Consider the following 55972-nt stretch of genomic DNA (forward strand, 5'->3'; position numbering starts at 1 on the left):
GGCGTGATGATCGTGGTCCGCGTCGGGATGACGATCGTGGTGGGTTCCGTCGGGATGAGCGGCGTGACGATCGTGGTGGGTTCCGGCGTGATGATCGTGGTCCGCGTCGGGATGATGACCGTGGTGGGTTCCGTCGGGATGAGCGGCGTGACGATCGTGGTGGGTTCCGGCGTGATGATCGTGGTCCGCGTCGGGATGACGATCGTGGTGGGTTCCGTCGGGATGAGCGGCGTGACGATCGTGGTGGGTTCCGGCGTGATGATCGTGGTCCGCGTCGGGATGACCGGGACCGCAGCGGCTATCGCGGGCGTGATGACCGCGGTGGCTACGGGCGCCGCGACGACCGGGATCGCGACCGCGAGCCGATCAAGCGGCTGCCGATTCCCGAGGACGTCAGCGGCGAGGAGATCGACAAGGACGTCCGGCAGGAGCTCCAGAGCCTGCCGAAGACGCTCGCCGAGGACGTCGCCAGGAACCTCGTCATGGTGGCGCGGCTGATCGATGAGGACCCGGAGCAGGCGTACGGCTACTCGCGCGTGGCGCTGCGGCTCGCGTCGCGTGTGGCGGCGGTTCGGGAAGCAGCGGGCTTCGCCGCGTACGCCACGCAGAAGTACTCGGAGGCGCTGGCCGAGTTCAGGGCCGCGCGTCGAATGACGGGGAGCGTCGAGCTGTGGCCGGTGATGGCGGACTGCGAACGCGGTCTGGGCCGTCCCGAGCGGGCGCTGGCGATGGCCGGTGAGCCGGAGGTACAGAAGCTGGACAAGGCAGGGCAGGTCGAGATGCGCCTCGTGGCCGCGGGGGCGCGCCGTGACATGGGTCAGGTGGATGCGGCCATCGTGACCCTGCAGAGTCCCGAGCTGGCATCCAACGCCGTCCAGCCGTGGAGCGCGCGGCTGCGCTACGCGTACGCAGATGCGCTGCTGGCGGCGGGACGTGAGGGCGAGGCACGTGAGTGGTTCGCCAAGGCCGTCGAGTCCGACAAGGACGGTCAGACCGATGCGTCGGACCGTTTGGCCGAGCTCGACGGGGTCGAGTTCGTCGACGCGCTGTTCGACGACGAAGAGGTCGAAGAGGCAGTCGCGGACGTGACGGAGGACGTGGCCGAGACCGGCGGCACGGCCGAAGGCGTCGACGTGAGCACTGCTGAGCCCGATTCTGCCGCGCGGATCGACGACACGGACTCCGAGACGCACATCGGCGACGGGGACAAGGCCTGATCCGGACGGAGACCGGCATCAACTGACGGCCCGGCACCCTCGGGGTGCCGGGCCGTCACCGTTCTCTCCGCCGATGCCGGTCGGAGCGACCCGGGCCGAGGGGCGTCTCGGGGCCGGAGCACGGCAGTCGGTCGAGGACAGGGCTCCCGGCCGGTGTCGGACCCGGCCGGGAGCTCGGCCCCTCAGTCGAAGCTGAGGCTTCGCAGAACCAGTCCCGTCGCCGGTTTCGGGCCGAACGACGTCGACTTCCTGGGCATCGTGACCCCCTGCTTCGCGAGGTCCCTGACCACGTCCTCCCGTACCGGGTGCATCAGCACGGCCGTACCTCCTCGCCGCTCCGCCTGTTCGACGGCCGCCGCGGTGTCGTGGATGTAGGTGATCTCCTCGGGCGAGTCCGGGATGCGCCAGACGTGTTCGAGCAGCGTGGCGTGTAGCACTGTGGCGTCGAGCGCACGCCAGGTGTCGGGGCGGTCGGTCCTGACGGTGCGCGCCAGTAGGTCGGCGTCCGGACGGTCGAGCAGGTAGAAGCGGCCGCTGCCCGAGAGCAGGAACGCGTTGCCCTCCTCCGTGGCCTCGGCGAGGGCATCCAGGACCTTCGGGAGCGGCCCTTCGACCTCGCGCACCCGGAACAGCCCCTCGACGGCCGCGACGGCGTCAGCGACGGGGAGCCGGTTGAGGAGGCGGTGGATCGCCCGGACCTGGAGCGGGTAGCGCGCGGTGTCGATCAGCAGCACCAGGCCGTAGTCCCACGCCCCGGGCCGGGGCTGTTCGTCGCGCAGGCGCAGGTACGTCGCCCACCGGTGGTGGCCGTCCGCGATCAGGGCCTGGTGACGTGCGAGGTCCGCGGCGATCTCCGCCAGGTGCTCCGCACCGGTGACGGACCACAGGCGGTGGCTGAAACCGTCCTCCGTGGTGGTCGACAGCAACGGTGATCCGAGGATGACGCGGTCGATGACGGCGGAGGCCCCGACAGCACCGCATTCGCTGCGGTATGTCAGCAGCAGCGGTTCCAGATTGGCACCGGTGGTGCGCATCAGGGCGGTCCGGTCGGCCACCACGTGGGGCATCACGTCCTCGTGGGGGAGGACGATGCCTTCGTCGGGGGCGGACAGGGCGAGCGCGCCGATGATCCCCCGCTGGAGGAGTTCGCCCTTGCGCTGCTCGTAGACGTACAGCGCGGGCTCCGGGTCGGGGGCCAGGACGCCCTCGGCGAGCCAGCGGTCCAGGGTTGCTGCGGCTTGCTCGTGGCGGGCGGTCGGACTGGCCGCCTGGGGAAGGATCAGGCGGACGATGTTGTGCGGGTCCGCGGACTGCAGGTGGTGGAGCCCGTCTGGCCGTACGACGACGTCGTACGGGGGTGAGGTCACGGCGGCGAGACTGCCCACCCGCTCGGGGACGTAGCGCAGTCCGCGGAACGGGACCATGTGCAGACCGCCGTTGGCCTCATGACCTCTCGTCTTCATTGCTGCATCGTATGTGCCCGGGACGATGCGCGATGATCGGGGGACGAAGAGCCACGGCAGAGGAGCGACCAGCATGGGTGAGCGGGGCAGGACCAGGCCGAGCGGCAGTGCGCTGGCGTTGAGCGAGGCGTACGACACGGCCCTGCTCGATCTCGACGGGGTGGTGTACGCCGGAGGGGAGGCGATCGCGCACGCCGTGGACGCCCTCCGCGGGGCACGTGCCGGCGGGATGCACCTGGCGTACGTCACCAACAACGCCCTGCGGACCCCGGACGCGGTGGCTGTTCACCTCACCGAGCTGGGGGTTCCCGCGCAGCCGGCGGACGTCATCACGTCGGCGCAGGCGGTGGCCCGGCTCATCGCCGAACAGGTCCCCGCCGGGTCGCGGGTTCTGGTGATCGGGGGTGAGGGGTTGCGCGTCGCACTGCGCGAACGGGGTCTCACGCCGGTGGATTCGGCGGACGACGACCCGGCCGCGGTGGTGCAGGGCTACGGTGGGCCCGAGCTGCCGTGGGGGCGCCTCGCGGAGGCGTCCTACGCGGTCGCGCGCGGGGTGCCGTGGTTCGCGTCGAACACGGACCTGACGATTCCGAGCGCACGGGGCATCGCTCCGGGCAACGGTGCTGCGGTCGAGGCGGTACGGATCGCCACGGGGGCCGAGCCGCAGATCGCGGGGAAGCCGCTGCCCCCGATGCACCGGGAGACGATCCTGCGGACTGGCGCCGAGCGGCCGCTCGTGGTCGGGGACCGGCTGGACACGGACATCGAGGGCGCGATCAACGGCGGTGTGGACTCGCTGTTGGTGCTGACCGGAGTGACCGATCCGGCGCAGCTGTTGGCGGCCGGGCCGAGGCACCGACCGACGTACGTGGACGCGGATCTGCGGGGGCTGCTGACGGGGCAGCCGGAAGTGACGGGTGACGGGGGCGCGTTCGCCTGCGGCGGTTGGACGGCGGTCGTGCGGGGGGACGTGCTCGTGCTGGACGGTGACGGAGAACCGCTGGACGGACTGCGGGCGTTGTGCGCCGCGGCGTGGACGCAGGCGGGCGACGCGTACGGGACGACGGACGCGGCGAAGGCGCTGGCCCGGCTCGGCTGGTGAGCTGGAGGGGCACCCCTCCCAACGTGAGCAGGGTAGGCTAACCTAACCGAGTGTTGGTCGAGAGTCTCCCCGAGCAGAGCGCTGACCCGGCGTCCGCGGCGCCCCGGCCGCGCAGGCGCCGCGGCGTGCGGGCCGCCGGCCTGCTGCTGTCCTTCGGTGCTCTGCTGCTGGTCTGCGTCGCGAGCATCGCCATTGGTGCCAAGTCGGTTCCGGTCGGTGACGTGTGGCACGGTCTGTTCCAGTACACCGGTACGCCGAACGACGTGATCGTCCACGACGTCCGGGTGCCGCGGACGCTACTGGGTCTGTTCGTCGGTACGGCGCTCGGCCTGGCCGGCGCGGTGATGCAGGCGCTCACCCGGAATCCGCTCGCGGAGCCGGGGCTGCTCGGGGTCAACGCGGGTGCTGCCGCGGCGGTCGTCTCGGCCATCAGTTTCCTCGGCGTCACGTCCCTGACGGGGTACGTGTGGTTCGCGTTCCTGGGCGCCGGGGTGGTCTCGGTGGCGGTGTACGTCCTCGGCGGCAGTCGTGGTGCCACGCCCGTGCGCCTCGCGCTCGCCGGTACCGCCGCCACGGCCGCCCTGTACGGCTACGTCAACGCCGTCCAGTTGCTGGACCGGGCAGCCCTCGACCGGCTGCGCTTCTGGACGGTCGGGTCGCTCGCTTCGGCCGACCCGGGGACCCTCCACAAGGTCGTCCCGTTCATCGCCGCCGGAGTGGTCCTCGCGTTGCTGATCGCGAGGCCCCTGAACGCGATGGAGATGGGCGACGACACCGCGCGTGCGCTCGGCGCGCACCTGACCCGGACGCGGGCCCTCGCCATGCTCGCGGTGACGCTGCTGTGCGGCGCGGCGACGGCGGCTTGCGGTCCCATCGTCTTCATCGGGTTGATGGTTCCGCATCTGGTGCGCGCCATCACCGGCCCCGACATGCGCTGGACCCTGCCGTACGCGGCCGTGCTCTCCCCCGTGCTGCTGCTCGTCTCCGACGTGGTCGGGAGGGTCGTCGCCCGCCCGTCTGAGCTGCAGGTCGGCGTCGTCACCGCGTTCATCGGCGGGCCGGTCTTCATCTACCTCGTACGCCGCAGGAGGATGACGCAGCTGTGAGAGCCGTGAAAGCGATGCGTACCCCCGGAGGCCTCTCGGTCCGCGTCGACCCGAGGGCGGCCGTCGTCACCGTGCTGCTGGCGGCCGTCGCGCTGGCCGTGGGCGTCGTGCTCGTGGGCAGCGGGGACTTCCCCATGACGACGGGGGACGTGGTGCACACGCTCCTCGGTGAGGGCACGCCCGCGCAGGAGTTCATCGTCCAGGACATCCGGCTGCCGCGGGTACTGGTGGCCCTGCTCGTGGGTGCGGCCCTGGCGGTGGGCGGCGCGGTCTTCCAGTCGATCACCCGGAACCCGCTGGGAAGTCCGGACATGCTGGGTTTCGGACAAGGTTCGGCCGTGGGTGCGCTGATCGTGATCGTCCTGTTCCAGGGCGGCGCGTTTGCCACCTCGGCCGGTGCGATCGTGGGCGGGCTCGTCACCGGGGCCGGGGTGTACCTGCTCGCCTGGAAGCGCGGCGTGCACGGGTATCGGCTGGTCCTGGTCGGCATCGGCGTCGCCGCGATGCTCACCGGTGCGATCAACTACCTCGTGACGAAGGCCGACCTCGTCGACGCCACGCGTGCCGTGATCTGGATGACCGGTTCGCTCGACGGCCGGGACTGGAGCCAGTTCTGGCCGCTCCTCGCCGTTTGCGCCGTCCTCGTGCCCGTGTGCCTGGCGTACGGCAGACCCCTGCGGATCCTGGAGATGGGCGACGACGCGGCGCATGCGCTGGGCGTACGTGCCGAGCGGGTGCGCGCCGTCCTCATGAGCTCCGCGGTGCTGCTCACGGCAGCGGCCACGGCGGCGGCCGGCCCGATCGTCTTCGTCGCGCTCAGCGCCCCGCAGCTCGCCCGAAGACTGACCCGTTCGCCCGGCCCGAACGTCGCAGCGAGCGCGATGACCGGCTCGGCCCTGCTGCTCACCGCGGACTGGATCGCCACCTCGGCCTTCGGTGACCGTCAGCTGCCGGTGGGCGTGGTCACCGGAGTGCTCGGCGGCTGCTACCTGCTCTGGCTGCTCGTCAGCGAGCGCAGGGCGGGCCGAATATGAGCCACCGCACGCAGACCGCCACCGCAGACCCGGACCCGACCGTGCAGAACCCCAGGAGTACGTCCATGCAGCGCCTCGCCGCGGAATCGGTCACCCTCGCCTACGACCAGCGGATCATCGCCGAGCAGCTTTCGGTCGACATTCCCGACAATTCGTTCACGGTGATCGTCGGGCCCAACGCCTGTGGCAAGTCCACCCTGCTGCGCGCACTCTCGCGGATGCTGAAGCCCAACCAGGGCCGGGTGCTGCTGGACGGCCAGTCGATCCACTCGATGCCCGCCAAGAAGGTCGCGAAGGTGCTGGGCCTGCTCCCGCAATCCTCCATCGCCCCGGACGGCATCACCGTGGCCGATCTGGTGGCGCGCGGCCGCTACCCGCACCAGGGCCTGCTGCGCCAGTGGTCCCGCGACGACGAGCGGATCGTCCGGGACTCGATGGCCGCGACCGGGGTCGACGAGCTCGCCGACCGCTACGTCGACGAGCTCTCCGGCGGCCAGCGCCAGCGGGTCTGGATCGCCATGGCCCTCGCCCAGCAGACTCCGCTGCTGCTGCTCGACGAGCCCACGACGTTCCTCGACATCCAGCACCAGCTGGAGATCCTCGACCTCTGCGCCGAGCTGCACGAGGCGCAGGGGCGCACCCTCGTCGCCGTACTGCACGACCTGAACCAGGCCGCTCGCTATGCGACCCACCTGATCGCCATGCGGGGCGGGAAGATCGCCGCGGAGGGTGCCCCCGAGGACGTCGTCACGGCAGACCTCGTCGAACAGGTATTCGGGGTGCGTGTGCAGGTCATCGATGACCCCGAGACCGCGACACCGCTGGTGGTGCCGCTGTCCCGGCGTCGTGGCGGCGCGCAGCGGCTGTCCGGGACCGCTGCCGCCGACCCGGTGCCTACAACAGCGCCCTGAGCCGCAGCAGGTCGCGGAAGCCGGCCTCGAGCCTGACCCGGCCCGAGGCCCACGCCTTCGCGAAGTTCAGCTCTCCGTCGACCATGGCCACCAGGTCGTCGCCGGTCATCCCCAGTCTGATGTCCGCCTTCTGCTCGGGCGGGCCGTCCAGGGTCTGCAGCACCTCGATGCGACCGGACGAGAGCCGCCCGGTGAAGGTGACGTCCAAGTCCTTGATGTGGCAGCTCAGGGAACGGTCGAGTGCGGCCGCGCTGTGCACCTCGCCGTCCGCCCGGGCAAGATTGTCCGAAAGTCTGTCGAGTGCGCTGCGGCACTCCTCCGTGGTCGCCATCGTGATCGACGGTACCCCAGGCCTTCGCGGTAGCGTCTGGGCATGAGCGACTCGATGGAAGCGTCCGTGGCGGCGCCGGAGGGAGCCGTGCAGTCGGCGCACGCGCCGTCCGGGGCGGCGCCCGAGGAGGCCCCGCAGCCGGCCCGGGCGTACGACCCGGCGGAGCCCGCCCCGCTGGGCGTCGAGCGCGTCCCCACCGGCCGTGCCGAGGTCGACGTGCACCTGGAGCGACTGGCCGACGCCGACCACCTCCCGGCGGACGGCCACCCGGAGGTGTACGAGGATGTACACAGGGGACTGCGGGACGCGCTGACCGCGCTGGACGCACGTCCCCCGCGTCCCGACGACCCGTACGACCACAGGAGCTGAACCGAACGTGGCAGGAGTGGCACGCCGCCGACTCGACGCCGAGCTGGTACGCCGCAAGCTCGCCCGCTCGCGGGAGCACGCGAGCCAGCTGATCTCCGCGGGGCGGGTGACCGTCGGCGGCAACACCGCCACCAAGGCAGCCACGCAGGTCGAGACCAGTGCCGCGGTCGTCGTGTCCCAGGACGACAGCGACCCCGAGTACGTCTCGCGCGGCGGTCACAAGCTGGCCGGTGCGTTCGCGGCCTTCGTCCCCCGGGGGCTGAAGGTCGAGGGGCGGCGCGCGCTGGACGCGGGCGCGTCCACCGGCGGTTTCACCGACGTGCTGCTCCGCACCGGCGCGGAGCACGTCGTCGCCGTCGACGTCGGCTACGGCCAACTGGCCTGGTCCCTGCGGAGCGATGAACGCGTGACCGTCAAGGACCGTACGAACGTACGTGAGTTGACCCTGGAGACGATCGACGGGGAGGGGGTGGACCTGATCGTCGGTGATCTGTCGTTCATCCCGCTCGGTCTCGTGCTGCCCGCACTGGTGCGCTGCACCGCGCCGGGCGCCGATCTCGTCCTCATGGTCAAGCCGCAGTTCGAGGTAGGCAAGGAACGGCTGGGGAGCGGGGGAGTGGTGCGCAGCCCGGAGTTGCGCGCCGAAGCGGTGAAGACCGTGGCCCGTCAAGCCTCGGAGCTGGGCCTCGGCGTGCTCGGCGTGACCGCGAGTCCGCTGCCCGGTCCTTCCGGGAACGTCGAGTACTTTCTGTGGCTCCGGGCCGGGGCGCCGGACCTCGACCCGGCGGATGTCGATCGTGCAGTGGCGGAGGGGCCGCGTTGACCGATACGAGCACGGATGCGAACACAGTGAGCCGCACCGTATTCCTGCTGGCGCACACCGGGCGGCCCGCGGCCGTCAGGAGTGCCGAACTCGTCGTCCAGGGCCTGCTCCGCGCCGGCCTCGGGGTGCGGGTACTGGCCTTCGAGGCAGCTGATCTCCCGCTGCCGAAGGCCGTGGAGACGGTCCCGGAGGCCACGCCCGAGGTGCTTGACGGCTGTGAGCTGCTGATCGTCCTCGGAGGTGACGGGACGCTGCTGCGGGGGGCGGAGTTCGCCCGCGCGTCCGGGGTCCCGATGCTCGGGGTCAACCTCGGCCGGGTCGGCTTCCTCGCCGAGGCCGAGCGCGACGACCTCGACAAGGTCGTGGACCGGGTCGTCACCCGGTCGTACGAGGTCGAGGAGCGCATGACCATCGACGTGGCGGTGCGCCGCAACGGTGACGTCGTCCATCGGGACTGGGCGCTCAACGAGGCCGCCGTCCAGAAGGTCTCGCCCGAGCGGATGCTCGAGGTGGTCCTGGAGATCGACGGGCGGCCGGTGACGGGGTTCGGGTGCGACGGCATCGTCTGTGCGACTCCCACCGGGTCGACGGCGTACGCCTTCTCCGCGGGCGGCCCCGTGGTGTGGCCGGAGGTCGAGGCCCTGTTGATGGTGCCGATCAGTGCGCACGCCCTGTTCGCGAAGCCGCTGGTCACCTCGCCGACCTCGGTGCTCGCGGTGGAGGTGCAGCCGAACACGCCGCACGGCGTGTTGTGGTGCGACGGACGCCGGGCGATCGAGCTGCCGCCCGCAGCCCGCGTGGAGGTGCGGCGCGGCGCCGTGCCCGTTCGGCTCGCCAGGCTCCACCACGCCTCGTTCACGGACCGTCTCGTGGCGAAGTTCGCGCTTCCGGTCTCGGGCTGGCGGGGCGCGCCGCACTGAGCCGTTCCGTGGGTGCCGCGGGCGCGGGACGAGCCCTCGGCACCGGGTCGGTGGCGGGCCCCGCGACGACGGACCGTACGGCTCCGTTTCCAGCCGTCCAGGCCGCGGCCGCCCCCGTGCGGGGCCCTGCGTGCCCCGACCCGGGCGGGGGAATCCTCCCTTGCGCAAAGCTGACGGCCCACCGCTGCGACCTGCGGCTCCGCGTCCGCGGGGCGGGGGCCGTCGCACGGCCGGTCCGCGACCTCGTAAGGTCTTCCCCGTGTTGGAGGAGATGCGGATACGGTCGCTCGGGGTCATTGACGACGCCGTCGTGGAGCTGTCGCCCGGTTTCACCGCGGTGACCGGTGAGACGGGCGCCGGCAAGACCATGGTCGTCACCAGCCTGGGGTTGCTGCTCGGCGGACGCGCCGACCCGGCCCTGGTCCGGGTCGGCGCCAAGTCGGCCGTCGTGGAGGGCAGGGTCAGCGTGCCGCCCGGCGCCCCCGCGGCCGTCCGGGCCGAGGAGGCCGGTGCCGAGCTCGACGACGGTGCGCTGCTGATCAGCCGGACCGTCTCCGCCGAAGGACGTTCGCGCGCCCATCTCGGCGGGCGTTCCGTCCCCGTCGGCATGCTGACGGAACTGGCCGACGAACTCGTCGCCGTACACGGCCAGACCGACCAGCAGGGGCTCCTCAAGGCGTCCCGCCAGCGGCAGGCCCTCGACCGCTACGCGGGTGATGCGGTCGCCGCCCCGCACGCCACCTACCTCGCCGCGTACCGCCGGCTCGAGGCCGTGTCCGCCGAGCACGCCGAACTGACCGTCCGGGCCCGTGAGCGCGCCCAGGAAGCCGACCTGCTCCGCTTCGGACTGAACGAGATCGCCGCAGTGGAGCCGCGCGCCGGCGAGGACGTGGAACTGGCCGCCGAGGCCGAGCGGCTCGGCCATGCCGAATCCCTGGCCTCGGCGGCGTCCACCGCGCACGCCGCGCTCGCCGGGAACCCGGAGGACCCCGAGGGCGTGGACGCGACCACGCTCGTCGCGGGCGCCGGACGGGCCCTGGAGGCCGTTCGCGCCCACGACCCGTCCCTCGCCTCGCTCGCCGACCGGATGGGGGAGGTCTCCATCCTGCTCGCCGACGTCGCGGGCGACCTCGCGGGGTACGCCGACGACCTCGACGCCGATCCGCTGCGGCTGGCCGCGGTCGAGGAGCGGCGCGCCGCCCTCAGTACGCTCACCCGGAAGTACGGCGAGGACATCAGCGCGGTGTTGGCCTGGGCCGAGGAGAGTGCCGCCCGGCTCACCGAGCTCGAGGGCGACGACGACCGGATCGGCGAGCTGACGACGGAACGCGATGCCCTGCGCGTCGAACTCTCCGCCCTGGCACAGGCCCTGACCGACGCCCGTACGGAGGCGGCGTCCCGTTTCGCGGAGGCCGTGACCGCGGAGCTCGCGTCGTTGGCCATGCCGCACGCGCGGGTGACCATCGACGTGCGGCAGTCGGAGGATCCGGAGGGGATCGACGTCGGCGGCCGACGCGTCGCGTACGGGGCGTCCGGCACGGACGAGGTCGAGTTGCTGCTCGCCCCGCATCCCGGCGCACAGCCGCGGCCGATCGCCAAGGGGGCGTCCGGCGGTGAGCTGTCCCGGGTGATGCTCGCGGTGGAGGTCGTCTTCGCGGGGACCAACCCGGTGCCCACCTACTTGTTCGACGAGGTCGACGCGGGCGTCGGCGGAAAGGCCGCGGTCGAGATCGGTCGGCGGCTGGCGAAGCTCGCGAAGAGTGCCCAAGTGGTGGTCGTCACGCACCTTCCGCAGGTGGCGGCTTTCGCGGACCGGCAGTTGTTGGTGGAGAAGACGAACGACGGGTCGGTGACGCGGTCCGGGGTCACCGTGCTGGAGGGCGAGGACCGGGTGCGGGAACTGTCCCGAATGCTCGCCGGGCAGGAGGACTCCCAGACCGCACGGGCTCACGCGGAGGAACTGCTCGCGACGGCTCGGGCCGAGGTCTAGCGGGCGGCCGGACCAGCGGCTCGGCCCCGCCGTCACGGACGGGGCACTGAGCCGGGCGCCGGCGAGGACGACCGTGCGCGGGTGGCGGCGCGCGGGCCGAGCACCGGCGGCCGGCACCCCGCCCGTGCCGCCCGTGCCGCCCGTGACGGTGCCGGGTGTGCCCGCGGCCGGTGCGGCGACGCCGCCGGCCGCTGCCGGATCGAACCCGTCCCAGCGGAGTGGATCCCGCCCGGCGTTAGGGTGCCGGTCATGTTGGCGACGAGGAAGCCGGGCCGGGCGGCGACGTGCGCCGTCGCCGTGGCAGTGACGCGCGTGGTGTACGGCGCACTGAAGGCGCGCACCAAGGGAAGTGCGCGGTGGGAACGCTCCAACTACGCCGGGCGCACGGTCGACTTGTGCGCCGGGCCCGCCGTCACGGCGGGGGCGGCCGCGGGGGCGTTGGTCGCCGGTGCGCCCGCTGCTGCGTTCGCCGTGCTGGTGGCCGGGGCGTGCGGGGCGTACGACGACGTCGCGGGCGACGACAGACGCGGCTTCGGGGCCCACCTGGGAGCCCTGCGCAGCGGGGAAGTCACCAGCGGCGCCGTGAAGTTGATCGGCATCGGGGCGGCGGGGCTCCTCGCGGGGGCCGTGATGGAGGAACGGCCCCTCGACAAGGTGCTCGCCGGTGTCGTGATCGCGGGCGCCGCACACGCGGTGAATCTCGTCGACGTCGGTCCCGGGCGGGCAAGCCTCGGCGTACTCGGACTGGGACTGCCGGGGCTGCTGCAGGGCCCGCTCGCCGCCGCGCCGGTCGGGGCCGCGGTCGTCGTCACTCCGGACGACCTCGGCGAGAGCACCATGCTCGGCGATGCCGGCGCGCACGCGCTCGGGGCAGCGCTCGGCGCGGCCGTCGTCGCCGGGAACGGCCGTGCGGGGCTGTTGGCGCACGCTGCCGCGCTGACGGTGGCCGCGGTGTGCGGCGACCGCGTCACCGAACTCGCGCGCTCACCCATGTGAGTGATCTGAGCGGTGGAGTTGCGGCATACGACACGGGAAGGACGTTCCGGCGGTGCCGGAACGTGCGTACGGACTGGCATCCTTGGCGCGTGACACAGCTGCGTACGGTCCAGGTCCTGGGCGGCGGCAGCGCGGGCAGCAGCGCTCACGTCAGGTCACTGGCCGCCGGGCTGGTGGCGCGGGGGGTGCAGGTGACCGTGTGCGCCCCCGCGCACCTCGAGTGCGACTACGGCTACCTCGGCGTCGGTGCGCGCTTCGTGCCCGTGCCGTGGCGCAGCGCCCCCGCCACCATCGGGGCGCTGCGGGCCGTGTGCGCCGGGGCGGACGTCGTCCACGCGCACGGGTTGCACCCCGCCGTTCGCACCGCCCTCGCCCTCGGCGGCCGGCACGTACCACTCGTCGTCACCTGGCACACCCGGTCGCACGCCGCGGGAGCGCGCGGGCAGTTGCTGCGCATGCTGGAGCGGCGGACGGCACGATCGGCCGCCGTGGTGCTCGGCACGTCTTCGGAACTCGTCGACCGGGCACGCCGCCGGGGAGCCCGCGACGCCCGTCTCGCGCCGGTGTCGCTGCCGCCGCGCCGCCGCAGCCCCCACGAGAACAAGACGAGGGTCGAACTGGGCGCGGTCGACCGGCCGTTGCTGGTGGCCGTAGGCCGGCTCGAACCGGACCGCGGGTACGGGACGCTGCTCGACGCGGCCCACGAGTGGCTCGCCGTCGATCCCGTACCCCTCGTCGTGATCGCGGGGGAGGGCCAGGAGCGGGCCCGGCTGCAGCGGCGCATCGACACGGAGGGGCTGCCCGTGCGGCTCGTCGGCCGCCGTGACGACGTTGGCGACGTCCTGGCGGCAGCGGACCTGGCGCTGCTCCCCAGTCGCTGGGAGGCCCGTTCGCTGCTCGCCCAAGAGGCGTTGGGCCTCGGCGTCCCGCTCGTCGCCACCCGGGTGGGCGGTGTCCCCGAGCTCGTCGGCGACGCCGCCGAACTCGTCCCGTACGGGGAACCGGAGGCCCTCGCCGCCGCAGTCACCCGGCTGTTGGCGGAGCCGGAGCGTCGCGCCCGACTCGCCGCCGCGGGGATCGCGCAGGCGGCCACCTGGCCGACGGAGGACGAGACCGTCGCCCAGGTGCTGAGCATCTACGACGAGTTCACCCAGCCGATCCGGCCCCGTACGTCCTGACGGGTGCACGGTGCGCCGCGCGGCCGGGGAAGCGGGCAGCGGCCCTGCTCCGGCAGTGGCCGGGGCGTGCGCCGTTGCCGGTGTTGACGGGCCACGGCAGTCGCACCGCCTGGCACGGCGCCGCCCACGGCGTGCGGCGGATCGTCCGCCGTGTTCCGGTGCAGGCGTCCGCCAGGGGCGCGCCGGAAGCGCCGGCGGCGGCTTGTACCCGCGGTGACCGTTGCCCGGTGCCCCACCCCGTCACGGCGTGTGGCGGCGGGCACGCAGGGCCAGCGAGAGGGCGAGGACCGTCTGCGGATCGTCCAGGTCCGTGCCGAGCAGTTCGGAGATGCGGGCCAACCGGTTGTACAGCGTCTGGCGGTTGAGGTGCAGTTCGCGGGCCGTCTCCGCCTTGCGGCCCGCATGGGCGAGATACGTCTGCAGCGTGGGCAGCAGCGGAGGGCGTGACGTGCGGTCGTGTTCCAACAGCGGGCCGATGGCGCGCTCCACGAAGGCCGCCAGGTCGGGATGGTCCCGTAGCCGCCACAACAACAGGTCGATGTCCAGGCGTCGCGCGTCGTACCAGGGCCGTTCGGACAGCCCCTGCGCGGCCGTTGCGGTTTCCGCGGCGTGGCGCAGGCCCGCTGAGACGGCTGCCCACCCGCCAGCGGCGGCGACGACGACCACCGGCGGATGCGCTCCGGCCCGCTCCAGGCCCGCACGCGCGACCCCGGCCCGCAGGGCCGCGGCGACCCGGTCGGCGACGGCGGTCCGCTCGGACTCCGCGCGCAGCCCCAGCAGCAGCGGCACCCTGCCCTCGACCGGCCGTACACCGAGCAGGACGGGCACGCCGACGGAGGAGAGCTCCTCCAGCACCGCACGGGCCAGCAGCGACCAGTTCCCCGACGGCGACAGTTCGGGAGCCAGCCGCATCACGATCGGCAGCAGCGGGCCGTCACCCGGCCTGAAACCGAGCACCTTCGCTTGCGCAGGGGCGTCCTCCGCCGCTATCCGGCCCTCAGCGAGGTCGGTCAGGAAGTCGCCGCGCCCGCGGGCCGCCAGCTCCTCCTCCTGACGAGCCTGCATGAGGACCACGGCCAGCACTCCGGCCGCACGCTCCGCGGCCATCCGGTGCACCGGGAGCAAGGGCGACGACACGGCCAGCAGGACCAGCCGGGCACGCACGGACCCGGTGCCGTGCTCCCTCCCGGCCGTCGACCCGGGGGACCCCCAACCAGGCACGTCGACGAGCACCGCCCCGGCCGGTGGGCCGGCTTCCCGCGCAGCGCGCTGGCCCCGCAACCCCTCCCACACCTGCAGAGGATCGGCCGCGGCCTGGCCCGACTCCGTCTCCGCCGCGTACAGCAGCTGCCCGTCCGCCGTTTCCAGGAAGACTGGATTTGCCGTGAAATCCGCGAGGATCCTCAGCACTTGGGGGATGCCGCCGCCGCCGAGCAGTGCCTGTGTGCACCGTCGGTGCACCTCCTCGGCGCGCTGCAACAGGGCGTAGTGGCCGTTGACGATCTCGGTGTGGACCTCCTCCGTCACGGACACGAACGCAACCTCGCGGTGCAGCTGGATCAGCGGGAGCCCGACGGACCTGGCTGCCTCGACGAGGGTGGCCGGCAGCCGGGTGAAGCGGGGTCCGAGCTCCACCACGAGCGCCGCGATCCCGCGATCCGCGAGCCTGCGGACGAACTCCCGCTGCTCGCCGGGCCTGCTCCCGAGGCCGAGGCCGGTGGTGAGCAGCAGTTCGCCGCCTTTGAGCAGGGACGCGATGTTCGGCGCTTCGCCGGCGTGCACCCAGCGCACCGTCCGGTTCAGCCGGTCGGCACAGGCCACCACCTCGGGGAGCCCGCTGCGGAGCCCGGGCAGTTCCAGAGCCCGTTGAACGGTGATCCCGCCCTGTGTTTCCAAGGGTGCCTCGTGTTGCCTCTCGCCTTTGGTAATGCGGGGACGCTACCTGGGCGACTGATCGAAGGACAACCGTCACGCCGGCTTGATGTTGTGGTTCAGCCTGAAGACGTTGTCCGGGTCGTACTGCGCCTTCACCTCGGCCAACCGCCGGTAGTTGTGGGCGCCGAATCCGGCGATGACCCGTTCGTCGCCCTCCGACCCGATGAAGTTGAGGTAGACCATGCCGAGCGACCAGGGGTCGACATCGGTCCGGACGTCGCGGACCCATTGCCTTCCGCGCTCGTCGTCGGCGGGGTCGCTCCAGATCGCGAAGGGGTGCACGGCCCACTGCGCATCCCGCCACGGCAGCGGGTAGTCCGAGTCGTCCCGGCCGAGCGCACCGCCCATGGGGAAGATGATGTGCTGCGAGTTCGAGGGCACGATCATCGTCTCGGCGCGTGCGCAGAACACGTCCACGGCCTCGTCCGGCAGGGCGTCGAGGTACTCGGCCGACCAGTAGTTCCGCAATCCCGGCGGGTCGTCGAGCATGCACTGCAGATCCGCGTACGGCATCTCGGTGATGACCTCCGCCTCGTGGCCGAGGTCCAGCAGCGGTGCCGCCGCCCTGCGCATGGCCGGCTCGGTGCCCGTGAAGGTGATCAGCACCGCGCACACCGCCCGCCCCACCAGATGTTCCGGGACGAAGTCGTCGGGTGAGCCGGTGAGGTAGAGGAAGCCCCCGCCGACGTCGTCCGGCGCGGCGGCGAGCAGGTCCCGGTAGACGGGGAGTACCGCGGGCCCCCTCTCGGCGGGCCAGAGCAGCAGGGCGATCGCCAGATGGGGCAGGGGGTGCAGGCGCAGCGTCATGGAGGTGGCGACGCCGAAGTTGCCGCCGCCGCCGTGCAGTGCCCAGAACAGTTCGGGGTTCTCGTCGGCGCTCGCACGGACCTGCGTCCCGTCCGCGGTCACGAGGTCGACGGAAACGAGGTTGTCGCAGGCGAGTCCGAACTTCCGTTCCAACCAGCCGGATCCGCCACCCAGGGTGAACCCGCCGAGCCCGGTCGTCGAGGCCCGGCCGCCGGTGGTCGCCAAGGAGAAGGGCTGGGTGGCGCGGTCCAGGTGGCTCATGGTGGCTCCGCCACCGACCCGGGCCGTGCGGGCCTCGGGATCCACCGTGACCGCGTGCATCCTCCGCAGGTCGATGACGAGCCCACCGTCGTTGACGGCCAGGCCGGCGACGCTGTGGCCGCCCCCGCGGACGGCCACCTCCAGCTCCTGCTCCCGGCCGAAGTGCACGGCGGCGGCCACGTCCGCCGCCGACTCGCACTGCGCGATCACCGCAGGACGCCGGTCGATCATCGCGTTGAAGATCGACCGGGCTTCGTCGTACCCCGCGTCACGCGGGGTGATGGCGTCGCCGGCCAGGGCTTCGCGGAGTTCCTCCAGGGCCCGCACCGCTATGTCTTGGGGCGCCATGATGCCCCCTTCCGAGGGCGCGACAGGACGTTCCCATCGTAGTCCGGGGTCCTCAGCCCTACCCGCCGTAGGCACCGGAGGCGGTCAGCCGCAGTGCCGTGTCGATCAACGGCACATGGCTGAACGCCTGCGGAAAGTTGCCCACCTGACGCTGTAGCCGCGGGTCCCATTCCTCGGCGAGCAGGCCCAGGTCGTTGCGGAGCGACAGCAGCTTCTCGAAGAGGCGCCGGGCCTCGTCCACCCTGCCGATCATCGCCAGGTCGTCGGCGAGCCAGAACGAGCAGGCGAGGAAGGCGCCCTCGTCGCCCTCGAGGCCGTCGACCCCGGCTTCGTCCCCCGCGGTGGGGTAGCGCAGCACGAAGCCGTCCGGCGTGGACAGCTCGCGCTGGATCGCCTCGATCGTGCCGATGACGCGCTTGTCGTCCGGGGGCAGGAAGCCCATCTGCGGGATCAGCAGCAGCGAGGCGTCCAGCTCCTTGGACCCGTAGGACTGGGTGAAGGTGTTGCGCTCCTTGTCGTAGCCCTTCTCGCAGACGTCGCGGTGGATGTCGTCGCGCAGCTCGCGCCAACGCTCCAGGGGGCCGTCCGCGTCACCCGACTCGATCAGCTTGATGGTGCGGTCGACGGCGACCCAGGCCATCACCTTGGAGTGCACGAAGTGGCGGCGCGGGCCGCGCACCTCCCAGATGCCCTCGTCCGGCTGGTCCCAGTGGTTCTCCAGGTAGCTGATCAGCTTGAGCTGGAGCACGGAGGCGTAGTCGTTGCGCGACAGGCCGGTCATGTGGGCCAGGTGCAGGGCCTCGGTGACCTCGCCGTAGACGTCGAGCTGCAGTTGGTTGGCCGCGCCGTTGCCGACCCGTACCGGAGCCGAGTTCTCATAGCCCGGCAGCCAGTCGAGTTCGGCCTCGCCGAGTTCGCGCTCGCCCGCGATGCCGTACATGATCTGCAGGTTCTCCGGGTCCCCGGCGACGGCGCGCAGCAGCCACTCGCGCCAGGCCCGGGCCTCTTCGCGGTAGCCGGTGCGCAGCAGCGAGGAGAGGGTGATCGCCGCGTCCCGCAGCCAGGTGTAGCGGTAGTCCCAGTTCCGCACGCCGCCGATCTCCTCCGGCAACGAGGTGGTCGGCGCCGCGACGATCCCGCCGGTCGGCGCGTACGTCAGCGCCTTCAGGGTGATCAGGGAGCGGACCACCGACTCCCGGTAGGGGCCGTGGTAGGTGCAGTGCTCGACCCACTCGCGCCAGAACTCGGCGGTGGCGTCCAGCGCGCCCTCGGGGTCGGGGAGCGCCGGCGGCTGGTGGTGCGAGGGCTGCCAGCTGATCGTGAAGGCGAGCCGGTCGCCCGGCGCGATGGTGAAGTCGGAGTACGTCGTCAGGTCCTCGCCGTACGTTTCCGCCGGCGTGTCCAGCCACACCGAGTCCGGGCCCGCGACCGCGACCGTACGGCTGTCGACCTTGTGGACCCACGGGACGACGCGGCCGTAGGAGAACCGCATGCGCAGCGCCGACCGCATCGGGACGCGGCCGCTGACGCCTTCCACGATCCGGATCAGCTGGGGGGCACCGTCACGGGGCGGCATGAAATCGGTCACACGGACCGTGCCGCGCGGTGTGTCCCACTCCGACTCCAGGACCAGCGAGTCCCCCCGGTACCGGCGCCGGTCGGCCGTCGGCGGCTCGGCACCGTCGGGATACGCAGGCCCGAGGCGCCAGAAGCCGTGCTCCTCGGTGCCGAGGAGCCCGGCGAAGACGGCGTGCGAGTCGAAGCGGGGCAGGCACAGCCAGTCGACCGTGCCGTCCCGGCAGACCAGGGCAGCGGTCTGCATGTCTCCGATGAGTGCGTAGTCCTCGATGCGCCCGGCCAATGGATCTCCAGTCGAACGGCCACGTTCCGCCCTGCGTGGCACTTACTGCGGTCAAGGGTGTCAATGGGGTCGTTGACGAGCTCTTGTTCCGGGAGAAGGGCGGGGGTGGTGCCGATCGCCGGCCTGGCTCGGCAGCGAGATTCAGAATCAAGTGTCCGAGCAGGATACGACGCACCCCGGTGATCCGCGCGACGCTCTCGGCAATCCGGCACCACCGAACGGGTGAGCGGCGAGCGGGCCCGGAGAAGCCCGTGATGGCCATGATGCCCTGTGTGGCCGGAAGCAGTCTCCCCCCGTCACTGTTACCCTGGTAGCCCGTGGACCGGTGGGCGTACGAACCCCCGAACCGCAGCGACGGCACCCCCGGGAAATCTCCTGATCTCCGCAGCGGGACCGCCGGTACGCACGATCACCTCGCGACCACGGGAGCCCCCTCTTGGCCATGCCGTCTCGATCCTCGACAGCTACGACGACCAAGCACATCTTCGTCACCGGGGGTGTCGCGTCCTCCCTCGGCAAGGGCCTGACCGCCTCCAGCCTGGGGGCGCTGCTCAAGGCGAGGGGGCTGAGGGTCACGATGCAGAAGCTCGACCCGTACCTGAACGTCGACCCCGGCACGATGAACCCGTTCCAGCACGGTGAGGTGTTCGTCACCAACGACGGTGCCGAGACGGACCTTGACATCGGCCACTACGAGCGTTTCCTGGACGTGGACCTGGACGGGTCCGCCAACGTCACCACGGGACAGGTCTACTCGCAGGTGATCGCCAAGGAGCGGCGCGGCGAGTACCTCGGCGACACCGTCCAGGTCATCCCGCACATCACCAACGAGATCAAGCACCGCATCCGGCGCATGGCGACCGAGGACGTCGACGTCGTCATCACCGAGGTGGGCGGCACCGTCGGCGACATCGAGTCGCTGCCGTTCCTGGAGACCGTCCGCCAGGTCCGCCACGAGGTCGGCCGGGACAACGTCTTCGTGGTGCACATCTCGCTGCTGCCGTACATCGGCCCCTCCGGCGAGCTGAAGACGAAGCCGACCCAGCACTCGGTCGCCGCGCTGCGCAACATCGGTATCCAGCCGGACGCCATCGTGCTGCGCGCCGACCGTGACGTGCCGACCGCCATCAAGCGCAAGATCTCGCTGATGTGCGACGTCGACGAGGCTGCCGTCGTCGCCGCGATCGACGCCAAGTCGATCTACGACATCCCGAAGGTGCTGCACACCGAGGGCCTGGACGCCTACGTCGTGCGGAAGCTGGACCTGCCGTTCCGCGACGTCGACTGGACGACCTGGGACGACCTGCTGGACCGCGTGCACAACCCCGACCACGAGCTCGAGGTCGCGCTCGTCGGCAAGTACATCGACTTGCCCGACGCCTACCTGTCGGTGACCGAGGCGCTGCGCGCGGGCGGGTTCGCCAACCGCGCCCGAGTCAAGATCAAGTGGGTCACGTCGGACGACTGCCGCACCCCGGCCGGTGCCGCGCAGCAACTCGGCGACGTGGACGCGATCTGCATCCCCGGCGGCTTCGGCGACCGCGGCGTCAGCGGCAAGGTCGGCGCGATCCAGTACGCCCGCGAGAACAAGATCCCGCTGCTCGGCCTCTGCCTGGGCCTGCAGTGCATCGTGATCGAAGCCGCGCGCAACCTGGCCGAGATCCCCGAGGCCAACTCGACCGAGTTCGACGCCGCCACCGCCCATCCCGTCATCTCGACGATGGAGGAGCAGCTGGCGTACGTGGAGGGCGCGGGTGACCTGGGTGGCACGATGCGGCTCGGTCTCTACCCGGCGAAGCTCGCCGAGGGCTCGATCGTCCGCGAGGTCTACGCCGACGAGCCGTACGTGGAGGAGCGCCACCGCCACCGCTACGAGGTGAACAACGCCTACCGCGCTGAGCTCGAGAAGAAGGCGGGCATCGTCTTCTCCGGCACCTCCCCGGACAACAAGCTCGTCGAGTACGTCGAGTACCCCCGCGAGGTGCACCCCTATCTGGTGGCGACCCAGGCGCACCCGGAGCTCCGGTCGCGCCCGACCCGTCCGCACCCGCTGTTCGCGGGCCTGATCAAGGCCGCCGTCGAGCGGAAGACGGGCGCGTAGCCGGCAGGCGATACGGTTGGCCGGGGTACGGGACTTTCGGGCCCCGTGCCCCGGTTCCGTTGGGACGGTTGCGTGCGTGCGGGCCCGCCACGGGGCGGTTCGGTAGGTAGTTCGGTACGCGGGAGGACGCTTCATGGCCATCAAGGACATCCCCGAGGAATGGCGGGTCACCGCGACGGCGACCCCGTTTAGGGGGAACAAGACGAGCGTCCGGACCGACGACGTGGTGATGCCCGACGGCTCCACCGCCCGACGCGACTACCAGGTCCACCCCGGTTCCGTGGCGGTCGTCGCGCTCGACGGGAACGATCGCGTCCTGGTGCTGCGCCAGTACCGCCACCCGGTGCGGCACAAGCTCTGGGAGATCCCGGCCGGGCTCCTCGACGTCCCCGGGGAGAACCCGCTGACGGCGGCCCAGCGCGAACTGTACGAGGAGGCCCACGTCAAGGCGGTCGACTGGCGGGTCCTGGTCGACGTCTACACGACGCCCGGCGGCTGTGACGAGGCCGTGCGGATCTTCCTCGCCCGCGACCTCTCCGAGGCGGAGGGGGAGCGGTTCCAGGTCGCCGACGAAGAGGCGGACATGGAGCTCGCCCGGGTACCCCTCGGGGACCTCGTGCGCGGGGCTCTCGCCGGGGACCTGCACAACAACTGCCTGGTGGTCGGCGTGCTCTCGCTGGCCGCCGCGCTGGCCGGCGACGGTGTCGAGTCACTGCGGCCGGCCGAGGCGCCCTGGCCGGCCCGGCCGTTCGACGCCTGAGGCCGCCCGACCGCGTAGCTGGTCCGACGATCGGTTGATCCGATCGAGCGATCCGGTCGCCACGCACCGCCGCGCTCCGCCGGCAGGCCCGCCCGGCTGACTACGCTCGAAGCGCCCGTGTAGACCCGTGCCGGGCTCGGCTCGTGCACCGGCGGACTGGAGCGTGCCCGTGACGGATCAGGTAGTCGGTGGTTTCGGCCACGAACGGACGGGTGAGGCGGGCGAACCGGCCACCGAGGACCACGCTTCGCCGGCCGGACCCGGCAGGCCGGTACCGGGGGGCGACGCCGAGCGTGGCACCGTAAGCGGTGTGGGTGGGCAATTCATCGGACGTCAGCGCGAGTTGAAGGCGCTGCGGGCGGACATCGAGCGGGCCGGACTGGACACGATCGCGGGGCGAAAGGCCCCGCGCGCCAGGGTGTTGCTCATCGCCGGGCGCCCCGGCTCCGGGCGGACCGCCCTCGCCCGCGAACTGGTCCGCCAGCTGGCGCCCGACTACCCCGACGGAGTGCTCCACGCCCGACTCACCGAGCCCGGTGGGAGCCCCGTCCCACCCGGTCGTGCGGCTGGCGACCTGCTCGCGGCCCTCGGGACCGACGTACCGCCGGGCGCGGACGAGGACGTGCTCACCGAGATGCTCCGCGCGGCACTCGCGCACCGCCGCTGCCTGCTCTTGCTCGACGACGCGGACGACGCGGAGCAGGTGGACCCGCTCCTCCCGGACAACTCCGACTGCGTGGTCGTCGCCGTCACACAGGGGCCGCTCACCGGAATCCCCGACGTGCGGCCCTGCACGATCGGCGGCATGGACCCGAAGTCGGCCATCGAGCTGCTGACCCGGTTCACCGACTCGGTACGGGTCACCGTGGATCCGCAGGCCGCGGAGCTGCTCGTGGAACAGTGCGGCGGACAGCCCGCCGCACTGGTGCTGGCCGGTGGCTGGCTGGCCGCCCGTCCCAAGGCCTCCGTCGCCGACGCGACCAAGCGGCTGCGCGGGCTGCCCGACGACCCCGAGCAGCCGGCCGGCGCACGGCCCCTGTCCCGGGCCTTCCGGCTGGTCTACGGTTCGCTGCCGCAGTCGGCAGCCCGGGCGCTGCGGCTCCTCGCCCTCGCCCCGGCGGGTCTGGTCGACGCGCACACCGCGTCCGCCCTGATCGGCTGCTCGGTCACGTCGGCCCGGTCGTTGCTGGAGGACTTCGCCGCTCTCGGGCTCCTGCAGGAGCACACCGCGGACGATCCCGGCCATGTGCCGGACGCCCCGCACCCCCACGGCCAGTACGTGGTTCCGGGCTGCCTCGCCCCCATGCTGCACGTGCTGGTGACCGAGGAGGAGCGGCCCGCCGAGATCCAGCTCGCCCGCGCCCGCATGCTGGAGCGGACCGTGCGGCTGCTGCAGTCCTGTTGGGCGATCACCGAGCCCGAGGGCTCTGCGGCACAACGCAAGCTGGCCGGGCTGCCGCGGGCCATGCGGTTCCCGGGCCCGGGCGCCGCGGACGGATGGCTGCGGTCCCGACAGCAGTCCCTGATGGCCGCAGCGCGCGCCGCCGTGGGGGACGGCGAGCTGGACACCCTGGCCCGCCGGCTGGTCTCGGCCTTCGTCAGGGCGTTGATCGCACACCGGGGTGCCGAAGCCGTGGCCGGAGAGCTCTACGCACTGCACCAGTTGGTCCTCGACGTTGCCGAGCGCCGGGAGCTCCGACGGGAGCAGGCGGCCGCGCTGCTGAACCTCGGAGACCTGGACGCCAGGACGGGCCGCACCGACGAGGCTCTGGACCGCTACCGGTCGGCCCTGGAGATCGCCCGGCGGGCGAACGACCCGTACGCGTACGGCCGGGCCGTGGAATCCGTCGGGGGCACCTACCAGGAGCTGGGGGACTGGCAGCGGGCGGCCGACTGGTACGGTCGCGCGCTCTCCGAGCGGCTGGCGCGGGGGGAGCGGGCCGACGAGGCCCGGCTGTACGGCCGGCTCGGCACCGTGCACACCTACGCGGGCCGCTACGGCGAGGCGCTGCGCAGCTGGCGGGCGGCCGCGGCCGGGTACCGACGACTCGGCGACGTCCCGGGCCATGCGAGGGCGTTGAGCGAAGCCGCCCGGGTGCAGGAGTACGCGGGCCGCCCCGACGAGTCGCTGCGCACCTGCGAGGAGGCCGTGGAGCTGGCGCGGCAGGCCGGCGACCTCCGCCTCCAGGGAGCGCTGCGCCTCAGGCTGGCGGACACGCTGGAGCGGCTGGGGGACCCGGTCGCCGCCAGGATGCATCGCACGGTAGCGGAACAGTTGCTCGGAGGAGAGACCTCCGGCCTGCGAAATCCGTAGTGGTTCAGCCGGAGAATTTTGCTTTGCAAGGCTAGACAGTGCGTCGTCCTTCATTAGACTGGCTGCGCCGGGTGTCCCCCCGGAGACTCCCGTTGCGCGGTGCGCATCCGGGTATGAATGGAAATGCACCACAAATCCCCTGAGCCAAGGACCGTGATCCACGTGAAGGTCGGCATCCCCCGCGAGGTCAAGAACAACGAGTTCCGGGTGGCTATCACCCCTGCTGGAGTGCACGAGCTCGTGCGCTACGGCCACCAGGTCGTCATCGAGGCCAACGCCGGAGTGGGTTCCTCGATCACGGACGAGGAGTTCGTCGCCGCAGGTGCGCAGATCCTGCCCACCGCCGATGAGGTCTGGGCCACCGCTGACCTGCTGCTGAAGGTCAAGGAGCCCATCGCCGAGGAGTACCACCGACTCCGCAAGGACCAGGTCCTCTTCACCTACCTGCACCTCGCCGCCTCCAAGGAGTGCACGGACGCCCTCGTCGAGTCCGGTACGACGGCCATCGCCTACGAGACGGTCGAGCTCCCCAGTCGCGCCCTGCCGCTGCTCGCCCCGATGTCCGAGGTCGCGGGTCGGCTGGCCCCGCAGGTCGGTGCCTACCACCTGATGCGCCCGGCCGGTGGCCGCGGCGTGCTGCCGGGTGGCGTCCCGGGTGTCACCCCCGCGAAGGCCGTCGTGATCGGCGGTGGCGTCTCCGGCTGGAACGCCACCCAGATCGCCGTCGGCATGGGCTTCGAGGTGACCCTGCTGGACCGCGACATCAACAAGCTGCGCGAGGCCGACAAGATCTTCGGCACCAAGGTCAAGGCCGTCATGTCCAACTCCTACGAGCTGGAGAAGGCCGTCCTCGACGCCGACCTGGTCATCGGCGCGGTGCTCATCCCCGGAGCCAAGGCCCCGAAGCTGGTCACCAACGAGCTGGTCTCCCGGATGAAGCCGGGAAGTGTCCTTGTCGACATCGCGATCGACCAGGGCGGTTGCTTCGAGGACTCCCGTCCCACCACGCACGCCGAGCCGACTTTCAAGGTCCACAACTCGGTCTTCTACTGCGTCGCCAACATGCCCGGTGCCGTGCCGAACACCTCTACCAACGCACTCACCAACGCCACGCTGCCGTACATCGTGTCGCTGGCCAACAACGGTTGGGTCGAGGCGCTCCGTCGCGACCCGGCGCTGGCCAAGGGCCTCAACACCCATGACGGCAAGGTCGTTTACAAGGAGGTCGCCGAGGCGCACGGTCTCGAGTCGATCGAGCTGAGCACGCTCCTCGGCTGACGAAGCGATGCACAAGCGGCAGTCCCGGTCAATCGGGGCGGTCAACATTGCGCAAACGGCCGGACCTTGCTGAGCGAGGTCCGGCCCGATGTGTATCCGGCCACTTTGGGGCCGCCTGCTCAACTCGCCCCGAACGTAACCCTTCAGCCGTTTCGCACACGTGCGAATCGCACGGACTGTGTGCTGTGCACCCTTGACAGAGGGGTGTTCGGTTGCCGACACATCGGGCCGGGTCCGGCGGATTGTGTTGCTGCGGAGCGGTGACACGCCATAGAGTCGCCAACCGTCGGCATGGTGCCACGCTGACCTATCGATAAGTTTCCTGGTCACGTCCAAGGAGGTAAGACGACTTGTGAATGAGTCGACATTTTCTCCCGGGGGTGGTCATGCAGGAATGCCAGCGCAGGACCAGGGCCCTGTGTCCGGGCTCGAAGCTGTCGGCTCCGTCGCTGTCCGAACCCTCGCGACCAGCCAGCACATGACGACGACAGCCCACACGATGAAGATGATGGACGGCCAACACGTGAACGCCATGGCCGGCAACGAGAGTGGCCGAGAGTCCACCCACTTCGCCGACTGCGACGAGGTGCCCGAGGGGCACTTCTACGATCCCGACGCCGAGTACGAGCCCGATCCCGAGTACGCGGCCACGCTCGCCCCCGACGCCGCCCGCCAGCGCCGCGAGCGCATCGGTCCCACCGGGCGGCCGCTCCCGTACTTCCCGATCCCGGGCCCGCTGACCGAACACGGTCCCGCGAAGATCATTGCGATGTGCAACCAGAAGGGCGGCGTCGGCAAGACGACGTCGACCATCAACCTGGGTGCCGCGCTCGCCGAGTACGGACGCCGGGTGCTGCTCGTCGACTTCGACCCGCAGGGTGCCCTGTCGGTCGGCCTCGGCGTGAACCCGATGGAGCTCGACCTCACCGTGTACAACCTGCTCATGGAGCGGGGCATGTCCGCGGACGAGGTCCTGCTGAAGACCGCCGTGCCCAACATGGACCTGCTGCCGAGCAACATCGACCTCTCGGCCGCCGAGGTGCAGTTGGTGAGCGAGGTCGCGCGCGAGTCGACGCTGCAGCGCGCGCTGAAGCCGCTGTTGCAGGACTACGACTACATCGTCATCGACTGCCAGCCGTCGCTCGGTCTGCTGACCGTGAACGCCCTGACGGCCGCTCACAAGGTGATCGTGCCGCTGGAATGCGAGTTCTTCGCGCTGCGCGGCGTCGCACTGCTCACCGAGACGATCGAGAAGGTCCAGGAGCGCCTCAACCCCGAGCTGGAGCTCGACGGCATCCTCGCCACGATGTACGACTCTCGCACGGTGCACAGCCGTGAGGTGCTGGCGCGCGTGGTCGAGGCCTTCGACGACCACGTCTACCACACCGTCATCGGTCGCACCGTGCGCTTCCCGGAGACCACGGTCGCCGGCGAGCCCATCACCACGTACGCGTCCAACTCCGTCGGCGCCGCCGCGTATCGCCAGCTCGCCAGGGAGGTGCTCGCCCGGTGTCACGCCGAGTGAGTCTGCCCGGCGCCGACGAGTTGTTCCGTACGACCGGGGGCATGGCGCTGCAGTCGTCCTCCCCACGGCGGGGTGCGGCCGGCGCGAACGGCGAGGCACGCGTACCCGGGCCGGCGGGGGAGAGCGACCCGGTCGAGCACGCCCCGTCCCCACCCTCCTCCACCGCACTGGAGGAACATTCCTCCGCCACCGAGGCGGAGGGGGCAGAACCGCGGAGCCGCGCCGCGGAGGACGAGAAGCCGGCAGCCGCCGGTGCCGCAGTCGGAGCGCCGGAAGGAACGAAGGGCCGGCGCCCGCAGGAGCCCGCGGCGCCGCGCCGCCGCGGGGGCCGGACCCCCGGCCGGCGGCCCAGCGGCCGCGAACGGCACGACGAGAAGATCACGGTCTACGTCTCGGCCGAGGAACTGATGGACCTCGAGCACGCACGTCTGGTGCTCCGCGGCGAGCACGGTCTCGCCGTCGACCGCGGACGCATCGTCCGCGAAGCGGTGGCGGTCGTCCTGGCAGACCTGGAGTCCCGGGGCGACGCGAGCATCCTGGTGCGGCGCCTGCGCGGTCGCTGACGGGGTAGCCTGCGCGCGACGTTCCTTCCGCCCCTGGACCACGATGCCCCCGACTGACGCCGCAGCCACCCCCGAGCCTCCGGGCGGGGGGTCACCCGCGCCGTTGCGCCCGAGCCGCCGCTCCCTGGGCCGCGGTCCGGGCACCGCGCCCCGTCCCACGACGCCCGGAGCGGTACTCGTCCCGGAGGTGGACGCACACCCCGACCACGCAGCCGGCGAGGCCGTGTCGGCCCCGGCCGAGGCGCCCCACTCGTCCGGGGAGCCGGTCGCAGCGCCGACGCCCGGGAGCGGTGAAGCGGATGGCGTGCTCCCGCAGGCGGCGGCCGGCACCGCCGCCACCGGCGGCGCAACGCGCCCCGAGGAGGGGGAGCCGGTGGTGCCCGCCGGCCCGCCGGTCCCGGCGGACGAGGCCGCCGACGTTCCCGCGGTGGCCGCAGCAGGCCCCGGTGAGAGGGAACCCGGCCCGGCCGACGACGGCCGCTTCACCGTACGGCTCGCGAACTTCGAAGGACCGTTCGACCTGCTGCTCCAGCTGATCTCCAAGCACAAGCTGGACGTGACCGAGGTCGCCCTCTCCAAGGTCACCGACGAGTTCATGGCCCACATCCGGGCCATGGGTCCCGACTGGGACCTCGACCAGACCACCGAGTTCCTGGTCGTCGCCGCGACCCTGCTCGACCTGAAGGCGGCCAGACTGCTCCCGGCCGCCGAGGTGGAGGACGAGGCCGACCTCGCGCTGCTGGAAGCCCGGGACCTGCTCTTCGCCCGGCTGCTCCAGTACCGCGCGTACAAGCAGATCGCCGAGATCTTCAACGACCGGCTCGAAGCGGAGGCCAAGCGCTACCCCCGCACCGTCGGGCTGGAACCCCACCACGCCGAGCTGCTGCCCGACGTGGTCATCAACATCGGCGCGGAGGGCTTCGCCAAGCTCGCGGTCAAAGCGATGCAGCCCCGGCCGAAGCCCGCCGTGTACGTCGATCACATCCACGCGCCGCTGGTGAGCGTGCGGGAGCAGGCCGAAGTGGTCGTCCGGCTGCTCCGGGAGCGCGGCAGGGCGAGCTTCCGCGACCTCGTCGCGGACGTCGGCGACACCCTCACCATCGTCGCCCGCTTCCTCGCCCTCCTGGAGCTCTACCGGGAGAAGGCCGTGGCCCTGGACCAGGAGGACGCGCTGGGGGAGCTCGTCGTCACCTGGTCCGGCGGCGATGCGTCGGCCACCGTCACCGATGAATTCGACCGAGCCCCCGAGAACACGGAGGACACGGCATGAGTGACCTCAAGCCCGCCCTCGAAGCCGTCCTCATGGTCGTCGACGAGCCGGCCACCGAAGAGCACCTCGCCAAGGTGCTGGAGCAGCCCAGGCGACAGGTCGCGGACGCCCTCCGCGAGCTCGCGGACGAGTACGCCGTGCAGGGGCGCGGCTTCGAGCTGCGGCTCGTCGCCGGCGGATGGCGCTTCTACACCCGCCCCGAGCACGCCGCGGCGGTCGAGCGCTTCGTCCTCGACGGGCAGCAGGCACGGCTCACCCAGGCCGCCCTGGAGACCCTCGCCGTGGTCGCGTACCGCCAGCCGGTCAGCCGTTCCCGGGTCTCCGCGGTCCGCGGCGTGAACTGCGACGGCGTCATGCGCACCCTCCTCCAGCGCGGTCTGGTCGACGAGGCGGGCACGGAACCCGAAACAGGTGCGATCCTGTACAGGACGACGAACTACTTTCTGGAGCGGATGGGCCTGCGCGGCCTGGACGAGCTCCCGGAGCTCGCGCCCTTCCTCCCCGAGGCGGAGGCGATCGAGGCCGAGACGCTGGAAGGAGTCCCGTCGTTCGATCCGGACGCTCCGGACACCGATGCAGACGACACGACGACGACGGAACTTTGATGCGAAGCAGCGGCAGGAACAGCAGCGGACGCGGCAACCACCGGGGGGCGGAAGGGGGCACCGCCCGGCCGAAGGCCGGAGGATCGCGCGACGACAAGCAGAAGCGTGCGGGCAAGCCCCGTCCCGAGGAGCGCCGCTACGACGTGGGCGGTTCTTCGTCCGACGGTCCGAAGCGGGGGAGGGGCAGTGCCGCCCGCGGAGGCGCCAAGGGCGGGCCCAAGCAGCCCGCCCAGCGCGGCGGCCGCACGGCCCCGGCTCGCTCCCGCGAGTACGACGCCCGCTCGGAGGAGCGCAACCGCGAGCGGTACGCGAACAAGCCCCGCGTCTCTACGCCCAAGACCTTCGGTGACCAGGAGGGCGAGCGGCTGCAGAAGGTGCTCGCCAGGGCCGGCATGGGCTCTCGCCGTGCCTGCGAAGAACTGATCGACGCCGGCCGCGTCGAGGTCAACGGAAAGATCGTCATCGAACAGGGCGTGCGGGTCGACCCGGAGAAGGACGAGATCAAGGTGGACGGGCTCACCGTCGCCACCCAGTCGTACCTGTTCTTCGCGCTGAACAAGCCCGCCGGTGTCGTCTCCACCATGGAGGACCCGGACGGCCGCCAGTGCCTCGGTGACTACGTCACCAACCGCGAGACCCGCCTCTTCCACGTGGGCCGGCTGGACACCGAGACCGAGGGCATCATCCTGCTCACCAACCACGGCGAGCTCGCGCACCGGCTGACCCACCCCAAGTACGGCGTCCAGAAGACCTACCTGGCCGCCATCCAGGGACCGCTTCCGCGTGAGGTGGGCCGTCGGCTCAAGGACGGCATCCAGCTGGAGGACGGTTACGCGCGCGCCGACCACTTCCGGGTCGTCGAGCAGACCGGCAAGAACTACCTGGTCGAGGTCACGCTCCACGAGGGCCGCAAGCACATCGTCCGCCGCATGCTGGCCGAGGCGGGATTCCCCGTCGACAAGCTCGTCCGCACCGCCTTCGGCCCGATCACGCTCGGCGACCAGAAGTCGGGCTGGCTGCGCCGGCTGACCAACACCGAGGTCGGCATGCTGATGAAGGAGGTCGGCCTCTAACAGGGCCGCGGCACCGAGGTCCGGCAACGTCCGGCGCGGTCGCGGAGCGAGCCGCGGGTGACTTCGTTGCCCGCGGGGCACGGCCGGCGACAGCAGCCGGGTCCTGCTGCTCGCACGGTGCCGTGGTTCCCGGCGGGACGCGGGCGCGCCGCCTCCGGGTGGGAGCCTGCCGTGCCCCCTGGGCTCCGTCCGGGTCCAGCGGTCTGCGAAGGCGGGAACGGGGTCCGCACGGTCGGCGCTGCCGGCGTGCCGGTCCGTGCCCGTCGGACGGGCTGGAGACGGGCGCCCGCCACCGCGCCCGCTCGGGCGTGGGCCCGTCTCCCTGCTCGTGGGCGCGGGACGCGCAGGGGGGGCTGCGAGGAGCTCCGCCGGTGCCGTGGGGCTGGAGCGCGTCGCAACGTGGCCGGGTCCCGCGGAGCGTTGCCCCGGCGGGCCGCGCGGCGGACCGGGCCGCGTCCGTCATTCCGCGGCGTCGTCATGCTTCCGCGCGAGCCCGGCGCCGCGGTCCTCGTCCCGCGGTCCGTGCGTCTGGAGGAACAGGACGGGGCCGCTGCCGAGGCGGCGGTCCCCTGCCATGGCGAGGGTCGCGGCGAAGGCCTTCGCCGTGTAGACGGGTTCGAGGCGCAACCACCCGCCGCCCTCCGCGAGGCGGTGCGCCGCGCGGGCCTGCGGGGTGGTGCGTCCGTATCCCGGCCCCAACCAGTCCCGCACCATCGTCACGTCACCGGGGGCGAGTCGGGCCGGCGGAAGGTCCGCGCCCCGGTCGCGGAGCAGCCGTTCCGTCCGGTGGGCCAGGGTGACGACGGAGTACGCGTCGAGCCGGAGCGTGTCGTTGACGACCACGCCGACCACTCGGGTGCGCTCCAGCCCCGCGAGCCGCAGTCCCAGAGCGAGGCCCGCGGCCGTTCCGCCCGAGCCGACGGCGGTGACCACGTGGGAGGGTTCGGGGAGGACCCCCGTCGACACCTGCTCCGCGATCTCGAAGGCGGCTTCGACGTATCCGAGGGTTCCGATCGGGGCGGAGCCGCCTGCCGGCAGGAAGTACGGCCGGCGGCCGCGCCTGGTGTGCCGTAGGAAGAGCCACGGTGCGGAAGCGACGGTCCGGCCCTTGGTGCGGGTGAAGTGCAACGCCGCCCCCGAGCGCCGCAACCGCGCGAGTTGCTCCCGCACGTGGTCGTCGACCGGCTGGTCGATCAGCGCGATGGCGGTGTGCAGTCCCTGCTCCCGGGCGTAGAGGGCAGTAGCCAGGCCCCAGTTCGTGCCGAGACCACCCACGGTGAGGATCGTGCGGGCGCCCCGTCGGTGCACGTCGGGGAGGATCCACTCCAGCTTGCGGACCTTGTTGCCGCCCCAACCCCCCGAGCCGAACCCGCTTTCGTCCTTGCACCACACCGAGGCGCCGTCCGCGACCCCGGGCAGCTCGAACACGGGGGTCGGGCCGTCGCCGAGCGGGACGTGCGGCAGGGAAACGGCCAACTGCGGACACCGCCCGTGCAGCAGCGCGGTCATTCCGGCTGTCCCTTCGGGGAGGTCGGCGGGACGCACCAAATGTCACGGGGCGTGTGCACGGTGCGGTTCGTCGGTTGGCGCGCCCGGTCAGGTTAGCGGTGGCCCTCCGGGGCGTACAGGAGCACGTCGCTGCCCGTGGCCCGGACGCCGGTTCCCCGGGCGCTTGTCCTCACCTCTCCTTGCCTTTATAGTCAACTTGACTCTTAAGGAGGGTGGAGTGGGCCTCGCGGATGTGGTGGAGCCTTTGCAGCGACCGCTGTTCACCTGGCTCGGCACCCCGGTCAGCTGGACCGAAGTCCTCGGTTTCGCGAGCGGTGCGCTCTGCGTCTGGCTCGTCGCCCGTCAGCACATCGCCAACTGGCCCATCGGCATCGCCAACAACGTCCTGTTCGTCCTGCTGTTCACCCAGGCCGGCCTGTACGCCGATGCGGTGCTGCAGGTCGTCTTCATCACCCTCGCCGCCTACGGCTGGTGGACCTGGACCCACGGGGGTGGACCAGGCTCCGACGTCCTGCCGGTACGTCGCACCGCGCGCGCCGAATGGGCGTGGCTGCTCGCGGCGGGGGTGGTGGGCACCCTCGGCCTGACGCTGCTCCTCCGCGGCACCACCGACTCGACCGTCCCCTTCTGGGACGCGACCACCACCGTGCTCTCCCTCGTGGCGACGTACGGACAGTGCCGCAAACGGGTGGAATCCTGGTGGCTGTGGATCGCCGCGGACGTCGTGTACGTACCGTTGTACGCGTACAAGGAGCTGTACCTCACCGCACTGCTCTACGCGGGATTCCTGGCCCTGTGCGTACACGGACTGCGCGCCTGGTCCCGTGATCTGACCGCAGGGCACCCACGTCCGGTGGAGGTGGCGGCATGACGCGCTACCGGCACGGCCTGGTGCTCGGCAAGTTCTACCCGCCCCACGCGGGACACCACCACCTCGTGCGCACCGCGCGTGACCGCTGCGAGCGCCTCACCGTGCTCGTCTGCGCCTCCTCCGTCGAATCGGTCCCCCTGGAAGACCGCATGGCATGGATGGGTGAAGTGCACCCCGACGTCCGGGTCGTGGGCGCCATCGACAACACCCCCGTCGACCTGACCGACCCGGCCGTCTGGGACGCGCACATGGCGGTGTTCCGCGCGGCCGTTCCCGGCCGAGTGGACGCCGTCTTCACCTCCGAGCCGTACGGGCCCGAGCTGGGGCGCAGGTTCCGCGCCGACGCCGTCTGCGTCGACGCCGACCGTACGGTCTTCCCCGTCTCCGGCACGGCCGTGCGCAAGGACCCGGTCGGCTGCTGGGACTACCTCGAACCTCCGGTGCGCGCCGCCCTCGCCCGCCGGGTCGTCGTCCTCGGAGCCGAATCGACCGGCACCACGACCCTGGCCAGGGCGCTCACCGCGCACTTCAGGGCACGGGGTGGCGTCTGGTCCCGCACGGCCTGCGTCGCCGAGTACGGCAGGGAGTTCAGCGAGCACAAGCTCGCCGCATTGCGGGCCGAACAGCCCGGGGCGACCTGGTCCGACGTCCGGTTCCACAGCGACGACTTCCCGCTGATCGCACGCCGGCAGACCGAACGGGAGGACGCGGCGGCCCGTACCGGCTCACCGGTACTGGTCTGCGACACCGACGCGTTCGCCACGACCGTCTGGCACGAGCGCTACCTGGGGGCCCCGCACGAAGAGGTCGCCGAGATCGCCGCGCGGGGCCGCGGTGACCTGTGGTTGCTCACCGACCACCGGGGGGTGCCCTTCGAGGACGACGGGTTGCGGGACGGCGAGCACCTGCGGCCCTGGATGACCGCGCGCTTCGCCGACCGACTCGCCCGCACCGGCCGAAGGTTCGCCACCCTCAGCGGCTCGCGCGAGCAGCGCCTGGCGAAGGCGGTGTCGGCCGTCGACGAACTCCTCGCGGAGGGCTGGCAGTTCGCCGGTCCGCTCCCCGAGAGGCGGTGAACGGCCGTGAGCGAGCAACCAGGTCCCGCAACCTACGACCCCCACGCCTTCCCGCCCTTCGCCGTCACCGTCGACCTCGCCGTCTTCACGGTGCGCGACGGCGAGCTCCAGGTGCTGCTCATCGAACGCGGCCAGGAGCCGTACAAAGGCGACTTGGCCCTTCCCGGGGGGTTCATCCTGCCCGGTGAATCGGCCGGCCAGGCCGCCCGCCGCGAACTCGCCGAGGAAACCGGCCTGGCGGCGGACACCGCTGCCGCACTCCACCTCGAACAGCTGCGCACCTACAGCGACCCGGACCGCGACCCCCGGATGCGTGTCGTGTCCGTGGCGTACGCGGCCCTCGTCCCCGATCTGCCCGAGCCGCAGGGCGGGGGCGATGCCGCTCACGCCCAGTGGACGCCCTATCGGAGCCACGGACGGCTCGCCTTCGACCACGACCGCATCCTCTCCGACGCCCACGACCGCGTCGGTGCCAAGCTCGAGTACACGTGCCTCGCCACTGCCTTCTGCCCCGCCGAGTTCACCCTCGGCGAGCTGCGGCAGGTGTACGAGACCGTCTGGGGCGTCGAACTCGACCGTCCCAATTTCCGGCGCAAGGTCCTCACCACACCGGGCTTCGTCGAGGCCGTCGCGGGAGGAGCGCGCCTGACCGGCGGCCGTGGGAAACCGGCCGCGCTCTACCGGGCGGGGCCGGCGAACGCCCTGCATCCTCCACTGCTGCGACCGGAAGGACGGCATTCGACATGACCGCCACGAGGACCATCACCAAGCAGGCTGCCACCGGGACCCTGACCGGACTGGCGCTCGGCGACGCACTGGGCTTCCCCACCGAGTTCAACGACGTGCCGTCGATCCTCGCCAAATGCGGGCCGTGGCGCGAGATGGCGCTGCCGCAGCCCGCGGTCGTCACCGACGACACCCAGATGACCCTGGCCCTCGCACGCGGCATACGCACCGCGATGGGCCGGGGGCTGCTCACTCCGTTGCGACTGACCCGGCCCGTGCGCGAGGAGTTCGTCGACTGGTACCACTCCCCGGCCAACAACCGGGCCCCCGGCCGCACCTGCCTGGTCGCCTGCCACAAGCTGGACAGCGACATGCCCTGGCAGGAGGCCAGCCAGATCGCGTCCAAGGGCTGCGGTGCCAACATGCGGGTCGCACCCGTGGGGCTCGTACCGGGCCTCAGTGAGGGACAGCGATCCGGCGCCGCCCAGCTGCAGGCGGCACTCACCCACGGCCATCCGACCGCCCTCGCCGCCTCCGACCTCACGGCCCGCGCCGTGTTCCTGCTGGCACAGGGCACGGAACCGCAGGGTCTGGTCGGGCGGCTACGCGGTTACGCGTACGAGAACCGATCCCGCTACGACCACCTCTGGCTCGGTGACCTGTGGGCGTACGCCCACGACGCGACGCCCGAGGCGTTCATCGAGCGCGGCTGGGACGAGTGCCTGGTGGCCCTCGAACGACTCGCCTCCGCACTGCGCGACCCCGACCCGGAGGCCGACCCGTGCCTGGCGACCGGAGACGGATGGGTCGCGGAGGAAGCGCTCGCCACCGCCCTGCACTGCTTCCTGCTCTTCCCCGAGCGGCCCGTCACGGCGCTCCGGCGCGCGGCCTGCACCCGGGGCGACTCCGATTCGATCGCCTGCCTGGCCGGGGCGTTCGCGGGGGCGCACCTGGGGGCGTCGGCCTGGCCCAAGGAATGGGCGGAGCGCATCGAGTACCGCAGCGAACTGTTGACACTGGGGGCGCTCTGGGATGCTTGATCCATGGTGGACGCCCTCGGCATGGACCTCGCACCCATCGTCGACGAGCAGCCCGATCCCCTGCTGTTCGCCACCGTCTCGGGTGCCCACCTGTACGGATTTCCGTCCAGGGACTCGGACGTCGACATCAGGGGAGCGCATCTGCTGCCCGTGGAGCGGCTGATCGGGCTCCGCGAGCCGGAGGAGACCCGGTCCCGGATGTGGGAACGGGACGGGATCGAGATGGACCTCGTCAGCCACGACCTGCGCAAGTTCGTCCGGTTGATGCTGCGGCGCAACGGTTATGTCCTGGAGCAGTTGCTCTCCCCCCTCGTGGTCCACACGACGGACGCGCACGCGGAGCTCGTGTCGCTCGCGCCTACGGTCCTGACCAGCCACCACGCGCACCACTACCGCGGCTTCGCGGGCACCCAACGGCGTCTCTTCGACAAGAACGGCGAACTGAAGGCGCTGCTCTACACGTTCCGGGCGCTGCTCACCGGTATTCACCTGATGCGCACCGGCGAGGTGCAGCCCCACCTCCCCACGCTCCTGCAGGAGGTGAAGGCACCGGCGTACCTGCCCGAGCTCATCGCGGCGAAGGCGGACGCCGAACACGGCCGGGCGGTGATCGACACCGCTTCCGTCGGCACGGACGTCGACTCACTGCACGCCACTCTGGACGAGGCACAGGCCGAGACGTCCCTGCCGGCCGAGCAGTCGGCGACCGCCGCCCTGCACGACTTCGTGGTGAGGGCCCGCACCGAGCGCGCTGCTGCGGTGCCCGCGCAGCGCGACGCGTCTCCTGCCTGAGTCGGAGGCCGGCGTCCCTCACCGGGGCTCGCCATCCGGTTCCTCCTGCCGGCCGCCGGGCCGGTGCCACGGGGCGTCAGCGGCGGGTGCCGACGGGCGTCGTCCCCGTGCGCACACCTCCGTGCGCGTGTCACGGGGCGTCAGCAGCCGTGTGGTCAGGGCCCGGACAGGCCGGCTGATGCACGCCGTGTGCGCACCAGGAAGTCCTCCACGCGGGCCCGGTCCGGCCCGTCCGGGAGCGGGGTGTTGAGCGCGGCGGCGTCCGCTTCCGCGACGAGGCGGTTCATCAGGGACTCGACCTCCTCCCACGGCACTTCGCCCCGCTTCACCGCGAGCAGCCGGTCGCGGTCGCCGCCGACGTCGACGGCGAGCCGGCCCGTGCGCAGCAAGTCGCGGCTGCTCGCCAGCAGGCGCACCAGGTGCATGGCGTGCTTCCAACGGGGCGCACCGTGCTGTCGGACGTCCGCTTCCAGTTTGCGGCGCTGCCCGGCCGCGTAGCGTGCGAACGTCACGTGGACCTGGCGGGACAGGAACGCGTCGCGCAGCGCCAGGAGTTCACGTCCGGTGTCGTCCACGTGCTCGACGAGCGGGGAGTGGAGGCACTCCAGGACGTTCGGGTTGGCGCGCAGCGCCAGCTCGCAGAAGCGCTCCAGTTCCCAGGAGAACTGCTCCGGTGCGGGACCCTCGACGTGTGTCGGGGGCTTGTCGAAGCGCCAGTACAGCGGCGTCGGGGCGAGGAAGACGCCGCGGCGGTCGGTGTCGCTGTCGTCCGTCGCCAGGCCGAAGGCGCGGGAGCCCATGACGCAGGAGTAGATCATGTGGTCGCGCACCAGGCCCTCGGGAGTCATGCGGCAAGGCTACGGGCGGCACCCGCCAGGCCCTACACCAGGCGGATCTCGTTCCCTGACACGGTGATCCGCTTCGGTGCCAGCGGTCGCTGGGCGGGTCCCCGGGCCACCGAGCCGTCCGTGATGCGGAACCTACTGCCGTGGCACGGGCAGTCGATGGTGCCGTTCGCCACCTCGTTCACGGTGCAGCCCTGGTGGGTGCAGATCGCACTGAACGCCTTGAAGTCACCCTGCACCGGCTGGGTCACCACGACCTTCTGTGCGGCGAAGACCTTGCCGCCCCCTTCGGGCACCTCCCCGGTGGTGCCCAACGGCTCGCCCGCGGGTGGCGGGGCGCTGCCCGGCGTCCGTGCGGTGGGCGGCGACGGCGGCGAGGCCGGGGCGAAGGACTCGCCGCCGCTCTTCTCCCCGTACCGGGTGCACCCCGCCACCACGGCGGCGGCGCCGGTCACCAGGACCGTGCGGCGGGTGGTTGCCGCACTGCCGCTCACGTGGTCGCTCCCATGGTCGCGTTCCTTCATCTCGTCACTCCGAACGTGCGGAAGAACCAAAGCGCCGAGGTCAGCCAGAGCATCGCGAGCGACGCGAAGACCAGCCCGCCGACGACTGGCACCAGCCACCCCGGCAGTCGCTCCATGCGCAACAGCAACATTTTCGCGCTGAACGCGCCGAAGAAGAAGCAGCCGAGCAACGAGTGCCACAGAGCCCGCGGGGTCGCCGTCTGGAAGCCCAGTGCGTACAGGCAGTGCACGGCCACGGGCACGGTCACCAGGAACGCCGCCCGGCCCGACCAACGGTGCAGTGCGGGCGTCCAGTCCCCGGCCCGCACGCCCGGCAGCTGCCCGTACATCGTGAGCGCGGTGACGAGCTGGACGAGTCCGAGGGTGAGCGCCGCCGTGGCGAGCCAGGCCTTCACCGCACTCGGGCTGCTGAAGCCGGCCAGATTGAAGGCGGTCCCGGACGGGGCGTGCACGCTTCCGTACGCCCCGAGACCGACCGCCACGGCCGCCGCGACCAGTGCAGGGACGAGATAGCGCGCCGCACCGGGAGCTGCCGCCCCGGGCGCGGGCGGACGTGGTGGCGGCGGTGGCGGTGGCGGGTATGCGCCGCCCGGCGCATTCGGGTCCACGGTCATGGGGTACCTCGGTCGGATGGTCAGGGGACGACGGGTCGTGCGGTCAGCGGGGTGCCGTCCACGGTGACGGCTCCGGTGGCCGGGTCGATCGGCGGAGCGGCTGCCGGTTTGCCGTCGCGGCTGACGATGCCGACCTGGCGGCCGTCCCGGGTGATGATCCAACCGCCCTTGAGCCGGGCTCCGCGCACTTCGGCGGCGGCCCGGTACAGCCCTGCCGGCTTCCTCGCCTCCGCGGCCGTGAACGGCCAGGTCCGGTCGCCGATCCTGACTGCTCCGGTGACCTCGCCCCCGGTCAGATTGCCGTCCAGCCTGGCGCCGGTCTCCCCCGTCAGGTGCATGTCCCCGTCGGCCTCGACGGGGCCCCGCAACCACGCCTCCCGGGTGCGGCCGTCGCAGAAGTACGCGATGGCCTTGTCGCCGCGGACCGAAACGGCGACGGACGCGGTGCCGTCCCCGGTCCGGCCCGTGTACTCGGCCTGCGGCAGGGCACTGGAGACCGCAGTCGACGGCGGGGTGCGGGCAGGCGTCGGCGACGCGGGGTTCGAACTCGGGCTCGGGCTCGGCAGCCCAGGGGTGCTGGGAGCCGTGCTGGCCGCCGACGAGGGCGCGGGTTCACCGGTCGTGGCGTTGAGCGACAGCATGAACAGGCCGAGAACCAGCCCGGCGAGCAGGGTGACCAGCGGTCCTGGGTGCTTCATCGGAGTCTTCCGCAGGGACGGCGGGTAGGGGCGACTCCATGGAAACGGACGCGACGTTACGTGTCCACCGATCGCGCTCCGTGATGGTCCGGGTGGCGGCAGTGTTCGCCTCGGGTGACATTGTCGATGTTTTCCCTTTTCGTCCCTCGAAAGGCAGGACCATGGCGGGAAACGATCTCGGTAGCCTCATCGGCTCGTTGCTGGGCAGCGGTCAGAGCGGTCAGAACGGCGCGGGAAAGATCCTGGGTGCACTGCTCGCCGCGTTCAACGGAGGTGACGAGGCCACGACGGCGTCGTCCAACGGCAGCCCGCTCAGCGGCCTCATGGACAGCCTCAGCAGGTCCGGACTCGTCGAACAGGCCCAGTCCTGGATCGGAACGGGCGAGAACAAGCCGGTCAACGGTGCCCAGATCGCCGAAGCCCTGCCGGATGACACCCTGAAGAAGGTCGCCCAGGAGGCGGGTGTGTCCACGCAGCAGGCCGCGGACGAGATCGCCCAGTTCCTGCCCAAGGCCGTCGACAGGCTGACCCCGAACGGGCACCTCCCGCAGGCCCACTCGCTGGAGGAGCTCTTCGGGGCGCGGCGGTCCTGACCGCACTCGAACGCGCCGTGGCGACCGTCCCCCGGTCTCGGAGGACGGGCGCCGCGGCGGCGTTCCCGGACCGCTGACTAGGCTGGTCGGAGCACTTGCCGAGCGTGAAGGAGCACGAAGTGGCGGTACGAGCCGTCCGGGGAGCCGTCCAGCTGGAGCGGGACGAGTCCGGTCACATGGACGAGCGGGTCGGCGAGTTGCTCACCGCCATCCTGGAACGCAACCGGCTCGCGGCGGACGATGTGATCAGCATCTGGTTCACTGCCACGCCCGATCTGCACAGCGACTTCCCGGCCGCGGCGGCCCGCGCGCTGGGGATCGTCGACGTTCCGCTGATCTGCGCGCAGGAGCTGGACGTCGACGGTGCCATGCCGCGCGTCGTGCGGATCCTCGCGCACATCGAGTCCGACGTGCCCAAGTCGAAGATCGCGCACGTGTACCTCGGTGCCGCGGCCGCCCTCCGCAAGGACATCGCCCAGTGAGAACCGCCGTCGTCATCGGAACCGGACTGATCGGCACGTCCGCGGCGCTGGCGCTGTCCGGCCGCGGGGTCACGGTGCACCTCAGGGACCACGACCCGGCTCGTGCGAGGACCGCGGCGGCGCTCGGTGCGGGCACGGACGAAGCACCCGAAGGGCCCGTCGACCTCGCCGTCGTCGCCGTACCGCCCGCCCACGTGCCCGCCACCCTCGCCGAGGCGATGCGCGCCGCGACCGCCCGTGGCTACCTCGACGTCGCCAGCGTCAAGGGCGGTCCGCGTCGGGAGCTCGAGGCCCTCGGCGTGGACATGTCTGCGTACATCGGTACGCACCCGATGTCCGGCAAGGAGCGCTCCGGACCACTGGCCGCGACCGCCGACCTCTTCGAGGGCCGTCCCTGGGTGCTCACCCCGACCCGGGACACCGACACCGAGGTGCTGAACCTGGCCCTGGAGCTGGTCGCCCTCTGCCGCGCCGTGCCGGTGGTGATGGACGCCGACGCCCACGACCGGGCGGTCGCGCTCGTTTCGCACACCCCGCAGCTGATCTCGTCCATGGTCGCGGCCCGCCTCGCGGACGCCGACGAGACCGCGGTGCGCCTGTGCGGACAGGGCATCCGGGACGTGACGCGGATCGCGGCGTCCGACCCCTCGATGTGGCTGGAGATCCTCTCGGCCAACCCCGGGCCGGTCGCCGACGTCCTCGCAGGCGTCGCGGCCGACCTCGACGGGACGGTCCGCGCCCTACGAGCCCTGCAGTCCTCCGACGAGGACGAGCGCAAGGACGGCACGAACGGCGTCGAGGACGTGCTGCGACGCGGCAACGCCGGTCGGGAGCGGGTGCCCGGCAAGCACGGGGCCGCCCCGACCGCCTACGAGACCGTCGCGGTCCTCATCAGCGACCAGCCGGGTGAGCTCGCCCGCATCTTCGCGGACACCGGCCGTGCGGGCGTCAACATCGAGGACGTCCGCATCGAGCACGCCACCGGCCAGCAGGCCGGCTTGGTGCAGCTCATGGTCGAGCCCGCCGCGGCTCCGGTGCTGTCCGCGGCCCTGCGGGAGCGCGGCTGGGCCCTGCGTCAGTAGGACCCCCCCACTGCCCGGCACCCGCCCCGGCCCGCCCACTGCCCGACACCGGCCCCGGGCGCACCGCCCGGGCCCGGCCCCGTGGCGCGGGCTCGGGCCGGGGTCCCCCGCACGGGTGCATGGCAGGTTGCCGCACTCGGTAACCTTGTGCGGGGCACCTTGGCATTCCGGCCTGCCCGCAAACGCGTATGAGGAAGGTCTCCGACACCGTGGAATCCGTGATCGTCGCCATCGACGGCCCCTCCGGCACGGGCAAGTCGAGCACCTCCAAGGCGGTCGCCGCAGAGCTGGGCCTGAGCTACCTGGACACGGGTGCGCAGTACCGGGCGATCACCTGGTGGATGATCAGCAACGGCGTCGACGTCGCCGATCCCGAGGCGATCGCCAACGCCGCGGGGAAGCCCGCGATCGAGTCGGGCACCGATCCGCTCGCGCCGACGATCACCGTCGACGGGGTGGACGCCGCCGGTCCGATCCGCACGCAGGAGGTGACCGCCAAGGTCAGCGCCGTCAGCGCGGTCCCCGAGGTGCGCGCCAGGATCACCGAGCTGCAGCGGTCCATCGCCGCCGCCGCCGAGAAGGGCATCGTCGTCGAGGGCAGGGACATCGGCACCACCGTCCTGCCCGACGCGGACCTGAAGGTCTTCCTCACCGCCTCGCCGGAGGCCCGCGCCGCACGTCGCAGCGGTGAGCTCAAGGGCAAGGAGGCGGCCGACCTCGCCACCACCCGCGAAGCACTGGTCAAGAGGGACGCGGCCGACTCCAGCCGCAAGACCTCTCCGCTGGCCAAGGCCGCAGACGCCGTCGAAGTCGACACCACCGAGCTCACCCTCGCGCAGGTCATCGAGTGCGTGGTCACCCTGGTGGAGGAGCGCCGGGGTACGGCTGAGTACGAGGAGAAGCGGGCCGCCCGGTGACCGTACCGTCCACGAGGGGCGCCGCCGTCGGCCGGCGGATCGGCATCGGCCTGATGTACGGGCTGTGGAAGCCCCGGGTCCTCGGAGCCTGGCAGGTCCCGGCCGACGGGCCGGTCATCCTCGCCGTCAACCACGCGCACATCATCGACGGGCCGATGCTCATGGGTACGGCCCCCCGTCCGGTGCACTTCCTCATCAAGAAGGAGATCTTCGTCGGTCCCCTCGGCCGTTTCCTCCGCGGGATCGGCCAACTCGAGGTGGACCGCGACAGCACCGACCGCGCCGCCGTCACCCATGCCCTCCGCGTCCTCGAATGCGGTGGCGTCCTCGGGATCTTCCCCGAGGGGACCCGCGGACAGGGCGACTTCACCTCGATCCGCGCCGGCCTCGCCTACTTCGCCGTGCGCTCCGGCGCGCCGATCGTGCCGGTGGCCGTGCTCGGCACCACGGGCCGCGACGGCAGGGAATCCGACGAGGCGGGCGACCGGTCCGCCCGCGGCGGGCGGCTGATACCGGCCCTGCCGCCGCTGCGCAGCCGGTGCGACATCGTCTTCGGCGAGGCGTTCCGGGCCGGGGACGGCAGCGGCCGCCGTACGCGCAAGGCGCTGGACGAGGCGACCGTGCGCATCCAGGAGCGGCTCACCGCCCACCTGGAAAACGCAAAGCGCCTCACGGGCCGCTGAGCGAGACTTCAGTAGTGGGCCCGCGGCTCCCGCCGAGCGCTCACCGACCACCACGAATGAACGAGGAACGGACTTCATGAACGACCAGCACGACCACGGGGCACTCGGCGACACCGAGTACGCGGAGTTCATGGAGCTCGCCGCGGAGGAGGGCTTCGACCTCGCGGACGTCGAGGGCGCGATCGAGGAGGCGGGACACGGCCCGCTGCCCGTCCTCGCCGTCGTCGGCCGTCCGAACGTCGGCAAGTCGACCCTGGTGAATCGCATCATCGGCCGTCGTGAGGCCGTCGTGGAGGACAAGCCGGGCGTCACCCGCGACCGCGTCACGTACGAGGCCGAGTGGGCCGGTCGCCGCTTCAAGGTCGTCGACACCGGCGGCTGGGAGCAGGACGTCCTCGGCATCGACGCCTCCGTCGCCGCCCAGGCCGAATTCGCCATCGAGGCCGCCGACGCCGTCGTCTTCGTCGTGGACGCGACCGTCGGGGCCACCGATACCGACGAGGCCGTCGTCAAGTTGCTGCGCCGCGCGGGCAAGCCGGTCGTGCTCGCCGCCAACAAGGTGGACGGCCCCTCCGGCGAGGCGGATGCCGCCATGCTCTGGTCGTTGGGGCTGGGCGAGCCGTTCCCGGTCTCGGCACTGCACGGCCGGGGCACCGGAGACCTGCTCGACGAGGTCCTCAAAGCCCTTCCCGACGCGCCCGCACAGACCTTCGGCAGCGTGGTCGGCGGCCCGCGCCGCATCGCGCTCATCGGTCGCCCGAACGTCGGCAAGTCCTCCCTGCTGAACAAGGTGGCGGGCGAAGAGCGCGTCGTCGTCGACGAGATGGCGGGCACCACCCGCGACCCGGTCGACGAGCTCATCGAACTCGGCGGTACCACCTGGAAGTTCGTGGACACCGCGGGAATCCGCAAGCGCGTCCACCTCCAGGAGGGCGCCGACTACTACGCCTCGCTGCGCACCGCGGCCGCGGTCGAGAAGGCGGAGGTCGCCGTCGTCCTCATCGACACCAGCGAGTCCATCTCGGTCCAGGACCAGCGGATCATCACCATGGCCGTCGAGGCGGGCCGGGCGCTCGTCATCGCCTACAACAAGTGGGACACCCTCGACGAGGAGCGGCGCTACTACCTGGAGCGCGAGATCGAGACCGAGATGCAGCAGGTTTCCTGGGCGCCCCGGGTCAACGTCTCGGCCCGCACCGGCCGGCACATGGACAAGCTGGTGCCGGCGATCGAAACCGCGCTGGAAGGCTGGGAGACCCGCGTTCCGACCGGGCGGCTCAACGCCTTCCTCGGCGAGCTGGTGGCGGCGCACCCGCACCCGATCCGCGGCGGCAAGCAGCCCCGCATCCTCTTCGGCACCCAGGCGGGCACGAAGCCGCCCCGCTTCGTGCTGTTCGCCTCCGGCTTCCTGGAGCACGGCTACCGACGCTTCGTCGAGCGTCGGCTGCGCGAGGAGTTCGGCTTCGAGGGCACCCCGATCCACATCTCGGTGCGGGTGCGCGAAAAGCGCGGGAAGAAGAAGTAGCCCACACGACGAAGTGGGCGGGGGGGCTGCCGCCCCGGCCACTTCGCGTCTTCTCACATGCTTCGTCGGGGTGCCGGCGGCAGGGCCGTGTGGGTGTGCGGGTGCCGAGCGCCCGTGTGCCAGAAGGGGTGTCCGCCGAATCCTGCCTGACCGGTGAATCCGCCGCGGCCGACCGCCCCCGACCTGCCGCTGTCGAACGCCGTGAACTCCAGGTCCTCCTCGCCACTTCGGTCCCCGGGCAGGGTCCGGAACGCCATGCGGTACTCGGAGCACAGCGCGTCGTAGATGGGGGTGGGGGACGGTTCCACCGAGGCGTCGTGCGCCGTGCGCATGGAAGGGATCAGGCCCTCGTACGGCTGCCGGTTGGGGTCGTATGTGTGCACGTCTGAGCCAACGACCCGCATGCCACTGGGATGCGGTCGCGTCCGGGGGATAGCGGGTCGGAAGCGTCATGCTGCGACACGGAGGTCCTCACGTGCCGGCCAGGGGCATGGCGGCGGCCACGAGCCGGCCGTTCGCCGCGGCCTTGTCCAGTGCGTCGCGCAGCAGGTCCTCGCGCGGCTGCTGGCCGATGGATCCGACCGGGGCGGCGAACACCAGCACCGTGTGCGACTTGTTGGCCGCCGTACGCCATCCCTCGGTGACCTGGAGCGGCTGATGGGCCTGCCACCAGGCGACCTGACCGGCGCCTCCGGTCCCCGGCTGCAGCACGGCGTGCAGCTGGCCCATGGCGAGCAGCACCGACCATCCCGGCAGGGTCCGCGGCACCTGGTTCACGGCGGAGACCGGCAGGAATCCCTGCTCGATCAGCAACGGAAGGAAGTCGTCGCCACCGCCGGCCGACCCGGGACGGGCGATCGGGGACGTCGGCTCGACCACGAGCGCAGGGTGCAACTCGTCCTCGATCAGGACCAGTCCGCTCGTCACGCCGAGCACGGCCTGCTCGGGCGCCCCGCCCAACGGCGCGTTCTGACCCTCGTACGGCTGTGCGGCGGTGGCCTGTGCCCCGCCGGTGATGGAGCGGACGGCTCCCCGGAGTTGCTCCTCGGCGACCTGGACGACCTGGGAGGGGATGCAGCTGGCGTGGGCGAAGGCGAGGACAGCGGTCTCCTCGCCGACGAACAGCACGGTGCTGGTGCGTTCCTGCGCGGAGTCTCCCGGGGTGCGGCAGGAGGTGCAGTCGTAGCTGCCCGGGGCGTTCTCGCCGGCGAGCAGCCGGTCGGCTTCTTCGTCGCCGATCTCGGCGCGTACGTCCTCGCTGACGTCGAGCATGCGCGGCACGGGTGGCTCCTCGGACTCGGTGCGTGGTTGCTGCCGGGCGGTACCCGGCTCATGACGAGCACAACGGGCGAGTCGCTGCGGGAGTCACGCGGGAAGCGGACCGCAGGAGACAGATCGTCACAGTGACAGATCGACAAATCGTCGACAGGGCGAGGCGGTCTACGTCCCCGGAGGGAGTCCACGCGCGGCGACGGCCACTCGAACGGCGCGCCGAACCGGGAATCCGACGGGTCCTTACGGGCCCGGCTCGGCCCCGGACTGCGGGCTCCCAGTACAGTCGCTTGTCGATGACCATGAACCCCAGGGGAGTGCACCGGCGCATGCACATCTCGTTCCTGCTCCACAACGCCTACGGGATCGGCGGGACGATCCGCTCCACCTTCAACCTGGCGGAGGTCCTTGCCGAGCGCCACGACGTGGAGATCGTCTCGGTCTTCCGCCACCGCGAGGAGCCGACGCTCGACGCCCCCGCGGGAGTCCGCATGCGCCACCTCCTGGACCTGCGCAGGGGCAGCCCCACGTACGACGGGACGCACCCCGACTACACCCGGCCCGCACGGGTGTTCCCGCGCGGCGACGGCCGCTGGAAGCAGTACAGCCGCCTCACCGACGCCCGGATCGCCGCCCACCTGAAGACGCTCGACGCCGACGTCGTCGTCGGCACCCGACCCGGACTGAACGTCCACATCGCCCGCCAGGCCCGCCGCGGTCCCGTCCGGGTGGGGCAGGAACACCTCACGCTGGACAGCCACGGGTACCGGTTGCGCCGCGAGATCGGTCACCGCTACGCCATACTCGACGCGATCACCACCGTCACCCGGGCCGACGCGCAGTCGTACCGCACCCGGCTGAGGCTGCCCGGAGTGCGGATCGAGTCCGTGCCCAACAGCGTGCCCGCGCCTACCGTCGCGCCCTGCGACGCCACGAGCAAGTGGGTGATCGCGGCCGGTCGGCTCACCCGGGTCAAGCGCTATGACCTGCTGGTCAAGGCCTTCTCGAAGGTGGTCGCCGAGCGCCCCGACTGGCGGCTGCGCATCTACGGCAGTGGCGATGCGACCGGCAACGAGAAGAACTCCCTCCTGACCCTCGTCGAACAACGCGGACTGCACAACCACGTCTTCCTGATGGGGCCCGCCAACCCGCTGGAGCCGGAGTGGGTCAAGGGCTCGCTCGCCGCCGTCACATCGAGCATGGAGTCCTTCGGGATGACGATCGTCGAGGCGATGCGCTGCGGTCTGCCCGTCGTCTCCACCGACTGCCCACACGGTCCCGGCGAGATCATCGAGGACGGGGTCGACGGACGTCTCGTTCCCGTCGGCGACGAGGACGCGGTCGCCGACGCCCTCCTCGGCCTGATCAACGACGATGAACTGCGGCGGCGGACCGGCGAGGCGGCCCTCGCGGCATCGGCCCGGTTCGACCCGCAGCGGATCGCCGAACGCCACGAGGCGCTCTTCACCGAGCTGCTCTCCCGGGGCGGGAACGGCCGGACCCGCGGCGTCCTGCGGGACGCCGTGCACCGCTCGCGCGGTGTGGTGCTCGACGCGGCCTACGGCCTGAGGTACAAGGCCGCCGATGTGATGCGTAAGGGGAGGACGGCATGACCACGTCCAGCGGGCGGCGGACGCCGCGTGCCGATTGCATCGCCGACTCCGCGGGCGGCATCACCTTCGACATAGCGGGGCTCGCGAGGCCCGGCGCCGCCCTCGTACTGCGCAGGCGGGGCGGCACGGCCACGACGGACACCGTGCGGCTGCCGCTCACCCCCACCGGTACGGACCGTTCGCGTGCGGTGCTGCCGAGCACGATGGAGCTGGCCGAGGGCCACTGGGACGCGCACACCGACGACGACACGGCCGTCGAGTCCGGGATCCGCGACCTGCGGTCGCTCATCGACCGGGTGCCCGACGCCGGGCGGGTCGCCGCCCGTGTGCCGTACCCGACGACCACGGGCCGCCTCGCCGTCCGCTCCTGGGTGCGCGAACCGCACGCCGAGGCCGGCGACATCACTTTCGAACAGGGAGCGTGCACGGTTCGGGGCGCGCTGTACGGAGCGGAGCCCGGGGACGGAGCGTCGGTCGAGGCCAGGTCGGGCGACACCACGCACCGGGCCGCGGCGGCCTGTGCGGGCGGGGAGTTCTCCTTCACCCTGTCGTTCTCGACGCTCGCCGGTGAGCCGGACGGGATGCCCACAGGAACCGACCGGCAGTGGACGCTCTGGCTGCAGCCGGCGGCGGGCGCAGAACCGGTGCGGATCTCGCGCATCCTCGACGACGTGTGGGACCGTCGGAACGTCTACGTGTATCCCGTGCACGAGACCGAGGGCTACCGGGCCGTCCCCTGCTACAACGCCGAGAACGACCTCTGCATCCGGCTGACGGCGCCGGCGGTGGCCGACGGCGCCGTCAGCCACCGCCGGTGAACCCGGGCCGACGCCGGTCGTGGGGTCCCGTGGGCGGGCCGGGCGGCCTCCCGGCGACCCCGCGTTCGCGGCCGGGGATCACGCCGCTCGAAGCCGCCGGTGCGGGCGCGGGCGAAGACGGCCTCGCGGACCTCGTCCGTCCTGATCTGCTGGCACACTCACCCCATGCTGGAAACCTCGGCACGACTCCTGCGTCTGCTCTCCCTGTTGCAGGCTCATCGCGAATGGTCGGGCGCCGACCTGGCGGAGCGGCTCGGCGTCACGCCGCGCACCGTCCGGCGGGACGTCGACCGGCTGCGTGAGCTCGGCTACCCCGTCAACGCGAGCCCGGGCACCGGCGGCGGCTACCAGCTCGGCGCGGGGGCGGAGTTGCCGCCCCTGCTCCTCGACGACGAGGAGGCCGTCGCCGTCGCGGTCGGCCTGCGGACCGCCGCGGGCAACGGCGTCGAGGGCATCGGCGAGACGTCCGTACGTGCCCTGGCGAAGCTGGAGCAGGTGCTCCCCCACCGGCTCCGCCGCCGTGTGTCGGCGCTCAACGCCTTCACCGTTCCGATGGTGCGGGCCCCCCGGGCACAGGCCGACCCCTCCGTGCTGACCGAGCTCGCCAACGCCTGCCGGGACAGCGAGCGGCTGCGCTTCGAGTACCGCGACCACCAGGGGGCCGCGACCCGCCGCACGGTGGAACCGCACCGCTTGGTGTGTACCGAACGCCGCTGGTACCTCGTCGCCTGGGACGTGGAGCGCGCCGACTGGCGGACGTTCCGGGTGGATCGGATCACGCCCAGGCCGCCGCACGGTCCGCGGTTCGCCCCGCGCACGCCGCCGGCCGAGGACCTTGCGGCGTACGTGTCGAAGGGCGTGTCGACGGACGCGTACGCGGAGCGGGCGGTGATCAGGCTGCGCGTTCCCGCGGAACGGGCGGCGGACGCGGTGCCGCCGTCAGCCGGGGTCGTCGAGCCCGAGGGTCCGGACAGCTGTCTGCTGCACACGGGTGCCGCCAACCTGGACGTGATGGTCATCCACGTGGCGCTCATGGGTTTCGACTTCGAGGTGGTCGAGCCGCCGGAGCTCACGCTGCACGTCAGGGCGATCCGGGACCGGTTGTCCCGGGCTCTCGGGGAGTGACCTGTCGTACCGGGGCCGTGGCGAACCCGGGGTGGTTCAGGTCGAACGCCGGGGACTCCGAGCGCACCCGGGGGATGGCTTCGAAGTTGTGGCGGGGCGGTGGGCAGGAGGTCGCCCACTCCAACGATCGTCCGTACCCCCACGGGTCGTCGGTGGTGACCCGGGCACCGTACTTCTGCGTCCTCCAGACGTTGTAGAGGAAGGGCAGCGTGGAGAAGCCCAGCAGGAAGGCGCCGATGGTCGAGACCGTGTTGAGCGTGGTGAAGCCGTCGGCCGCCAGGTAGTCCGCGTACCGGCGGGGCATGCCCTCCGCCCCCAGCCAGTGTTGTACCAGGAACGTGATCTGGAAGCCGATGAAGAGCGTCCAGAAGTGGATCTTGCCGAGGCGTTCGTCGAGCATCCGGCCGGTGAACTTCGGCCACCAGAAGTAGAAGCCGGCGAACATGGCGAAGACGACGGTGCCGAAGACCGTGTAGTGGAAGTGGCCCACGATGAAGTAGCTGTCGGTGGTCGGGAAGTCCATCGGCGGGGAGGCGATGATGACCCCGGTCAGCCCTCCGAACAGGAAGCTCACCAGGAAGCCGATGCACCACAGCATCGGCGTCTCGAACGACAGCGAGCCGTTCAGCATCGTGCCGGTCCAGTTGAAGAACTTCACCCCCGTCGGCACGGCGATCAGGAAGGACAGCAGGGAGAAGAACGGGAGGAGGACCGCGCCGGTGGCGAACATGTGGTGCGCCCACACCACCACCGAGAGCCCGGTGATGGCCATCGTGGCCCCCACGAGCGTCGCGTAGCCGAAGATCGGCTTGCGGGAGAAGACGGGGATGATCTCCGTGATGATGCCGAAGAACGGCAGGGCGATGATGTACACCTCGGGGTGGCCGAAGAACCAGAACAGGTGTTGCCACAGCAGGGCGCCGCCGTTGCCGGGTTCGAAGACCACCGAGCCGAACCGGCGATCGGACTCCAGCACCAGCAGCGCCGCCGCCAGCACCGGGAACGCCACCAGCACCAGGATGGTGGTGAACAGCACGTTCCAGGTGAAGATCGGCAGACGGAACATCGTCATGCCAGGGGCGCGCATACCGATGATCGTCGCCAGGAAGTTCACCGAGGTGAGGATCGTGCCGAAGCCGGAGAGCGCCAGTCCCATGATCCAGAGGTCGACTCCGGTACCGGGGGAGCGGTCCAGACTGTTGAGCGGAGCGTACGCGGTCCACCCGAAGGCGGCGGGACCGGTCGGTACCAGCAGCGATGCGAGGACCATCAGCCCGCCGAAGAGGAACAGCCAGTACGACAGCATGTTCAGCCGGGGGAAGGCCACGTCGGGGGCGCCGATCTGCAGGGGCACGATCTCGTTGGCGAATCCGGCGAAGGTAGGGGTCGCGAAGAGCAACAGCATGATCGCGCCGTGCAGGGTGATGGCCTGGTTGTACGACTGGTTCGACAGGAGTTGGAGGCCGGGACGGGCCAGCTCGGCGCGCATCAGCATGGCCAGGAGCCCGGCGATCAGGAAGAAGCCGAACGACGTGACCAGGTACAGGTGTCCGATCTTCTTGTGATCGGTGGTCGTGAGCCACTCCACCACCACTCGGCCCTTCGGGCGCGGTGGCGCCGACGAGGAGGTGGTCTCGGCGGTGCCCGTGCCCATCGTTGCCCCCTCGCGGTCCGCGGCACGGGGCCTCGTCCAGCAGTGGTTCGGTCTCGGACTGGAGGCACGATGCTAGTCACGCGCCCCCGTGCGACCGGGCGCTGACACGGCTGCGCGTGCACGGGATACGCGAACGGGTGATCGACCGATTCATCCGTAAGTGTGATCTGCGTAAGGAAGGTCCGTTTTCGGCTGGTGGTCGAACGCGGAATTGTGAGCGGGGCGGCGGAATTCCGCATCCATTTCCCGGCCGGATCCCGGCCTGCGGGAATTCTGCGCAATTCCTGCACCGGCGCCCCCGTTTCGCCTGCGTCGCTGCCCGAATCGCGGTCAAACGCTTGCCTTGATCTTGTGACACAAGTGTGACCGGTGGGGTATGTGAGGTGTCTGGCGCGTGTGCGCACGCCTCTGCGGGGCCCGACGCGACAGCCTTCCGTCACCGTCCGCTGCCACCTACGGTGATCCCATGGCACCGACACCGACACCCCCGGAACAACCCGACGACGCACCCGAGTCGTACGTCGGCCTCGACGCCGACCGGGCCGCGCAACTCGCCCGCAGCCGGGGGTGGACCACCGTCAGGGCACTCCCGCCGGGATCGATCATCACGATGGAGTACCTGCAGGGCCGGCTGAACTTCGAGGTCGACCAGGACACGGTGGTCCGCTGCTGGAAGGGCTGAGCCGGCCCGGCCCGCACCGCGGGCCGGTGCGGGCGTCACCAAAGGCGAAGGCCCCGACGACCGTCGGGGCCTTCAGCGGGAAGCCGGGCGGCTGCGTGCCGCATCGCCGTACCCGGCGTCAGCCGCCCGCCAGGTGACGCGAACGCGATGGTCTGCGGCTGCCGACCGGCGTGACGGGCGTGCGCTCCGAGCGCACCGTGTGCGGATGCTGGCGCGCCTGGGCGAGCTGGGCCTTCGTGGTGCCGGACGGCGCCGCCGAGGCACTCCGGGAGGTCGTCCGACCCGAGCCGGCCCCGACCGGCTGGCGCACCGGCTCGCCGCTCCCTTCTGCCACCGCGCGCTGGGCGAACATCGTGGGCCGCAGCCCACCGGCAGCGACCGGCAGCGAAGGCACCGGCCGACGGCGGGCGCGCCACTGGTCGCGCAGCGAGAGGATGAAGGACTCGGTGTGGCCGATCAGCGGCTCGCACCACGGCAGGGCGAGCAGGATCAGCAGCCCCGCGGCCCAGCCGAGCAGCACGTCGCTCAGCCAGTGCGTGCCGAGGTAGACGGTCGTCAGCCCGACGCCGAGGGCGACCACGGCCGAGAGCGCCGACAGATAGCGCCTCGCTCTCGGGGTGGTGGCCAGGTACGCGAGGATTCCCCAGGTCACGACGGCGTTGGCGGTGTGTCCTGAAGGAAATATATCGCCGCCGGCGAAGAGCTCGGCGGAGCCGATCTGTGTCGCGTAGTGGGGGCCGAGGCGGCCCAGCCCGAGCTTCACCGCTCCCACGGTCGCGTTCAGCAGGAGCAGCGAGGCGCCGAGGGCCAGCAGCGGGCGAAGGGTGTGCTGGCGCCAGGAGCGCCAGCCGAGCCATGCCGCCACCATCACGGCGGTGGGGCCGCGCTGTCCGAGGACGACGAAGTAGTCGAGGAACGCATGGAGTTCCGGCCACTGCTGGTAGGGCCGGAAGAGCATGACCTTCCAGTCGACGATCACCAGCCAGGACGAGATGAGCACGGCGACGACGATGGCCAGATAGAACGCCGACGTCCCGCCGAAGAGGGCGAGACGGGTGCGGCTTATCCGCGGGATCTCTATCTTCGGCGGCTCCGGCTCCCGGTCCAGACGGGCAAAGATGTCGGTACGCACCCAATCGACGTTACAGCGAGTGAGTGTGGCGGCAGGCCGAACCAGGCTCTTCGTGATGACGATGTGATGTGGAGTAGGTCTCAGTCGTACATTCATTCAAAGGGGCGGGGGAATTCTGAGAGGCCGGGTTCCGTCAATTCGGGCGACTCATTTCGGATATGTGTTTGTAGACGGAGAAAAGCGTTCATGCGATTGCTCCACCGGATTCCGGGGCCGTTTGGAGCACTTGGGGCGGCACCCTCCGGGTACCCGGGCGTGGCGTACGCCACACCGTGGTCCCGGACGAGGTGAGAGGTGCACCACGCGCCGGCGCCCCGGACTCGCGTACCCTGGCTGATCACTCGCCCGTCGATGCCGGGCCGACCGAGGGACCCGACCGGTCCCCGTCGGGCCCGCCGAGCGCGAGGGAATCACCTGGGAGGTACGTACATGAATCGGACGACCACGGCCGCACGCCCGCGTGCCACCGGTGGCGGTGCCAACCGCTGGGTCGTCCTCCTCGTCCTGTGCGTGAGCCTGCTGTTCGTCGCGCTGGACGCGACCGTGCTGCACGTCGCCGTACCCGCCGTCACCGAGGACCTGCGCCCCAGCGGGGTCGCTCTGCTCTGGATCGTCGACGCCTACCCCCTGGTGTGCGCGTCGCTGCTGATCCTCTTCGGCACGCTCGGCGACCGGGTGGGGCGCCGCCGCATCCTGCTGCTCGGCTACGCGCTCTTCGGCGTGGCCTCCGCCGTCGCAGCGCTCGCGACCACCCCCACGGTGCTCGTCGCCGCCAGGGCCCTGCTCGGCGTCGGCGGCGCGATGATCATGCCGGCGACGCTCTCCATACTTCGGGCGGTCTTCCCGGACCGCCGTGAACGAGCCACCGCCATCGGCATCTGGACCGCCGTCGCCGCGGTGGGTGCCGCGACCGGGCCCGTGCTGGGCGGCTTCCTCGTCCAGCACTTCTGGTGGGGCTCGGTCTTCCTGATCAACATCCCCCTGATGGCGCTGATCCTGCCGGTCGGACGGTGGCTGCTCCCCGAGTCCCGGGGCAACGGTGATGGTCCCTGGGACGTGCTCGGCGCTCTGACGGCCGCGACCGGCGTCCTCGGTGTGGTCCTCGGCGTGAAGCGCCTCGGCGCCGGCGACGGGCTCGCCGATCCGTGGACCACGGGCCCGCTGGTCGTGGGTGCCCTGCTGGTCGCCCTGTTCGTCCGCCGCCAGAAGCGCCGTACCCACCCGCTCATCGACATCCGCATGTTCGCGCGGGCGACGTTCTCCACTTCGGTCGGCTGCATCGTCCTCGCGATGCTGGCGCTGGTCGGCCTGGAACTGATCGCCGTCCAGTACCTCCAGCTCGTCCTCGGACTGAGCCCGCTCGAGACCGGTCTGCGGCTGCTTCCGCTGACCTTCGCGGCCATGGCGGCGGGTGCCACCGGCTCGTTCACCCTGGGGCGCCTCGGGCCACGCCGGATGGTCGGCTGGGGTTTCGTCCTGACCGCTGCAGCCGTGCTGCTGCTGACCTTGATGGGGCAGCACGACCGGCCGCTGTTGCTCACCTGCGGGTTCGTCCTGCTCGGTTTCGGCCTGCAGACCACGCTCTTCGCCGCCTACGAGTCGATGCTCAGTGAAGCACCCGCCGAGCAGGCCGGCGGTGCCGCGGCCATCGGCGAGACTTCCTACCAGCTGGGTGCAGGGATGGGGATCGCGCTGCTCGGCAGCGTCATGAACGCCTCCTACGCGCCTGGCCTCGATGTGGTGACGAGCGCCCCGCAGGCGGCCCGGTCCGCCGCGGCCAACTCGTTGGGCGAGGCCTACCAGGTGGCGGCGCAGCTGGGCGGCCCGGTCGGCGAGGCGCTGCACCTCGCGGCGCGCCGTTCCTTCGTCCACGGCCTCCACGTGACGCTCTTCGTCAGCGCCGGCCTGTTGCTCGCAGGAGCGCTGGCGGCCCTCCGGCTCCCGACGGTCATGGAGTGCGCGGCCCGTGAGGCGGAGCCGTCCGAACTGCCGGGTGTGCCCGAGCAGCCGACGGGCGCTCAGACCTACGACGGCTCCGTGTGCGAGAAGACCCGTCGCGAGTCGGACGTGTCGATGGCCGGTCGCCGGCCGGACGTACCGCCGGCCCGTCGTGAAGTGTCCGTCCCGGCACGCCGCACGCCCGCGGAAGCAGCTGCTCCCGCCCGCTCTGGACGCACGGCACACTGAGCCGTAACGTCAGCGCCGAGCATTAACTACCACTGCTAGGTTCTGGCCCAGCCCGCGTGAGCCGTCGGAGGCACCCCATGTCCGCATCCTCGAAGCCGCCGCCCTTCGACCCCGCCGATCCGCTCGGCATCGACGACCTCCTGGGCCCGGAGGACCTGGCGATCCGTGACACCGTCCGTGCCTGGGCCGCCGACCGGGTGCTGCCGCAGGTGGCCGACTGGTACGAGCGCGGTGAACTCCCCGCCATCCGCGAACTCGCCCGCGAGCTCGGTTCGATCGGAGCCCTCGGGATGTCCCTGACCGGGTACGGCTGCGCGGGTGCCACCGCGGTCCAGTACGGATTGGCCTGCCTGGAACTGGAAGCCGCCGACTCCGGTATCCGCTCCCTGGTGTCCGTCCAGGGCTCGCTCGCCATGTACGCGATCCACCGCTTCGGCTCGGAGGCGCAGAAGCAGCGCTGGCTGCCGTCCATGGCGGCGGGCGAGACCATCGGCTGCTTCGGGCTGACCGAGCCCGACCACGGCTCGGACCCGGCGGGCATGCGCACGTACGCCAAGCGCGACGGCTCCGACTGGGTGCTGACCGGTCGCAAGATGTGGATCACCAACGGCTCGGTGGCCGGGGTGGCGGTGGTGTGGGCGCAGACGGACGAGGGCATCCGCGGCTTCGTCGTGCCGACCGACGCCCCGGGCTTCTCGGCGCCCGAGATCAGGCACAAATGGTCGCTGCGTGCCAGTGTCACCAGCGAATTGGTCATGGACGACGTCAGGCTGCCCGCCGACGCGGTGCTCCCGCAGGTCAGCGGACTGCGCGGTCCGCTCGGCTGCCTGAACCACGCCCGCTACGGAATCGTCTGGGGGGCGATGGGCGCGGCGCGCTCCAGCTTCGAGGCCGCCCGCGACTACGCCATGACGCGCGAGCAGTTCGGGAAGCCCATCGGGGGTTTCCAGCTCACCCAGGCCAAGCTCGCCGACATGGCCCTCGAACTGCACAAGGGGATCCTGCTCGCCCACCACCTGGGCCGGCGGATGGACGCGGGAACGCTCCGGCCGGAGCAGGTCAGTTTCGGGAAGCTCAACAACGTGCGGGAAGCGATCGAGATCTGCCGCACCGCGCGCACCATCCTCGGTGCGAACGGCATCTCGCTCGAGTACCCCGTGATGCGTCACGCGACCAACCTCGAGTCGGTGCTCACCTACGAAGGCACCGTCGAGATGCACCAGTTGGTCCTGGGCAAGGCGCTCACCGGCCTCGACGCCTTCCGGTAGACCGGCGAGCGCCCTGCTCAGCTCTGGTTGAAGAAGCTGTCCTGCCCCTGGCCCGTGGACTCCCCGTTGACGATCTCGGTGTCGGCGGGGGTCAGCAGGAAGA

General features: G+C 71.6%; 52 protein-coding genes and 1 pseudogene (1 of these 53 cut by a window edge). 38 read left to right on the top strand and 15 right to left on the bottom strand.

Going from position 1 to position 55972, the window contains the following annotated elements; genetic code table 11:
• Positions 1–498, top strand: a pseudogene (locus ACFXOM_RS10695) (hypothetical protein); the annotation flags it as partial.
• Positions 483–1217, top strand: coding sequence for a hypothetical protein (locus ACFXOM_RS10700; RefSeq protein ID WP_385037681.1), 735 nt, complete (start codon positions 483–485; stop codon positions 1215–1217). The pseudogene ACFXOM_RS10695 and the gene ACFXOM_RS10700, both read left to right, overlap by 16 nt.
• A gap of 182 nt (positions 1218–1399) precedes the next feature.
• Here ACFXOM_RS10700 and ACFXOM_RS10705 read toward each other — a convergent pair whose 3' ends face one another.
• Positions 1400–2680, bottom strand: coding sequence for a DUF1015 domain-containing protein (locus ACFXOM_RS10705; protein WP_384940496.1), 1281 nt, complete (start codon positions 2678–2680; stop codon positions 1400–1402).
• A 73-nt stretch (positions 2681–2753) separates the two neighbouring features.
• On the opposite strand from ACFXOM_RS10705, the gene ACFXOM_RS10710 reads away from it, so the two are divergent.
• From ACFXOM_RS10710 to ACFXOM_RS10725, 4 genes are all read left to right on the top strand, one after another.
• The gene (locus ACFXOM_RS10710; protein WP_384940494.1) at positions 2754–3782 is read left to right on the top strand and encodes an HAD-IIA family hydrolase; all 1029 of its coding nucleotides are present in this window, start codon (positions 2754–2756) and stop codon (positions 3780–3782) included.
• 50 nt (positions 3783–3832) lie between these two features.
• A complete protein-coding gene (locus tag ACFXOM_RS10715; RefSeq protein WP_384940492.1) occupies positions 3833–4888 on the top strand; it encodes a FecCD family ABC transporter permease in 1056 nt (351 codons plus the stop codon).
• Positions 4889–4902: 14 nt separating this feature from the next.
• Entirely contained in the window at positions 4903–5922 is a 1020-nt protein-coding gene (locus ACFXOM_RS10720; protein WP_384940513.1) for a FecCD family ABC transporter permease, read from the top strand.
• Positions 5923–5987: 65 nt separating this feature from the next.
• Complete coding sequence (locus ACFXOM_RS10725) at positions 5988–6833, top strand: ABC transporter ATP-binding protein (protein ID WP_384940511.1); 846 nt, start codon at positions 5988–5990, stop codon at positions 6831–6833.
• Here ACFXOM_RS10725 and ACFXOM_RS10730 read toward each other — a convergent pair.
• A complete protein-coding gene (locus ACFXOM_RS10730; protein ID WP_384940490.1) occupies positions 6817–7164 on the bottom strand; it encodes an SCP2 sterol-binding domain-containing protein in 348 nt (115 codons plus the stop codon). The two genes, ACFXOM_RS10725 and ACFXOM_RS10730, sit on opposite strands and share 17 nt — an antisense overlap.
• Positions 7165–7206: 42 nt before the next feature.
• On the opposite strand from ACFXOM_RS10730, the gene ACFXOM_RS10735 reads away from it, so the two are divergent.
• The 6 genes from ACFXOM_RS10735 to ACFXOM_RS10760 all read left to right on the top strand — a co-directional run bounded on the left by ACFXOM_RS10735 (position 7207) and on the right by ACFXOM_RS10760 (position 13440).
• The gene (locus ACFXOM_RS10735; protein WP_384940488.1) at positions 7207–7533 is read left to right on the top strand and encodes a hypothetical protein; all 327 of its coding nucleotides are present in this window, start codon (positions 7207–7209) and stop codon (positions 7531–7533) included.
• Between the two features lie 7 nt (positions 7534–7540).
• Complete coding sequence (locus ACFXOM_RS10740) at positions 7541–8356, top strand: TlyA family RNA methyltransferase (protein WP_384940486.1); 816 nt, start codon at positions 7541–7543, stop codon at positions 8354–8356.
• A complete protein-coding gene (locus tag ACFXOM_RS10745) occupies positions 8353–9276 on the top strand; it encodes an NAD kinase (RefSeq protein ID WP_384940484.1) in 924 nt (307 codons plus the stop codon). Before ACFXOM_RS10740 ends, ACFXOM_RS10745 begins: the two co-directional genes overlap by 4 nt.
• A 271-nt stretch (positions 9277–9547) precedes the next feature.
• Positions 9548–11266, top strand: a complete 1719-nt coding sequence (recN, locus tag ACFXOM_RS10750) for a DNA repair protein RecN (RefSeq protein ID WP_384940509.1) — start codon at positions 9548–9550, stop codon at positions 11264–11266.
• Between the two features lie 249 nt (positions 11267–11515).
• Entirely contained in the window at positions 11516–12262 is a 747-nt protein-coding gene (locus ACFXOM_RS10755; RefSeq protein WP_385037684.1) for a hypothetical protein, read from the top strand.
• 89 nt (positions 12263–12351) lie between these two features.
• Entirely contained in the window at positions 12352–13440 is a 1089-nt protein-coding gene (locus ACFXOM_RS10760; RefSeq protein WP_384940480.1) for a glycosyltransferase family 4 protein, read from the top strand.
• Positions 13441–13680: 240 nt separating this feature from the next.
• Here ACFXOM_RS10760 and ACFXOM_RS10765 read toward each other — a convergent pair whose 3' ends face one another.
• The 3 genes from ACFXOM_RS10765 to ACFXOM_RS10775 all read right to left on the bottom strand — a co-directional run bounded on the left by ACFXOM_RS10765 (position 13681) and on the right by ACFXOM_RS10775 (position 18652).
• Positions 13681–15336 carry a PucR family transcriptional regulator gene (locus ACFXOM_RS10765; RefSeq protein WP_384940478.1) on the bottom strand — a complete coding sequence of 552 codons (1656 nt, stop codon included), beginning with the start codon at positions 15334–15336 and terminating at the stop codon, positions 13681–13683.
• 72 nt (positions 15337–15408) lie between these two features.
• A complete protein-coding gene (locus ACFXOM_RS10770) occupies positions 15409–16791 on the bottom strand; it encodes an FAD-binding oxidoreductase (protein ID WP_385037686.1) in 1383 nt (460 codons plus the stop codon).
• 58 nt (positions 16792–16849) lie between these two features.
• Positions 16850–18652, bottom strand: coding sequence for a glycoside hydrolase family 15 protein (locus ACFXOM_RS10775; protein ID WP_384940474.1), 1803 nt, complete (start codon positions 18650–18652; stop codon positions 16850–16852).
• A gap of 442 nt (positions 18653–19094) precedes the next feature.
• Here ACFXOM_RS10775 and ACFXOM_RS10780 point away from each other — a divergent pair, with 442 nt between their 5' ends.
• The 9 genes from ACFXOM_RS10780 to ACFXOM_RS10820 all read left to right on the top strand — a co-directional run bounded on the left by ACFXOM_RS10780 (position 19095) and on the right by ACFXOM_RS10820 (position 30141).
• Positions 19095–20753 carry a CTP synthase gene (locus ACFXOM_RS10780; RefSeq protein WP_384940472.1) on the top strand — a complete coding sequence of 553 codons (1659 nt, stop codon included), beginning with the start codon at positions 19095–19097 and terminating at the stop codon, positions 20751–20753.
• Positions 20754–20886: 133 nt separating this feature from the next.
• The gene (locus tag ACFXOM_RS10785) at positions 20887–21513 is read left to right on the top strand and encodes an NUDIX domain-containing protein (protein ID WP_384940470.1); all 627 of its coding nucleotides are present in this window, start codon (positions 20887–20889) and stop codon (positions 21511–21513) included.
• A 169-nt stretch (positions 21514–21682) separates the two neighbouring features.
• Positions 21683–23827, top strand: coding sequence for a tetratricopeptide repeat protein (locus ACFXOM_RS10790; RefSeq protein WP_384940468.1), 2145 nt, complete (start codon positions 21683–21685; stop codon positions 23825–23827).
• Positions 23828–23989: 162 nt separating this feature from the next.
• Positions 23990–25105 (top strand): alanine dehydrogenase, encoded by a 1116-nt coding sequence (ald, locus tag ACFXOM_RS10795; protein ID WP_384940507.1) that lies wholly within the window; start codon positions 23990–23992, stop codon positions 25103–25105.
• 394 nt (positions 25106–25499) lie between these two features.
• A complete protein-coding gene (locus ACFXOM_RS10800) occupies positions 25500–26630 on the top strand; it encodes a ParA family protein (RefSeq protein WP_384940466.1) in 1131 nt (376 codons plus the stop codon).
• Positions 26615–27193 (top strand): hypothetical protein, encoded by a 579-nt coding sequence (locus ACFXOM_RS10805; protein ID WP_385037689.1) that lies wholly within the window; start codon positions 26615–26617, stop codon positions 27191–27193. The genes ACFXOM_RS10800 and ACFXOM_RS10805 overlap by 16 nt, the downstream gene beginning before the upstream one ends.
• Positions 27194–27236: 43 nt before the next feature.
• Positions 27237–28463, top strand: coding sequence for a segregation/condensation protein A (locus ACFXOM_RS10810; protein WP_385037690.1), 1227 nt, complete (start codon positions 27237–27239; stop codon positions 28461–28463).
• Positions 28460–29068, top strand: coding sequence for an SMC-Scp complex subunit ScpB (gene scpB / locus ACFXOM_RS10815; protein ID WP_384940461.1), 609 nt, complete (start codon positions 28460–28462; stop codon positions 29066–29068). Before ACFXOM_RS10810 ends, scpB begins: the two co-directional genes overlap by 4 nt.
• Positions 29068–30141: a pseudouridine synthase gene (locus ACFXOM_RS10820; RefSeq protein WP_384940459.1), complete on the top strand. Its 1074-nt coding sequence runs from the start codon at positions 29068–29070 to the stop codon at positions 30139–30141. Before scpB ends, ACFXOM_RS10820 begins: the two co-directional genes overlap by 1 nt.
• 459 nt (positions 30142–30600) lie before the next feature.
• On the opposite strand, the gene ACFXOM_RS10825 is transcribed toward ACFXOM_RS10820, so the two are convergent.
• On the bottom strand, positions 30601–31650 hold the full coding sequence (locus tag ACFXOM_RS10825; protein ID WP_384940457.1) for a 1-aminocyclopropane-1-carboxylate deaminase/D-cysteine desulfhydrase: 1050 nt from the start codon (positions 31648–31650) through the stop codon (positions 30601–30603).
• 217 nt (positions 31651–31867) lie between these two features.
• Here ACFXOM_RS10825 and pnuC point away from each other — a divergent pair, with 217 nt between their 5' ends.
• From pnuC to ACFXOM_RS10850, 5 genes are read left to right on the top strand one after another with little or no spacing between them, the layout of a single operon-like run.
• Positions 31868–32521 (top strand): nicotinamide riboside transporter PnuC, encoded by a 654-nt coding sequence (gene pnuC / locus ACFXOM_RS10830; protein ID WP_384940455.1) that lies wholly within the window; start codon positions 31868–31870, stop codon positions 32519–32521.
• Positions 32518–33597: an AAA family ATPase gene (locus tag ACFXOM_RS10835; protein WP_384940453.1), complete on the top strand. Its 1080-nt coding sequence runs from the start codon at positions 32518–32520 to the stop codon at positions 33595–33597. Before pnuC ends, ACFXOM_RS10835 begins: the two co-directional genes overlap by 4 nt.
• Positions 33598–33603: 6 nt before the next feature.
• Positions 33604–34344, top strand: a complete 741-nt coding sequence (locus ACFXOM_RS10840) for an NUDIX domain-containing protein (RefSeq protein ID WP_384943938.1) — start codon at positions 33604–33606, stop codon at positions 34342–34344.
• Complete coding sequence (locus tag ACFXOM_RS10845) at positions 34341–35363, top strand: ADP-ribosylglycohydrolase family protein (protein ID WP_384940449.1); 1023 nt, start codon at positions 34341–34343, stop codon at positions 35361–35363. Before ACFXOM_RS10840 ends, ACFXOM_RS10845 begins: the two co-directional genes overlap by 4 nt.
• 3 nt (positions 35364–35366) lie before the next feature.
• Complete coding sequence (locus tag ACFXOM_RS10850; protein ID WP_384943936.1) at positions 35367–36155, top strand: DNA polymerase beta superfamily protein; 789 nt, start codon at positions 35367–35369, stop codon at positions 36153–36155.
• Positions 36156–36310: 155 nt separating this feature from the next.
• Here the strand turns inward: ACFXOM_RS10850 and ACFXOM_RS10855 are convergent, their stop codons facing one another.
• The 4 genes from ACFXOM_RS10855 to ACFXOM_RS10870 are packed head-to-tail and all read right to left on the bottom strand — an operon-like array spanning position 36311 to position 38836.
• Positions 36311–37003, bottom strand: a complete 693-nt coding sequence (locus tag ACFXOM_RS10855; RefSeq protein WP_384943934.1) for a DNA polymerase beta superfamily protein — start codon at positions 37001–37003, stop codon at positions 36311–36313.
• A gap of 32 nt (positions 37004–37035) precedes the next feature.
• Positions 37036–37524, bottom strand: a complete 489-nt coding sequence (locus tag ACFXOM_RS10860) for a Rieske (2Fe-2S) protein (RefSeq protein ID WP_384943931.1) — start codon at positions 37522–37524, stop codon at positions 37036–37038.
• Positions 37521–38138, bottom strand: coding sequence for a DUF6529 family protein (locus tag ACFXOM_RS10865; RefSeq protein ID WP_384943929.1), 618 nt, complete (start codon positions 38136–38138; stop codon positions 37521–37523). Before ACFXOM_RS10865 ends, ACFXOM_RS10860 begins: the two co-directional genes overlap by 4 nt.
• Positions 38139–38158: 20 nt before the next feature.
• On the bottom strand, positions 38159–38836 hold the full coding sequence (locus tag ACFXOM_RS10870; protein WP_384943928.1) for a hypothetical protein: 678 nt from the start codon (positions 38834–38836) through the stop codon (positions 38159–38161).
• 161 nt (positions 38837–38997) lie between these two features.
• On the opposite strand from ACFXOM_RS10870, the gene ACFXOM_RS10875 reads away from it, so the two are divergent.
• The 6 genes from ACFXOM_RS10875 (at position 38998) to der (ending at position 44118) form a co-directional block, all read left to right on the top strand.
• Positions 38998–39429, top strand: coding sequence for a YidB family protein (locus ACFXOM_RS10875; protein WP_384943926.1), 432 nt, complete (start codon positions 38998–39000; stop codon positions 39427–39429).
• A 119-nt stretch (positions 39430–39548) separates the two neighbouring features.
• Positions 39549–39911 carry a chorismate mutase gene (gene aroH, locus ACFXOM_RS10880; protein ID WP_384940436.1) on the top strand — a complete coding sequence of 121 codons (363 nt, stop codon included), beginning with the start codon at positions 39549–39551 and terminating at the stop codon, positions 39909–39911.
• Positions 39908–40993, top strand: a complete 1086-nt coding sequence (locus tag ACFXOM_RS10885; protein WP_384940434.1) for a prephenate dehydrogenase — start codon at positions 39908–39910, stop codon at positions 40991–40993. Before aroH ends, ACFXOM_RS10885 begins: the two co-directional genes overlap by 4 nt.
• 209 nt (positions 40994–41202) lie before the next feature.
• Entirely contained in the window at positions 41203–41910 is a 708-nt protein-coding gene (cmk, locus tag ACFXOM_RS10890) for a (d)CMP kinase (protein WP_384940432.1), read from the top strand.
• A gap of 53 nt (positions 41911–41963) precedes the next feature.
• Entirely contained in the window at positions 41964–42593 is a 630-nt protein-coding gene (locus ACFXOM_RS10895) for a lysophospholipid acyltransferase family protein (protein WP_385037869.1), read from the top strand.
• Positions 42594–42669: 76 nt separating this feature from the next.
• Positions 42670–44118, top strand: coding sequence for a ribosome biogenesis GTPase Der (gene der, locus ACFXOM_RS10900; protein WP_384940430.1), 1449 nt, complete (start codon positions 42670–42672; stop codon positions 44116–44118).
• A 53-nt stretch (positions 44119–44171) separates the two neighbouring features.
• On the opposite strand, the gene ACFXOM_RS10905 is transcribed toward der, so the two are convergent.
• Both ACFXOM_RS10905 and ACFXOM_RS10910 read right to left on the bottom strand, forming a co-directional pair.
• Complete coding sequence (locus ACFXOM_RS10905) at positions 44172–44522, bottom strand: hypothetical protein (RefSeq protein ID WP_385037693.1); 351 nt, start codon at positions 44520–44522, stop codon at positions 44172–44174.
• Between the two features lie 67 nt (positions 44523–44589).
• Complete coding sequence (locus ACFXOM_RS10910; RefSeq protein WP_384940426.1) at positions 44590–45399, bottom strand: hypothetical protein; 810 nt, start codon at positions 45397–45399, stop codon at positions 44590–44592.
• 320 nt (positions 45400–45719) lie between these two features.
• On the opposite strand from ACFXOM_RS10910, the gene ACFXOM_RS10915 reads away from it, so the two are divergent.
• The 3 genes from ACFXOM_RS10915 (at position 45720) to ACFXOM_RS10925 (ending at position 48946) form a co-directional block, all read left to right on the top strand.
• Positions 45720–47003 carry a glycosyltransferase family 4 protein gene (locus ACFXOM_RS10915; protein ID WP_384940503.1) on the top strand — a complete coding sequence of 428 codons (1284 nt, stop codon included), beginning with the start codon at positions 45720–45722 and terminating at the stop codon, positions 47001–47003.
• Complete coding sequence (locus tag ACFXOM_RS10920) at positions 47000–47821, top strand: hypothetical protein (RefSeq protein WP_384940424.1); 822 nt, start codon at positions 47000–47002, stop codon at positions 47819–47821. Before ACFXOM_RS10915 ends, ACFXOM_RS10920 begins: the two co-directional genes overlap by 4 nt.
• 165 nt (positions 47822–47986) lie before the next feature.
• Complete coding sequence (locus ACFXOM_RS10925) at positions 47987–48946, top strand: helix-turn-helix transcriptional regulator (RefSeq protein ID WP_384943924.1); 960 nt, start codon at positions 47987–47989, stop codon at positions 48944–48946.
• Here the strand turns inward: ACFXOM_RS10925 and ctaD are convergent.
• Entirely contained in the window at positions 48903–50600 is a 1698-nt protein-coding gene (gene ctaD, locus ACFXOM_RS10930; RefSeq protein WP_384940420.1) for a cytochrome c oxidase subunit I, read from the bottom strand. The two genes, ACFXOM_RS10925 and ctaD, sit on opposite strands and share 44 nt — an antisense overlap.
• Positions 50601–51066: 466 nt before the next feature.
• Here ctaD and ACFXOM_RS10935 point away from each other — a divergent pair, with 466 nt between their 5' ends.
• Positions 51067–51282, top strand: coding sequence for an I78 family peptidase inhibitor (locus tag ACFXOM_RS10935; RefSeq protein WP_384940418.1), 216 nt, complete (start codon positions 51067–51069; stop codon positions 51280–51282).
• A 118-nt stretch (positions 51283–51400) separates the two neighbouring features.
• Here ACFXOM_RS10935 and ACFXOM_RS10940 read toward each other — a convergent pair whose 3' ends face one another.
• Complete coding sequence (locus ACFXOM_RS10940) at positions 51401–52414, bottom strand: phosphatase PAP2 family protein (RefSeq protein WP_385037696.1); 1014 nt, start codon at positions 52412–52414, stop codon at positions 51401–51403.
• A gap of 429 nt (positions 52415–52843) precedes the next feature.
• Between ACFXOM_RS10940 and ACFXOM_RS10945 the strand changes: the two genes are divergently transcribed.
• Positions 52844–54601, top strand: a complete 1758-nt coding sequence (locus ACFXOM_RS10945) for an MFS transporter (RefSeq protein WP_385037699.1) — start codon at positions 52844–52846, stop codon at positions 54599–54601.
• A 77-nt stretch (positions 54602–54678) separates the two neighbouring features.
• The gene (locus ACFXOM_RS10950; protein ID WP_384940414.1) at positions 54679–55869 is read left to right on the top strand and encodes an acyl-CoA dehydrogenase family protein; all 1191 of its coding nucleotides are present in this window, start codon (positions 54679–54681) and stop codon (positions 55867–55869) included.
• A gap of 17 nt (positions 55870–55886) precedes the next feature.
• Here the strand turns inward: ACFXOM_RS10950 and ACFXOM_RS10955 are convergent, their stop codons facing one another.
• A protein-coding gene (locus ACFXOM_RS10955) for a cell division protein SepF (protein WP_384940412.1) crosses the window boundary here: on the bottom strand, positions 55887–55972 show its final stretch. 349 nt of this gene lie beyond the right edge of the window; the window shows 86 of its 435 coding nt (coding positions 350–435); its start codon lies off the right edge, out of view; its stop codon occupies positions 55887–55889.

This window comes from Streptomyces sp. NPDC059169, from assembly GCF_042755225.1.
GTDB lineage: Bacteria > Actinomycetota > Actinomycetes > Streptomycetales > Streptomycetaceae > Streptomyces.

Bases quoted from the DNA above. Each gene is read 5' to 3' on its own strand.
- ACFXOM_RS10700 (WP_385037681.1), top strand. From the start codon at position 483: ATGGTGGCGCGGCTGATCGATGAGGACCCGGAGCAGGCGTACGGCTAC.
- ACFXOM_RS10705 (WP_384940496.1), bottom strand. From the start codon at position 2,680: ATGAAGACGAGAGGTCATGAGGCCAACGGCGGTCTGCACATGGTCCCG.
- ACFXOM_RS10710 (WP_384940494.1), top strand. From the start codon at position 2,754: ATGGGTGAGCGGGGCAGGACCAGGCCGAGCGGCAGTGCGCTGGCGTTG.
- ACFXOM_RS10720 (WP_384940513.1), top strand. From the start codon at position 4,903: ATGCGTACCCCCGGAGGCCTCTCGGTCCGCGTCGACCCGAGGGCGGCC.
- ACFXOM_RS10725 (WP_384940511.1), top strand. From the start codon at position 5,988: ATGCAGCGCCTCGCCGCGGAATCGGTCACCCTCGCCTACGACCAGCGG.
- ACFXOM_RS10730 (WP_384940490.1), bottom strand. From the start codon at position 7,164: ATGGCGACCACGGAGGAGTGCCGCAGCGCACTCGACAGACTTTCGGAC.
- ACFXOM_RS10735 (WP_384940488.1), top strand. From the start codon at position 7,207: ATGAGCGACTCGATGGAAGCGTCCGTGGCGGCGCCGGAGGGAGCCGTG.
- recN (WP_384940509.1), top strand. From the start codon at position 9,548: ATGCGGATACGGTCGCTCGGGGTCATTGACGACGCCGTCGTGGAGCTG.
- ACFXOM_RS10755 (WP_385037684.1), top strand. From the start codon at position 11,516: ATGTTGGCGACGAGGAAGCCGGGCCGGGCGGCGACGTGCGCCGTCGCC.
- ACFXOM_RS10770 (WP_385037686.1), bottom strand. From the start codon at position 16,791: ATGGCGCCCCAAGACATAGCGGTGCGGGCCCTGGAGGAACTCCGCGAA.
- ACFXOM_RS10780 (WP_384940472.1), top strand. From the start codon at position 19,095: ATGCCGTCTCGATCCTCGACAGCTACGACGACCAAGCACATCTTCGTC.
- ACFXOM_RS10785 (WP_384940470.1), top strand. From the start codon at position 20,887: ATGGCCATCAAGGACATCCCCGAGGAATGGCGGGTCACCGCGACGGCG.
- ACFXOM_RS10800 (WP_384940466.1), top strand. From the start codon at position 25,500: ATGCCAGCGCAGGACCAGGGCCCTGTGTCCGGGCTCGAAGCTGTCGGC.
- ACFXOM_RS10810 (WP_385037690.1), top strand. From the start codon at position 27,237: ATGCCCCCGACTGACGCCGCAGCCACCCCCGAGCCTCCGGGCGGGGGG.
- scpB (WP_384940461.1), top strand. From the start codon at position 28,460: ATGAGTGACCTCAAGCCCGCCCTCGAAGCCGTCCTCATGGTCGTCGAC.
- ACFXOM_RS10820 (WP_384940459.1), top strand. From the start codon at position 29,068: ATGCGAAGCAGCGGCAGGAACAGCAGCGGACGCGGCAACCACCGGGGG.
- ACFXOM_RS10825 (WP_384940457.1), bottom strand. From the start codon at position 31,650: ATGACCGCGCTGCTGCACGGGCGGTGTCCGCAGTTGGCCGTTTCCCTG.
- ACFXOM_RS10835 (WP_384940453.1), top strand. From the start codon at position 32,518: ATGACGCGCTACCGGCACGGCCTGGTGCTCGGCAAGTTCTACCCGCCC.
- ACFXOM_RS10845 (WP_384940449.1), top strand. From the start codon at position 34,341: ATGACCGCCACGAGGACCATCACCAAGCAGGCTGCCACCGGGACCCTG.
- ACFXOM_RS10850 (WP_384943936.1), top strand. From the start codon at position 35,367: ATGGTGGACGCCCTCGGCATGGACCTCGCACCCATCGTCGACGAGCAG.
- ACFXOM_RS10855 (WP_384943934.1), bottom strand. From the start codon at position 37,003: ATGACTCCCGAGGGCCTGGTGCGCGACCACATGATCTACTCCTGCGTC.
- ACFXOM_RS10860 (WP_384943931.1), bottom strand. From the start codon at position 37,524: ATGAAGGAACGCGACCATGGGAGCGACCACGTGAGCGGCAGTGCGGCA.
- ACFXOM_RS10865 (WP_384943929.1), bottom strand. From the start codon at position 38,138: ATGACCGTGGACCCGAATGCGCCGGGCGGCGCATACCCGCCACCGCCA.
- ACFXOM_RS10870 (WP_384943928.1), bottom strand. From the start codon at position 38,836: ATGAAGCACCCAGGACCGCTGGTCACCCTGCTCGCCGGGCTGGTTCTC.
- ACFXOM_RS10875 (WP_384943926.1), top strand. From the start codon at position 38,998: ATGGCGGGAAACGATCTCGGTAGCCTCATCGGCTCGTTGCTGGGCAGC.
- ACFXOM_RS10895 (WP_385037869.1), top strand. From the start codon at position 41,964: ATGTACGGGCTGTGGAAGCCCCGGGTCCTCGGAGCCTGGCAGGTCCCG.
- der (WP_384940430.1), top strand. From the start codon at position 42,670: ATGAACGACCAGCACGACCACGGGGCACTCGGCGACACCGAGTACGCG.
- ACFXOM_RS10905 (WP_385037693.1), bottom strand. From the start codon at position 44,522: ATGCGGGTCGTTGGCTCAGACGTGCACACATACGACCCCAACCGGCAG.
- ACFXOM_RS10915 (WP_384940503.1), top strand. From the start codon at position 45,720: ATGCACATCTCGTTCCTGCTCCACAACGCCTACGGGATCGGCGGGACG.
- ACFXOM_RS10920 (WP_384940424.1), top strand. From the start codon at position 47,000: ATGACCACGTCCAGCGGGCGGCGGACGCCGCGTGCCGATTGCATCGCC.
- ACFXOM_RS10925 (WP_384943924.1), top strand. From the start codon at position 47,987: ATGCTGGAAACCTCGGCACGACTCCTGCGTCTGCTCTCCCTGTTGCAG.
- ctaD (WP_384940420.1), bottom strand. From the start codon at position 50,600: ATGGGCACGGGCACCGCCGAGACCACCTCCTCGTCGGCGCCACCGCGC.
- ACFXOM_RS10935 (WP_384940418.1), top strand. From the start codon at position 51,067: ATGGCACCGACACCGACACCCCCGGAACAACCCGACGACGCACCCGAG.
- ACFXOM_RS10945 (WP_385037699.1), top strand. From the start codon at position 52,844: ATGAATCGGACGACCACGGCCGCACGCCCGCGTGCCACCGGTGGCGGT.
- ACFXOM_RS10950 (WP_384940414.1), top strand. From the start codon at position 54,679: ATGTCCGCATCCTCGAAGCCGCCGCCCTTCGACCCCGCCGATCCGCTC.